The organism is Rhizobium sp. AC27/96 (assembly GCF_001692325.1).
Lineage (GTDB): Bacteria > Pseudomonadota > Alphaproteobacteria > Rhizobiales > Rhizobiaceae > Rhizobium.
The window spans coordinates 114,330-172,000 of the sequence record NZ_LXKN01000007.1; the positions used below are offsets into that span (position 1 = coordinate 114,330).

Consider the following 57,671-nt stretch of genomic DNA (forward strand, 5'->3'; position numbering starts at 1 on the left):
AGCGAGCAGGAAGGATGCGAATGCCACCCATACGGCGAGCGGCAGGCCGAGCACCCGCATCAAGGCGAGGTCACGAATGGAAGGGTCCATCAGACGGACGGCCGAGCCGCCGAGCATGTAGACCGAAATGCCCAGCCCGATGAACCAGACACCCAGCGTCGCCATGAAGGAGGGGATCCTCAGATAGGTCTGGATGATGCCGGTCGTGAACCCCATCAATGTGCTGGCGGTAATCGCTGCGATGACGGCGAACCAGCCATAGGAATTGGCATTGGCGTCATTGGTGGCAAGAAGCACGGTGACCATGGCAGCGACCGAGAGCGATCCTTCAACCGAAAGATCGATGCTGCCGAGCAGGATGATGAAAGTCAGTCCCATGGCAAGCGTCAGCGGCACTGCGGCAGAGTTGGCAACGCGCACGAGATTGCGGAGTTCGATGAAATTCGGATTGGCAATTGTGATCAGGATGCAGAGCGCAATCAGCACCACGACAGGCGCATAGGAGCGCCAGCGCTTGAGGTTGAGCTTATTTACCAGGCGGCTTCCTGACGTCGGCATGGCATCTGCCCGCTCGCTTTTCGTCATAGTTTTGATGTTCTCGATATTGGTGGTCAACCGTCTTACCTCGCTGCGTCGTCCAGAGAGGGCTGGCAGGTGTCGCAACATCTGCCAGCCGCAAGGCAGCCGCGGGAGGAGCCGTAGGCTGCGAAAGGAGACCGTCGTCGCGCCTTAGGTGCGGATAGCGCCGGTCACGCGACCCCAGAGGTCGTTCCAGTCGAGCGTCGGATGCGAGTCGATATTGTTCTTGTAGTAATCCTCGACATTGTCCTTGGCGATGAGCACGGCCTTGCCATAGAACTCCCGATGCTCTGGCGGCTCCTTGGCCGGGTCGAACTTCTTCTGCAATGCGGCCAGACCGATTGCGAGGCCCATGCCGCCCTGCCAGAACGGATCGGAGGTAACGGTGCAGGCGAATTCGCCCTTGCGCACCGCATCGACCGCGGCTTTGATGCCGTCGACGCCGACGACGGGGACCTTGCCCGCAAGATTTTCGGCGCGCAGAGCTTCGAGTGCGCCCGTGCCCATGTCGTCATTGGCCGCCCAGACGGCCTTCACGTCGTCGCCGAAACGCGTCAACAGATTGCCCGTCAGGTCGTAGGCTTCCGACGATTTCCAGTTGGCGACCTGGAAGTCCAGGAGCTTGATATTGGGGTTTGCCGCGAGCGCCAGATCAAGGCCCTTCTTGCGTTCGATCGCGGCCGTGTTGGAGATCTGTCCGCCAAGGGCGATGATGCCGCCGGAGCCGCCGATCGACTTGAACAGGATTTCGGCGATCTGCTTGCCGCTCGAGATACCGTCAAACTCGATGTGGGACACGTAGTAGGGATTGAAATCCTTCGGGTGAAGATCGTTCGGCTTGTTCCACTGCGTGACCACATAGGCACCCGCCTTGGCGCAAGCCTCGACGATCGGCCGCGCATCCGGCGTGTCGTTCGGATCGGAATTCACCACCATGTTGCCGCCGGTCTTGGCGAGCATGGCCTTGATATCGGCAATCCCCTTTTCGCTGTTGCCTTCCGAGACGAGCGTTACGTGGTCGAGACCAACGGCGGACGCAAAGGCTTCGGCACCTGTCTTCCACACAGCGTGGTACGGGTTGGACAGCGAACGGATCGAAGTGACGAGCGTTGGCTTGTCCGCGGCGAAGAGCCGGCTGGGCAATGCGGCAACCGTTGCGCCTGCTGCCACGGTGGCGAGAAACGAGCGACGGTTCATGCTGGCGAAACGCGAATTTATCCTGTCTGTCATTCGAAAACCTCCCATTGAATGACGAAGATCCGATGCCGTCCTTATTCCCGCGACATCTCGATCTGAAGCGTTTCCGTCGTAGCATTTGTACGACAACCCTTCAAGTCTATAACCGTACCCTTTCTCTTGACGGGGAGCAAGAGACTTGAGATTGTGATCGCGATCCGACCGCTGGATAAAGAGGAAACGCCGGTGGTTGTGGAATTCGCGGAGGAAGAGAATGCCTGATTACATCATCGTCGGCGGCGGCTCGGCGGGATGCGTGCTTGCTGCGCGCCTGAGCGAGGATCCGGATGTCTCGGTGACTTTGCTGGAAGCCGGCCCGCGCGATACCAACATGTATATCCACCTGCCGGTGGGTTTCTTCAAGATGACCGCGGGTCCCCTGATCTGGGGCTACGAAACCATTGCCGGACGCGAGATTGCCGGGCGAAAGATGGTTTATCCGCAGGCCCGCGTCCTCGGCGGTGGCAGCTCGATCAATGCCCAGGTCTTCACTCGCGGATGCCCGGAAGACTATGACGGCTGGCGCGATCTCGAAGGTTGCCAGGGCTGGGGCTACGAAGATGTGCGCCCCTATTTCCGCAAATCCGAAGGCAACGATACGTTCGGCGGTGCTCATCACGGCACCGAAGGCCCACTCGGGGTGAGTTCGCAGAATCCACATTCGCTGACGCGCGTCTTCGTGCGCGCAGCGCAGGAAGCTGGCCTCCCCTTCAATCCGGACTTCAATGCCGGATCGCAGGCGGGCGCAGGCTTCTATCAGACAACGACGCGAAATGGTCGGCGCAGCAGTACCGCCGTCGGTTATCTAAGGCCGGCGGCGGGACGTAAGAACCTGACCGTTCGGACGGGCGTCGCCGTCAACCGCATCGTCATCGAGAACGGCTGCGCTGTCGGCGTCGAAATCATCGAGGACGGACGCCCGGTGCTGCTGGGAGCCGAGCGTGAAGTGATCCTGACTGCAGGTGCTATCGGCTCGCCGAAAATGCTGATGCTTTCGGGTCTCGGACCAGCAGACGAACTGCGAGCACTCGACATCGATGTTGTTCGTGATCTGCCTGAGGTCGGCAAGAATCTGCAGGATCACATGGATGTCGACGTACTGGCCGAACTCAGCGGCTCCTACGGCATCGACCGTTACAAGAAGCGCCACTGGCAGATCGCCGCCGGTATCGAATATGCGCTTTTCGGCAAGGGGCCGGTCGCATCCAATATCGTCGAAGCGGGCGGGTTCTGGTGGGGTGATCGCGACGAGAAGACGCCGGATATCCAATTTCATTTTCTGCCCGGCGCAGGTGTCGAGGAGGGCATCGGTGGGGTTCCCGGCGGCAATGGCTGCACCCTGAATTCCTACCATGTTCGTCCCCGTTCGCGCGGTACGGTGACCCTTCGCTCCAAGGATCCAAGCGTTGCGCCGGCAATCGATCCGAATGCCTTCGCCGAACCTTACGATCTCGAACGTGCGGTCGACGGGATCAAGATCAGCCAGGAAATCCTGTCGCAGGCAGCCTTCCGGCCGTTTGTCCGGAAGCTGCATCTGCCTGACGGCAACATCCGCAGCCAGGCCGACTATCGCGAGTTCGCGCGGCAATATGCGCGTTCCGCCTATCATCCGGTCGGGACATGCCGCATGGGTGGCGGGGACGACGCTGTCGTCGATCCCGAGCTCAAGGTTCGCGGCATCGACCGCCTGAGAGTGTGTGACAGCTCGGTCATGCCAAGGCTGATTTCCTCGAACACCAATGCGGCAACGGTGATGATTGCGGAAAAGGCGGCGGATATCCTCAAAGGCGTGAGGCAAACCCGCCCGCAACATGATTATGCGTGAGAAGAGTTTCTGACGCCTCCGCACCACGGCAGGCCGGCGGGCTTTGCCGTGGTGAACAATAACATGAAGGTTTACCCCGCCGCGGCGGTGATTGCACGCTTGCCAAGGCCGGACTTGACGATCTGGATCAACTCCTCCTCGCTGGTTTCCGACGTGGAGGCATCGAGCACGATCTCGCCGGCATGCAGGAAGTTGATCCGGTCGCAGACCTCGAAGATCTGGTTGTAGTTGTGCACGATCAGCACGACGGAAACTTCTCGCTGGCGCCGGAGGTTCTGGATCAGCCCCAGCACATGAGCGCTTTCACGCACGCCAAGTGCGGCAAGCGGCTCATCGAGGATGAGCACGGTCGGCGACGAATAGATGGAGCGCGCCACCGCGATGCATTGGCGCTGGCCGCCAGACAGCATATCCACCGTACTATTCACGCTGGGGATGGAGATGCCGAGCGTATCGAGATAGGTGCGCGAAAGCTGCCGCATGCGCTGATTGTCGAGCAGGTTCAGCCCGAGGAAGCGCTTGCGCTGTTCGCGGCCCAAAAACATGTTGTGGTAGACGCTGAGGTCACCCACCAGAGCCAGATCCTGGTAGACGGTTTCAATGCCCAAGGCACGGGCATCGCGTGGCGAGCTGAACCGAACGTCGGAGCCATTGAACTGCATCTTGCCGCGATCCGGCGTGTGAAATCCAGACATGGTCTTGATGAGCGTCGATTTTCCGGCGCCGTTGTCGCCGACAAGCGCCAGCACCTCTCCCTTGCGCAGCTTCAGGCTGACATCGACAAGCGCGGTCACCGCCCCGAAGCTCTTGCTGATATGCTCCATTTCCAGAATGACCGGCGCGTTCTGGGGCAGCGGGGGAATGGGTTTGCCTGTCATTTGCGTCTCCTTGTGCGCAGTCTGTCGACCTGGACATTGAGGATCATCGCGCCGATGATCGCACCTCCGAGGTAGATATCGGAGGTGGTTGCCTGTGTGCCGACCATGACGAGCCCGTTGTTGAGCGAGGCGACGACAAAGGCGCCGATGAGCGAGCCGACTGCCGTGCCGGAGCCGCCGAGCAGCGATGTGCCGCCGATGACGGCTGCGGCGATTGCCTGAAGCGTCAGGAACGGGCTGCCTGCCGTCGGATCGGCTGAGGAGAACTCCGCCGTGTTGATGATCCCGGCCAGGGCCGCGATGCCGCCGGCAATCATGAAGTTGTAGATCTTTATCCAGTCGGTTCTAATGCCGATTTCGCGCGAGCCGGTGATATTGCTACCTGTCGCGACGGTGTGAAGGCCGAACCGCGTTTTGGTTAGCACGACCGCCAGGGCGAGGACGACGAGCAGCGCCCAAAGGAAAGGCGAAAATGCCGTCAGTCCGTGCAGCGAGAACAGCGAGTCATTGGGACCATAGAGGCTTTCGCCGAAGATCGAATTGAACGGCTCTTCGATGGGCGCAACGATCGGCTGGCTGTCATAGATCGAAACCGTAATGCCCTGGAGCAGGAAGAGCGTGCCGACCGTAGTGATCAGCGACGGTATCCGCATTCTGACAGTGATGAAACCATTGATGAAGCCGATGGCGACACCTAGAAGAATGCCAATGATCGCGCCGACAAAGAGCGGCAGCCCCCAGGTGACCGACATCAACACCATGAGATAGGGCGCGAGCGAGAAGGTGCTGCTCAACGACAGATCGATCTCGCCCGTGATCATCAGCATGACTTCGGCGACCGAGATCATGCCCAGGCGGCCGGTATCGCGCAGCACGACGCTCATGAGCTGGGTGGTCAGGAAGCCACCATTGCTGCCGATCTGGAAATAGATGACGAGCAGCACGGCAACAACGGCGACGCTTGCTTCCTTATAGCGCGAAAACATGGTCGCGGCCCTGCTGCCGACCGTCGGGCGGGCCGGCGGAACGGCGACAGCGTGACCGGCCTTCTCGAGGCCTCCGGGATCTACATTCATCAGGTAATCGACCTCGCTATTGATGGGCCGCTCCGTGGCGGGAAAAAAAGTGCACGGCCGATCAAGGCCGTGCACATGGTTGGGTAGCCTGGCTTACTTCGGCTCGTCGCTGGTGCGACCTTCAAAGCGCGTCTGGCCGAGATATTGGTCGACATTGTCCTTGGTCACATAGGCCTGGCTGGTGTCGCTGTTTGCCGGGCCGACGAGGCCGCCGGAGACCTTGTAGAGGAACATCTGCTGCACCGGCAGGAAGCCCTGCAGATAGGCCTGCTGGTCGGTGGTGAAGGTTACGTCGCCGCTCTTGATGAAGGTCAGGGTCTGCGGGAAGAGGTCGAAGCCTGCGACCACGCCGCCCTTCTTTGCCAGGCCATATTTGTTCGACACGAAGCCGCAGGCATAGGTGTCGGAGCCGCCGGTGCCGAACATGCCCGCAACATTCTGATGGCTGAGATAATAGGATTCAACGCGCGAGATTTCCGTCTGTGGATCCGGTCCGGCATTGACGACATCATAGGTAACGCCGTTGCCGACATCCTTGATTGCCTGAATGTAGCCGTCCAGGCGAGGCTGCGTATTGAGCGAGCCGGGAACACCGATCGTCAAAAGCACATGCGCCTTCGGAGGAAGCAGCTTCAGCCATTTCACAGCGCTGTTATAGCCTGACTGGAACAGCGGCTGCCCGACATAGGAAAGGCGCTTGTTCGGGCTGCCCGTGGGGACGTCGGCGTTAAAGGCAATGACCGGAATGCCGGCAGACATCGCCATATCCGTCGCAGCATCGAAAGCCTTGGGGTCGACAAGGCAAACTGCGATGCCATCGGCCTTCTGGGCAATCGCCGTCTGCATGGCGCTGACCATTTCGGAGACAACATTCTTCTGGGAACCGGTCCATTGATAGGAGGCGCCGAATGCGGCACAGGCATCCTGGATGCCGTAGATGCAGGGCGTGAAAAACTGATCAAGCGTCACATGGCAGACGAAGTGAAACTTGAACGGCTTCTTTGGCAGCCCGGCGCTTGCCTGTGCTGCCGCCTGCGCCATGGCGAAGTTTGGATTGGACATCAAGGCGGCAGCGCCACTGGCCAGCGCCGCAGCGCCGAGACCCGTCTTTGCCGCGAGGCTGAAAGCCTGTCTGCGGCTCAGCAGCGCCTTTGCTTGAAATTCGTCATTCTCATCATGACCGTCATTCAAAACTGTACCCTCCCTTTGACGACAGGAGCTACACCTCCCGTGTGCTTACTGTCATACGGTTACATTGTTGTACGACAAGTTCTATGTCAATATGATTTGACGGCCCTGCAGCAAATCGGGTGACCCCGGGCGCGTCACATATTGGTGAAATCGAGAAATAGTCAGGAAAATCAAATGACGAATTTGGAAAAGAGAAGTGTAGCGGCTGGACTGTCGGTCACCACGATGGGTCTGGGAGGAACGGGTCTCGGCAACATGTATCGCGCTACAGACCCCAAGGTCGCCCATGAAACCGTCCACGCCGCCTTTGCCGCCGGGCTGCGCTACTTTGACACGGCGCCGGTCTATGGCTTTGGTCTTGCCGAGACACGGCTCGGCGAAGCGATCAGAACACTGCCGCGGCAGGAGATCGTCATTTCGTCCAAGGTCGGCTACGATCTCGTGCCGATCCCGGACAGTGAAGTCAAACCGGTTCTCTGGGACGAGGCCCCTCCCTTTCGCGCCGATTTCGACTATTCGCGCGATGGTGTCTTGCGCTCGATAGAAGGCTCGCTGAAGCGGCTCGGAACCGATTATATCGACATGCTGGCAATTCACGATCCCGACGAGGCGCTGCACTTCGCCAAGGGAGAAGATCCCTATGCCCGCAGCCGCTTCAAGGAGGCCATGGATGGCGCCTACCCTGCTCTGGACGAGCTGCGGTCGCAAGGCGTGATCAAGGCTGTCGGTGTCGGCATCAACCAGTGGCAGATGCTCTCGGATTTCGTCGAAGCCGGCCAGTTCGACTATTTTCTTCTGGCGGGGCGCTACACGCTTCTGGAACAGGAGCCGCTGGCGACGCTATTCCCGGCTTGCGAGCGAAAAGGCACGAAACTTGTTATCGGCGGTCCCTACAATTCGGGCATCCTGGCAACCGGCGCCGTTCAAGGGGCAACTTTCAACACCAAGAATGCACCGCAGGATGTGCTCAACCGCGTTGCACGGCTGAATGCCGTCTGCGAGAGCCATAAGGTGCCTTTGGCTGCTGCCGCCCTTCAGTTTCCGCTCGCCCATAAGCTCGTCGTCAGCGTCATACCGGGCGCACGCTCGGTGGCCGAGCTCGAGCAGAATGTCCAGTATATGCAATGGCCAATCCCGGCAGCGCTCTGGTCGGATCTTCGGAATGAAGGGCTCATCGACCCGGCCGCGCCGCTGCCGAAAGATGGTGGCTGATAGCTAGCCAGGAGGCGTGATATACACCTCCCCACGACCCTCTTGCCGGGAGTGGGGAGATTGCTCTGACGAGCCCAGGGCTCGTCTTGCGATTGCCTAAAGCTGGTTCTTAACTGGATCGAGGGTTAGGCAGCCACAGTGATAGACCTGCCCCGATCACCAGCAGTGCGACGTTACAACCAAGCGCTACGGCGAAGGCGCGAGAATAGGAACTGAATTCCTGTCCGGCTCCAAGCACGCTGAAGAATATGCCGCCAATGATTGCCACGCCGAGCGCTGCGCCGATCTGGAATGTCGAGATGACGATCCCGGATGCAAGGCCGGCGTGGCGCTGATCGATCCCGCCGATCACAGCCTTGATGACGGACGGCATCACGATGCCGAACCCAACACCCGCCACCACCAGCCCGATCTCTATATATCCTGCCAGCACGCCTGAAACAGCCAGCACGACTGATCCGAAACCGAGAATCTGTATGACGAAACCGAGCGTCAGCGCGCGAGGTCCCAGGCGTCGCATGATCTCGGCTGACAGGAATGACGCGGTAAAATAGCCGATGCCGAATGGGAGTGTGCGTAATCCCGCTTCGAGCGGTGTCAGGGTCAAGCCGCCTTGCAGGTAGATGGAAAACATCAGGTAGAAGGCCGAGAGCATATAATAGACCAAGGCCATCGCGACGCCGATTGCAAAGCCGGTTTCCCGAAACAGCGAGAGGTCCACGAGAGGCGCGCCGCCGCGCCGCATCAGCCGCTTTTCAAAGAGGATGAAGGCTGTGAGCATCACCGGGAAGGCCATGAGCATGGCGGTGATCCAACATGGCCAGCCACTGTCGCGGCCTTCCACGAGTGGATAGACGAGAAGACCAAGCGTCGCCGAGAGCAGCAATACCCCGCCGAGATCGAGTTTCTGTGCGTGCTCGGCGCGCGAATCCTTCAGAAAGATCAGGCTGCCAATGAAAGCTGCGAGCCCGATGGGAATATTGATCAGAAAAATCGCCTGCCAGGTGAACCCGAGGGGATGCGACGACACCAATACGCCACCGAGGATCTGCCCGACGATATTGGCGAGCCCGAATGTCGCCCCATAGAGGCCCAAAGCCTTTCCCTGCTCCGATGGCGGAAACAACACGCGGATCGAGGCGAGCACCTGCGGCGCCATTGCGGTTGCCGTCAGGCCCTGCAGGATGCGCCCCGCGATCAGCACCCCAGGCGACCAGGCGAAGCCGCATAGCACCGAAGCAAGCGTAAAGCCGGCGACGCCAAAGGTGAACATTTGCTTGCGTCCGAGCCAATCACCCAACCTGCCGCCGGTGATGAGGAATACCGCATAGGTGGCGGCATAGGCGGAAATGATGAATTGCAGCTCGCTCGACGAAGCCCCGAGACTCTCCCTGATCGCGGGCAGCGCCAGGTTGACGACATTGAAATCCAGAATGGGGAGGAACGCGCCTGTCAGCAGGACCGGAAGCGCAAGCCATCGGCGCGGATCGCCTGCCGTCTCGCCGGTGCCAGGATTCGGCTGAATTCGTCTATCGATGTTCATGACATGCTCCCGACCGTCGCACGTTCCCGGGCGATCGTTCCGTTGTGTTCAGTTGAATTGGTGGCCTCAGAGCGAAGGATGTTTCCGATGCCAATCCGTCATCTGCTGATAGGCGTGGCCGGCCCGCACCAGCAGGACCTCGTCCAGATGCCGCCCAACCAGCTGGAAGGAGAGAGGCATTCCCTTTTTCGTAAACCCGCCGGGGAGAGTGATCGTGGGGCTGCCCGACATATTGAAAGGCGTAACGAAGCGCAGGAAGGCGGTTAGCTCCTCCGGCCTGGTGAATAGCTCAGCTTCCTGCGCCACCGTGAAATCGGCCAAAGGCTGCGTCGGGATCAGCAGAAGGTCGACATCGGCAAACAGGGTTGCCAATGCGCCACTGAAAGCGAGGCGGGCATGATGCGCCTCCATCAAGTCGCTGCCGGTAACCGTGTGGCCGTGTTCGATCAGGCCGGCTATGGTGCCGCTCTCGGCAGGCCCGTACTTAGCCGCGCGGGCTGGATACGTCGCGGCATGGGCGAGCGTCGACTCGATACCGGCATAGGATCCCCAGGCCTCGTTCACCGCGCGATGATCGGGCAGTCTTACCGGGACAATGGTTCCGCCCAATTCCTGCAATGCACGCGCCGCGCTGCCTAGTGCGGAGACGATCTCACCGTCCACGTCAGTTTCGTTGTAGGCGGTATCGATGCCGATCCGCACGCCTCGCATTCCCGCATCGATACCGGCGAGATAATCGGGAACCGGAGCCGCCAGCGATGTGGGGTCGTTCGGATCCAGGCCAGCGACGACGCCGAGCATCGCGCCGGCATCAGCGGCCGACCTTGCCATCGGGCCGACGTGGTCAAGACTGTCAGCGAGCGGAAAGACACCGTGGCGGCTCACACGACCCCAGGTTGGCTTCAACCCAGTCACACCGTTGGCGGCGGAAGGAAAGCGAATGGAGCCGCCGGTATCGCTGCCCAACGTCGCAAAACAGAGGCCGGCGGCGGTCGCCACGCCCGAGCCACTGGATGAGGCACCGGCATAGTAAGCTTCGTTCCACGGGTTTCGTGGCGGAGCGATCGTGGGATGATGTTTGGCAAAGACGCCCTCGGTCAATTGCAACTTGCCGAGAAGAACGGCGCCGGCCTCGGCCAGACGCTTGACCACGGTCGCATCGGAATTTGGCTTGCGATCCGCGTGAATGGGCATGCCCGCAGCCGTGACGATACCTGCTGTATCGTAGATATCCTTGAGGGCGATGGGAATACCATGGAGCATACCGCGATAGCGCCCTGCCGAAATCTCGGCTTCGGCCTGACGGGCCTGCGTCAGCGCAAGCGCCGGCGTCACCGTTGCGTAGGCTTTAAGCTGCGGATCGAGCGCGGCGATCCGATCCAGCATGGCTTGCGTCAGTTCCACGGGAGAGATGGTGCCCGACCTGATTGCGTCGGCAGTCTCCATCAGGGTCGCATAGTGCCAGTCCGTCATTTCAGTCCCTTGCGGTTCAAAGAGGTTCCAGATGCGTGCCGCCTTACCTGTCAGGATTTCGAGGCCGCATATCGTGTTCCACAACAAACTAGTCGTGGCTTGATAATAATGAAACTGGATGTATTTATATATCAGAGATAACATATGAGTATGATTGCCATGAAGACGCTTGACGTCGAAGCAGTGCAGGCATTCGTCTTAGTCGCCGACTTTCAGAGCTTTACGCGTGCGGCCGAGGCGCTCGATACCTCTCAAGCCGCAATCAGCATGAAGCTGAAGCGGCTGGAGGATCGGCTTGGCGAAAAGCTGATCGAGCGGACGCCAAGACTGGTCCGGCTGTCTGCGCGTGGTGCCGAATTCCTCAATGTGGCGCGTGACTTTCTTGCGGCCCATGAACGCGCCATGGCGGGGCTGAGTGCAACGTCCCGGCGCCTCACGCTCGGCATCGCCGATCAGATTGCCGGCCCGGAACTTCCAGTCCTTCTGGCCCGGCTTCATGCTCATGACCCGGCCTTGCTGATAGAGGTGCAGATCGGAGCCTCGCGAAGCTTGCTGGATGATTTCGATCGTGGAGCGTTGGACGCGGCAATCGTTCGACGCGAAGACGACCGCCGCGATGGAGAGCTCTTATCGCAAGAACGCTTCGGCTGGTTCGCGGCACCCGGCTTCGAGCGCAGGGAGGGCGAACCCCTCCGTCTGGCGTCACTCGCTGCTTCCTGCGGAGTGCGCAACATCGCAATCCGGGCACTGGACGGGGCAAGCGTGGGCTGGGTCGAGGTCTTCCTCGGCGGCGGCATGGCAGCGGTTACGGCGGCCGTTACAGCGGGCTTGGCCGTTGGAGCGCTGGCGCATCGTGTTGCTCCCATCGGCGTGGTGGAGGTTAGCGAAAAGCTCGGTCTCCCGCCGTTGCCACCATCGAAGATTATTCTTCACTCGACCTTGTCGGATCCCCGCTCGCGCGGAGCGCTGCGCACGCTGGCCGCCGCCTTCCGCGAACATCGGGCGTCGATCGTGTGACAGCCCCATTCCGAAAGGCGTCTCGACCGGAGACGCAGGATTCCCTATATTCCCAGAAGCCGGCTCGCTTGAGATCGCGGGCGATACACTTGGCGGGAAGCCGACATCATGGATCAGCGCAATAGTGCCGCGACCACTCTTCATTCCAGCAGAAGCCGTGGCTGGAAGAGCCTCGAAGCAGACTTCATCCATATTCAGGCCGGCCGCACGCATGTGCCGGGATCGCAGACGCACCGGCTCGGCATTCACTTTGGACGTGCTGTCAATGCCCATTGCCAATGCGACGGCCGGCATCATCACCGTCAGCAGGCACACGGCGATATCGATCTCGTTCCCGCGGGGTTGGATGGTTGGTGGGAAGATGATCGTGATTGCACCATCCTGCGCCTGACGATCCGGCCGGAACTGCTTCATGCGGCCGCCCGCGAGCTCGGCCGAGATCCGGAAGCCATTTCACTCACCCCTAAATTCCAGCTTCGGGATCCGCGACTCGAATCGATCGCGTGGGCCATCAAGGCGGAAATCGAAGCGCCCATGCCGTCCGATAGCACCTATGCGGAGACTTTGGGCATGGCGCTTGCCATCCGCCTGGTTGAAAGCAATGGGCAGAAGCGGATAGAGACAGCCACCACGCGAGCGACTTTGAGCAGCCGGCAACAGCGGGCTTTGGCGGAATTCGTCGAAGAGCATATCGATCAATCGCTGTCGCTTGCCGATCTGGCCGCAGTCGCTGGGCTCAGCGTCTCGCACTTGAAACCACTTTTTCGCGCGAGCTTTGGTATGCCCGTCCATCATTATGTTCTGACCCGCCGTGTCGAGCGCGCCAGAATGCTTATCCTCGCCGGCGATATGCCGCTCGCGCAGGTAGCCTTGGAAAGCGGCTTTGCCCATCAGAGCCATATGGCCCATTGGATGCGGCGTATTCTCGGGCTCACGCCCGGCATGATAAGCCGAATGCATTCCTGACCTCGATCGTCGTCCGATCCTGCGGCAGACCGTCCGATCCTGCGCGATCCCCTCTGCGCCAATGGGTAATGTCGCGGGGAGATGAACAGGAGAAGACACGATGCATGTCATTTTAGGCGCTAGCGGAAAAATTGGCCGCACGACGATTGCCGCTTTGCGCAAGGCGGGCGCTCCCGTCCGCGCGGTGCTGCGCGATCCCTCGCAGGCATCAGCATTTTCAGAGCTCGGCTGCGAGATCGCCATCGCCGATTTGAACGATCGTCAGGCGCTGGCCGCGGCGATGAGCGGCGCTCACTCCGTCCAGGTTATCTGCCCCGTCGATATTCGCGCCGAACATGCGCGTTCGAGAATCCAGAACCTGATCGATTCACTGGCCGAGGCATTGGCATCGGCCAATCCTCAGACCATCCTTGCCATCTCCGATTATGGCGCGGAGCAGAGTTCCGGCACCGGCGTCACCTTGCTCTTCTATGCTCTGGAGGCGCGGCTGCGAAAGCTCGATTCCCGGCTGATTTTCCTGCGATCTGCCGAGCATATGGAGAATTGGGGGCGTTTGGCGAAGGTCGCTGCCGAGAGTGGTCGATTGCCAAGCTTCTATCATCCGCTGACCAAGCTGCTCCCCACCGTCTCCGCCTTTGATGTGGGGGCTATTGCCGCCGAACTGCTGCTGGAAGACAAGAACACCAAGCTGCGGATCGTCCATGCCGAAGGTCCACAGCGCTATACGCCACATGACGTGGCGGCGGCGATAGGTTTTCTGGCCGGCCGGGAGATTGTCGCTCTACCGGTGCCTCAGACCGAATGGCAGGCTGCGTTGATGCGGGCCGGTCTTTCCGAAGGCTACGCGAAGTTATTGGTCGAGCTGTATGTCGCCCATAATGCCGGCCGGATAGATGCCGAACCTGGTGTGGGCGAGATCTGGCGTGGCAAGACTGAGTTGATTGATGCACTGCGGCCGCTTCTTGCCGCATCAAACTGAGTCTGGGCTGGTCCCACCGCTCTCCTTCAGATCGATATCAACGGGCGCTGGCGCCACCGCCTTACAGCGCGGTTGCGCCATCGCCTGCGTAAAATCGATTGGCTTTATGGCACTGCACATTGTAGTGTGGGGCATCGTTGCATCTATCCGATTGATGACGCCAGACGACTGCGGATAGAATGGTTGGTGGTAGCCGGTATCAACCCGCTTATCCACCCGTGGATCGCCTTGAAATGCGAGTCGCTTCGCGCGGAAATAGTCTGAAAAACTAGAATGACTTTCGCAAATTGCAGGGAAATACGGCTCTAGCGCGCAGAGCCCCTAAAAGCGCACAATCCCCCCGCTACGAAGCGTTTACAAGCGCTTGTCGCGCCGGCATCCGGAGGAGATGCCGGCTACCTTTATGACATGCACTGGCGTTGGGAACGCTTAGGGAGGAACTATGTTTGAACGATTTTTCAAATTGAGTGAGCACGGCACGTCCGTGCGCACCGAGCTCATCGCAGGCGTGACGACGTTCTTGACGATGTCCTACATCATCTTCGTCAACCCGGACATCCTGTCGACCACCGGCATGGATCGCAACGCTGTCTTCGTCGCCACCTGTCTCGCTGCGGCCTTGGGCTCGTTCGTCATGGGGACCGTCGCCAACTGGCCGATCGGATTGGCGCCGGGCATGGGCCTCAATGCCTTCTTTGCCTTTACCGTCGTAGCCGCCCTCGGCTTTACATGGCAGCAGGCGCTTGGCGCAGTCTTCATTTCAGGCGGGATCTTCGTCCTGTTGACGGTGACCGGTGTGCGCAGCTGGCTTATAGCCGGCATCCCGCACTCGCTTAGAAGCGCGATCGCCACCGGTATCGGCCTGTTTCTGGCGATCATCGCGCTGAAGAGCGCCGGAATCGTCGTATCCAACAAGGCGACGCTGATCGGCCTCGGAGACCTGAAGCAGTCCGGCCCGCTTCTCGCAATCTTCGGCTTCTTTGTCATCGCCGTTCTTGATGCCCTGCGGGTGAAGGGTGCGATCCTGATCGGCATTCTTGCCGTCACCATTCTCTCCTGGATCATCGGTGCCAGCCAGTTCCACGGCATCGTTTCGATGCCGCCTTCCATCATGCCGACCTTCATGCAGCTCGACATTGTCGGAGCACTTCATGGCGGACTGATCCACATCATCCTCGTCTTCGTGCTCGTTGAAGTTTTCGATGCGACCGGAACGCTGATTGGCGTCGCCAAGCGCGCGAACCTTATCGGCGAGGGAAAGCCGAGCCGCTTGAGCCGGGCCCTGCTCGCCGACAGCGCGGCCATTGTTGCCGGCTCGCTGATGGGCACCAGCAGCACGACAGCCTTTGTCGAGAGCGCTTCGGGTGTTCAAGCGGGCGGTCGTACGGGCCTGACGGCGCTGACGATTGCCGTGCTCTTCATCGCAGCCCTGTTCTTTTCTCCACTCGCAGCCTCTGTTCCAGCCTATGCGACCGCTCCGGCTCTGCTCTACGTCGCTGGTCTGATGATGCGCGAGCTGACGGAGATTGAATGGGATGATCTGACCGAAGCGGCACCTGCAGCGCTCACTGCGCTGGCCATGCCGTTCACCTACTCGATCGCCAATGGCCTCGCCTTCGGTTTCATCAGCTATGTCGTCCTGAAGGTTTTCACCGGTCGATGGAAGACGCTTCATCTGGCGACGCAGATCGTGGCCGCCCTGTTCATCGTGCGCTTCGCATTCTTCGCAGACTGACGCAGACATGTTTCAAGGGGCCAGGGCATCAAATGGGTGCCCTGGCTCGTTTGGGTTTTGCCTTGGAGCAGCCGGCTCTACGTCCTGAAAGGTTGCGCTTTCTCAGAAAGCGCCGCGAGGTCTTCAGCAAGACGCACGGGCAAGTCCATGCGTTCATGCAAAATGCTCATCACGCCAAGATCGCCGTTATCGAGTTCGCGGAAGAAGACATAGTGATGTCCGTAGCGACTGAAATACGCCTCGTGTTTGACATTGACAGGAACCACAAGCTTCTGCGGAAGCTGGCGCCAAAGCGCCTTGGTTTCACAAAGACACGTCAAATGCGCATGGAGTCCGGTGATGTAGGTGACCGCCTGCGGCTCGCCCCATTTCTCAACTGTGTCACGCCAAATTTTGTCCTGCGCCGCATCCGCGCGCGGGTAAAACCGATAGGCCGCCATGCTAGCGGCGCTGGTTGCGGCGGATGACGTCCTCGGCCGTGACAGCGACAAATTCACCGTCATCGGCGCGCATGGCGGGAGCTAGTTCCCCTGCCAGTGCGTCCCACGCCGCGTCCCGCGTCTGCAGGTCTCGGCGAATCAACGCCCGAATATACTCACTGGCATTTTCATAAAGGCCGTTCTCGCCAATCTGCTGCTGAATATGGGCCTGCAACAGACCGCCGACCTTCACATGGATGCTTCCCGATGCCATTGGCAGCCCCTTTTCGTTCTGCCTGATTGTGGGAAGCGTAGCACATATTGTCAATATTCATTACCACACGTCGGCTGAACGCCCCGATCAGGGAGCTCCGGTGGGTATAGCAGCGTCTGCGTGGGATAGTTCGGTTGTCGGTGCAGCCCCGGCAGCGCACCTCCTCGAGGAGGTGGGCGGGTGCCGCTCAACAATTCGAGTCGGTTCGCTCCTGAGTGTCGATCCAGAAGAATCTGCACAAACTCACAAGGAGGGCGCCGCGGTTGCGGCACCCTCACTTATCGTCTCACCTGACCCCGCTCCGCTTAGCGGATGAGGAATGGCTCTTCAAAGAAATGCTCTTCCAGATTGACGCCTTCGCCGCCGCGATCGACGACGGCAAAATCGGAGATGCCGTCGAGCGGCGTCAGGATGCCGTGCCAGACATTGCGCCCGATATTGACGCCCTGTCCGGGCTTCGTCCGAAAGGCCAGCGGCTCGCTCGGCCCATTCGCCGTTTCTCGTGCCACGACAATCAGGAACGGATTATCCGACAGGGGAATGAAGGCCTGGCTGCCGAGAGGATGCCGCTCGACCATCTTCAGTTCCAGCGGCAGGCTATAGGGCTCACCGCGCAGCAGGCTGATCATCGCGCGCGCCTTCTCGCCTGTGGTCTCGATCTTGGCGAGGTCATGATAGCGGACGCATTTGCCGGCGTTGATCGGGTAGTTGTAAGCACCTTCCGTCTCGATCACCTCGCCGAAGGGGAAGAAGGCGACGCTCGTCAACGGCTGTATCTCGATCACTTTCATTCACGCTCTCCTCGTTTCTGATCTTTTCGCACAGAGCCCGGCCCTCACGCGGCGGTCCGTTGACTGGAGCGAGGCAGGCCCTGCCCGTCTCCAAACATGGCGGCGAGCCGAAGAAACGCGATCCGCTCCACCTGGCGGCAGGCAGTGGCGAATTCGGTGTCGCGGTCATTCTCGAGCCGGGTCTCGAACGAGGCCAGAATCCCGGATTTTGAATGGTCGCGTACGGCGATGATGAACGGGAAACCGAATTTTGCGATGTAGCGGTTGTTGAGATCGGTGAAGCGTGCGTGCTCTTCTGCCGTCAGCGCGTCGAGACCGGCAGAAGCCTGTTCTTCCGTCGAGCTCGCCGTCAGGCGCTTGGCCTGTGCCAGCTTGCCGGCAAGATCGGGGTGGGCGGTGAGCACACCGAGGCGTTCCTCATCGCTTGCCGCACGGAACTGAAAGGCGAGCGCGGCGTGGAGGCCAAGTGCGGTATCATTCGCCGGCGAAAGTTCGCCGCTAAAGGCCCGACGCGCGATCCAGGGCGAATGTTCGAAGATGCCGCCGAAGCGCTCGACGAAGTCACCCTCCGCCATCTGCGACGGCCGTTCCGTGGCAGGCTTCGGCGGATGGGTCTTTGCCCAATGCTCGGCGATGTCGACCCGGCGGGCGATCCAGACCTTCTCGTGGCCTTGAACGTAATCGATGAAGCGGGCAAGCGCCATGACGCGGCCGGGCCTGCCGATCAGCCGGCAATGCAGGCCGATGCTCATCATCTTCGGGTGGCCGGCAGCCCCTTCCGCATAGAGCGCGTCGAAGGAATCCTTCAGGTAGCTGAAGAACTGGTCGCCGCTGTTGAAGCCCTGCGGAGTCGCAAAGCGCATGTCGTTGGTATCAAGCGTATAGGGGATGATGAGCTGATGGCGACCGCCATGTTCATACCAATAGGGAAGATCGTCGGCGTAGGTGTCGGAGATATAGTCGAAGCCGCCGGCCTCCGTCACCAGATCGACCGTGTTGACCGAACAGCGGCCGGTATACCAGCCGCGCGGCCGCTCGCCGGTGACGAGCGTGTGCAGGCGAACCGCCTCGGCGATTGCCGCCCGTTCCTCGTCCGGCCCCATATCCTTGTGCTCGACCCATTTGAGGCCATGCGAGGCAATTTCCCAGCCGGCTTTCAGCATGGCGTCGACCTGCGCCGGCGAGCGCTGTAGCGCAGTCGCGACGCCGTAGACCGTGACGGGCAGCTGCCTCTCGGTGAAAAGCCGGTGTAGGCGCCAGAAGCCGGCGCGAGCGCCATATTCGTAGATCGATTCCATGTTCCAGTGGCGCTGACCTAGCCATTGGGAGGCACCGACGATTTCCGAAAGAAAGGCTTCGGATGCGGCATCGCCATGCAGCACGCAGTTCTCGCCGCCCTCCTCGTAATTCAGGACGAATTGTACGGCGATGCGTGCATCGTCCGGCCACTGAGCCGCCGGTGGCGTCGGGCCATATCCGTGCATGTCACGGCAATATCGCATGAAACACTCCTCCAAATGTTGTCGATGGCAAATTTCTAACCGCAAATCGCGCGCGCTATTCCCCTTGTAAAATTTGAAAGTCTCGAACGATCCCAGCGCTTTTCAGGGGAATGAGCTTGCCGGATAGTGGAGACAGGAGCACTCGGTTCGGGAGAAAACATGCAGCCTCATTCGCAAGGAGCCGGTCGGCTCACGACCCATGTGCTGGATACGGCGCTCGGCAGGCCCGCCCGGGGGCTGCGCATCGATCTCTACCGGATCGAAGGTGACACGCATCACCATCTCCAGAGCACTGAGACCAATAGCGACGGCCGTTGTGACGCGCCGCTGCTATCGGGGGGAACCATGAAGATCGGCGTATACGAGCTTCGCTTCCATGCGGGCGACTATCTCGGCCGTACATCCGAGGGCCCGAAGTTCCTGGACATCATCCCGATCCGCTTCGGCCTTTCGGATGAAAGCGTGCACTACCATGTGCCGCTGCTCGTCTCGCCTTTCAGCTATTCCACCTATCGTGGGAGCTAGACCATGACGACCCCGGCAATCCGCTCCGAACTGCGTTTCATCCTCAACGGTCAGGATATCTCCTTGAAAGACGTCGGGCCGAGCCAGACGCTACTTGACTGGCTGCGCCTTTCCCGTTCGCTCAAGGGCACCAAGGAAGGCTGCGCCGAGGGCGACTGCGGCGCCTGCACCGTGCTTGTAGGACGGCTCACACCCGAGGGCGGCCTCGTCTATGAGGGGGTCAATGCCTGCATACGCTTCCTGGGTTCGCTCGACGGCTGCCATGTCGTGACCATCGAACATGTCGCAGGCCGCGACGGCAATCTGCATCCCGTGCAGCAGGCCATGATCGACTGTCATGGCTCGCAATGCGGTTTCTGCACGCCGGGCTTTGTCATGTCGCTCTATGGGCTCTGGATGCAGACGCCGAACCCGACGGACCAGCAGATCGAAACTGCACTTCAAGGCAATTTGTGTCGGTGCACCGGCTATGAGCCGATCCTGCGCGCCGCCCGCACCATTTCCAGCTACGGCGGGACAAAGAAAGATCCTCTGTTCGTGGAACGCGAAACAATGATTGCCCGCCTGCAGGCTTTGCGCGATGGCGGCCGCGTCGAGATCGGCGAGGGTCGCAACCGGTTGGTCGTGCCGGCGGATCTCGATGATTTTGCCTCTATTCTGGAGGTGTCGCCAACCGCAACTGTAGTGGCCGGCTCCACCGACGTCGGCCTCTGGGTCACCAAGCACATGCGCGATATCTCACCGGCGGTCTTCATTGCCGGGCTCGAGGAGTTGAAGTCTATCGCCGTGAAGGATGGCATTATCTCCATCGGCGCTGGCGTCACCTATTCAGAGGCGATCGCAACGATTTCACAGCACGTTCCGGCGCTCGGCGCGCTGATCACCCGTATTGGCGGCCAGCAGGTGCGCAACATGGGAACGATCGGCGGCAACATCGCCAACGGCTCGCCGATCGGCGATACGCCGCCGCCGCTGATTGCGCTAGGTGCATCGCTGACCCTGCGCAAGGGTGCCGTCAGGCGCACCGTCGCGCTCGAAGACTATTTCATCGCCTATGGCAAGCAGGATCGCCAGCCCGGTGAATTCGTGGAAGCCGTGCATGTGCCCATTCCCGCCGCCATGGAAAAATTTGCCATCTACAAGGTAACCAAGCGCCGCGACGAGGACATTACGGCTACGCTTGGCGCCTTCCGTCTGACGCTTGCCGCCGACGGCACGGTCGAAGAAATCCGCATTGCCTATGGCGGCATGGCAGGCACGCCGAAGCGGGCTTTCGCGGTGGAAAAGGCATTGCTTGGCAAGCCCTGGAGCGAATCCACAGTGGAAGACGCCATGGAACAATACGCCGAGGACTACACGCCGCTCAGCGACATGCGGGCCACCGCGGAATACCGCGCGCTTGCGGCAAAAAACCTTCTTCTCCGGTTCTACCTGGAAACGACGTCAAGTGCGACGGCGGCCCAGGTTTCCAGATACGAGGCTGCATAGGCCATGAACAAGCACACGTCCGACCTCAAGGCAGAAACCATCATTGGCGGCGTCCATACCAGCCCGCGCCATGATTCCGCGCACAAGCACGTAGCGGGTACGGCAGTCTATATCGACGATATTCCAGAGCCCGCCGGCACGCTGCATGCAGGCCTCGGCCTGTCGAGCGTCGCGCATGGCATTTTGAAGTCGGTCGATCTTTCCGCCGTGCGCGCCGCTCCCGGCGTCGTCACCGTGCTGACCCACGAGGATGTGCCCGGGGTTAACGATATCTCGCCCTCCAACATGCATGACGATCCGGTACTTGCGGCCGGGAGGGTCGAGTTTCATGGCCAGCCGATCTTCTGCGTCATTGCGGGAACACGCGAGCAGGCCCGCCGCGCGGCCCGGTTGGCGAAGATCGAATATGAGGAACTGCCTGCCGATATCGACATCTGGGATCTCGACGTATCCACCCATCGGCAGGTCGTCACGCCGCTGACGCTGAAAAGAGGCGATGCGGCAGCCGAGCTTGAGCTCGCGCCGCGTCGCGTCAAGGGCCGCATGCGGCTTGGCGGGCAGGATCATTTCTATCTCGAAGGGCAGGTCTCGCTTGCAGTGCCCGGCGAGGACGACGAGGTCATCGTCTACTGCTCGACCCAAGGGCCGAGCGAGACGCAGCATATGGTCGCCCACGCTCTCGGCGTGCCGAGCAATGCTGTCACGATCGAGATACGTCGCATGGGTGGCGGCTTCGGTGGCAAGGAAACGCAGGCGAACCAATGTGCCGCGATCGCTGCTATCGCCGCCAAGAAGCTGAGCTGTGCCGTCAAGGTGCGGCTCGACCGCGATGAGGACATGACCGCCACCGGCAAGCGGCACGACTTCGCCATCGACTACGATGTCGGCTTCGACGATGAGGGCCGGATCCTTGCCATCGACTACACCTTCGCGCTTCGGGCCGGCTTTTCGGCCGACCTCTCCGGCCCTGTCGGCGACCGCGCGCTGTTCCATTGCGACAACGCCTATTTTTTCCCGCATGTTCACGCGAAATCGGCCCCGCTCTATACCAATACCGTCTCCAACACGGCCTTTCGCGGTTTCGGCGGCCCGCAAGGCATGGTGGGGGCCGAGCGCGTCATCGACGAGGTGGCCTTCGCGGTCGGCAAGGATCCGCTCGATATCCGCAAGCTGAATTTCTATGACGCGATGGGCGTCCAGGGCGAACGCAACCTCACTCCCTATCACCAGAAAGTCGAAGACTGCATCATCCAGCGCATCGTCGCGGAGCTGGAGGAGAGCGCCGATTATGCTGGTCGCCGCAAGGAAATTGCCGAATTCAATGCGAAGAGCCGCATCGTCAAGCGTGGCCTTGCGCTGACGCCGGTGAAATTCGGCATTTCCTTCACCAAGACCGAGTCGAACCAGGCAGGCGCTCTCGTGCATGTCTATAGCGACGGCTCCGTGCACATGAACCACGGCGGCACCGAGATGGGGCAAGGCCTGCATCTGAAGGTCGCTCAGGTGGTGGCGGAAGAATTCCAGATCGATCTCGATCGGGTGAAGATCACCGCGACGACGACGGCCAAGGTGCCGAACACCTCGCCCACGGCTGCTTCGTCCGGTGCGGACCTCAACGGCATGGCGGCGCAGAACGCCGCGCGGCAGATCAAGGAGCGGTTGATCGCGTTTGCTGCCGAGAGCCATCATGTCTCGCGCGACCAGGTTATTTTCCTGCCCAACCGGGTGCGGATCGGCGACGTCGAGATGCCCTTCGATGATCTCGTCAAAAAGGCCTATATGTCGCGCGTGCAGCTTTCGGCGGCCGGCTTCTACAAGACGCCGAAAATCCACTGGGACCGCTCTAAGGGCCGCGGCCACGCCTTCTATTACTATGCCTATGGCGCCGCGTGCTCGGAGGTCTCCATCGATACGCTAACCGGGGAGTATGTGGTCGAGCGTACGGATATCCTGCACGATACCGGCCGCTCCCTGAACAAGGCGATCGATATCGGACAGATCGAGGGCGGCTTCATCCAGGGCATGGGTTGGCTGACGACAGAGGAACTGTTCTGGGACAATAAGGGGCGGCTGCGCACTCACGCGCCCTCGACCTACAAAATCCCGCTTGCATCCGACCGGCCGAAGATTTTCAATGTAGCGCTGACAGATTGGTCGGAAGCCTATGAGCCGACGATCCATCGCTCGAAGGCGGTCGGCGAGCCACCCTTGCCGCTTGGCCTTGCCGTATTGCATGCCCTTTCGGATGCGGTGGCAAGTGTCGCCGACCACAAGATCTGTCCACGGCTCGATGCGCCGGCAACACCCGAACGGGTGCTGATGGCGATCGAACGGTTGAAAGCAGCGAAAGAAAGGTGAGGCTATGCTGGCCGCGCGTGAAGACATTCGGGATTTCCTGCGCCGCGAGCCGGTGTCGGTCCTGGTCGAGGTGACCGGCGCTGCCGGCTCCACGCCGCGCGACACGGATGCCTGGATGCTGGTGTCTGAACGGGCGAGCTTTGCAACGATCGGTGGCGGGCAGCTCGAATATATGGCGATTGACCAGGCGCGGCGCGCATTGCGTTCCGGCCTTGCGGCGGAACCGATGAACGTGCCGCTTGGCCCGGAGATCGGTCAGTGCTGTGGCGGCCGGGTCGGCCTCGCCTTCACGGCACTGAGTCCAGTCGTGGCACGCCGACTCATCACGCGCAGCGACCGCGAAATGGCTGCGCGGCCGCATGTCTATGTATTCGGCGCGGGCCATGTCGGCGACGCGCTCGCCATGGCGCTCTCACTGGCGCCGCTGCGCGTCGTGCTGGTCGATACGCGTGAAGACGAACTGACCGCCTGCACCGTGCCGCGCATTGAGACCTGCCTGACGGCCATGCCGGAAGCGGTGGTGCGAGACGCGCCGGCCGGCAGCAGCTTCGTGATCCTCACCCACGATCACGCGCTCGATTTCCTCATTGCCGCGGAAGCGCTGAGGCACCGGGATGCCGCGTATGTCGGCATGATCGGCTCCAAGACGAAGCGCGCCACCTTCCGCAACTGGCTGTCGCGCGAAGTTGGCCAGCCCGATCTTTTCGATCATCTCGTCTGCCCGATCGGCGGAACCGCGGTGAAGGACAAACGTCCGGCTGTTATCGCCACGCTCGCCGCTGCCGAAATCATGACCGCGGCCCTGAGCTGGGCGGCAAATCGAACGAAGTCTGTCGCGGCAATCAGTCGGTAGCGGCCGCAGTTGCGGGTTCGTCCTGCAGTAGCTTGCCGATGAGCCGCTGACAGCGCTCCGCCATGAAATCGATCATCAACCGCACCTTCGGGTCCTGAAAACGCTTGTGCGGATAGATCGCGGCGAGCTGCACCGGGGCCGGTGGGCTATCCTTCAGGATCTCGACCAAGCGCCCTTCCCTAAGATAGGCCTTCACCTCGAACAGCGGCTTGTTGATGATGCCGCGACCTTCCAGGGCCCATTGCGTGAGCACGTCGCCGTCGTCACTGTCATAGGGGCCGGCGACCTCGAATTTGCGTGGCCCTTCTGCCGTTACCAGCGTCCAGAAATACTCCTTCGATCCGGGGTAACGCAGTAGAAGACACTCATGCTTGTCGGCAATCAATGCGTCGGCATTGGCGGGCATGCCGCGGCGCGCAAGGTAATCCGGCGAGGCGCAAAGCACGCGTTCGCAATTGAGGATGCCGCGCATGCGCAGGTTCGAATCCTCCAGCACGCCGAGCTTGAAGGCGACATCGACGCCTTCGGCGAGGATATCGACATTATGGTCCGACAAGCGGACGCGCACTTCGATATCCGGATACTTATCGTGGAACTCGGGAATGCCCGAGGCGATCAGCCGGCGGCCGATGCCGAGCGGCGCGGTGATCCTGAGTGAGCCCTTCGGGTTGCGCGAGAGGTCTGCAATCGCCCCCTCCGCCTCGTTCACGGCTTCGATGATCTTCACGGCCCCGTCGTAAAAGACACGGCCGTGTTCCGTCGGTGACAGTTTCCGCGTCGTGCGGTTGAAGAGGCGTACGCCGAGATGGCGCTCGAGTTCCTTGATGCGATTGCTCGCAACCGCGGGCGTGACGCGTTGATCCCGCCCCGCCGCCGAAAGGGTTCCGAGTTCGACCACGCGAACGAAGACACGCACATTATCAAGATAAGACATTGCTCCTTCTACCACATTAGCGTGCGGAACAAGCAGGGGTCATCTTATAGATTTTTTTGAAAGTGTTGCGGATTAAGCGGGATTTTCGCGAAAATCGAGAGATGGCAAACAGTCCCGTGAAGATCGGGAGGACTTTCCCTTGTACGAATACGCTATTGCCTGGGACTGGATAACATTTGCCGTCCGCTGGTTGCACGTCATCACCGCTATCGCCTGGATCGGCTCGTCATTCTATTTCGTCGCGCTGGACCTGGGCCTGAAGAAGCACGCCTCGCTGCCCCCAGGGGCTTACGGCGAAGAGTGGCAGGTTCACGGCGGGGGCTTCTACCATATCCAGAAGTATCTGGTGGCACCTGCCAACATGCCGGACCACCTCGTCTGGTTCAAATGGGAGAGCTATGTCACCTGGCTTTCCGGCTTCGGCATGCTCTGTCTCGTCTACTACGCTGGCGCCGACCTCTACATGATCGACCCGGCCGTGCTCGACGTGTCGAAGCCCGTGGCGATCGCCATTTCGCTGGGCACGATCGCCGGCGGCTGGATCATGTACGATCTCATCTGCAAGTCGCCCTTCGGCAATGACAATACGCGGCTGATGGTGGCGCTGTATTTTATTCTGGTTGCAGTCGCCTGGGGCTATACGCATCTCTTCACGGGCCGCGCCGCCTTTCTACATCTTGGCGCCTTCACCGCGACGATCATGTCGGCGAATGTGTTCTTCATCATCATCCCGAACCAGAAGATCGTTGTTGCCGATCTTCTGGCGGGCCGCACGCCCGATGCGAAATACGGCAGGATTGCCAAGCAGCGCTCGACGCACAACAATTACCTGACGCTTCCCGTGCTGTTCTTGATGCTGTCGAACCACTATCCGCTGGCTTTCGGTACGCAGTTCAACTGGATCATCGCTTCGCTGGTTTTCCTGATGGGTGTTACGATCCGCCATTGGTTCAACACTCGCCACGCTGATGCCGGCAAGCCGACCTGGACCTGGCTGGTCACAGTCATCCTCTTCATCATCATCATGTGGCTTTCCACGGTGCCGAAGCTGCTGACCGGCGAAGCCGCCAACCCGAAGGTCTCCGCTCTGCAGCAGCCCTTAATCACGGCACAGACCTTCCCGAAGGTCCGCGATACGGTCATGGGGCGCTGTTCTATGTGCCACGCCAAGGAGCCTAGCTGGGAGGGCATCATCGCGCCTCCCAAGGGCGTGGTGTTCGAAACGGACCGCGATATTGCCGCCCATGCCCGCGAGATCTACCTGCAGGCCGGCCGCAGCCATGCCATGCCGCCGGCCAACGCCTCGCACATAACCGACGAGGAGCGCCGACTGCTCGTCTCCTGGTACGAAAGCACCATCAACGGGGAGAAGACCCAATGAACGAAATCCTGATCCGCGGCCGCGTGCTGACCTTCCTTGCCGAGCCGCAGGGCATCGATGATACCGCCTCCTATCGCTATCTCGAGGACGGTGCGGTTTTCGTGCGCAACGGCAAGGTGATGGAGATCGGATCCTACGGCGATATGAGCAAACTGGCCGGCGGTAATGTCGAGGTCGCCGACCATCGCCCAAACCTCATCCTGCCGGGATTTATCGACACGCATCTGCATTTCCCGCAGACGCAGGCGATCGCCTCCTACGGCGCGCAGCTGCTTGAATGGCTGAACACCTATATTTTTGTCGAGGAGCAGAAATTTGCCTACGCCGCCCATGGGGCTGAGGTGGCGGACCGCTTCATGGACGAACTGATTTCGAACGGCACGACGACGGCCGTTGCCTATTGCTCGGTACATCCGGAAAGCGTCGATGCCTATTTCACCGCGGCCGAAGCGCGCGGCATGTGCATGATCGGCGGCAAGGTCATGATGGACCGCAACGCGCCGGACGCTTTGCGCGACACGCCGCAACAGGGCTACGACGAGACCAAGCGGCTGATCGAGAAATGGCATGGCCGTGGCCGCGCGCATTATGCCATCAGCCCGCGCTTTGCCATCACCTCGACGCCCGAGCAGATGGAAATGAGCCGGGTGCTCGTTGCCGAACATCCGACCTGCTATGTCCAGACGCATCTTTCCGAAAATCGCGACGAGGTGACCTTTGCGACCTCGCTTTATCCTGAAGCCAAGGACTACACGGATATCTATGCCCGCTATGACCTGCTCAACGAGCGCATGCTGCTCGGTCATTCCATTCATCTGAGCGATCGCGAAGTTGCTGTCTTCGCCGAAACCGGCGCTGTCGGCGTCTTCTGCCCGACGTCGAACCTTTTCCTCGGCTCAGGCCTGTTCGACGCGGCGCGATTCGACAAGTTCGGTGCGCGCTGGTCCGTCGCAACCGACGTCGGCGGCGGTACCAGCTTCTCCATGCTTGAGACAATGGACGAGGCTTACAAGGTACTTCATCTGCAGGGCCAGCGCTTGACGCCGTTCAATTCGTTCTATCGCATGACCCTCGGCAATGCCCAGGCGCTTGGGCTGGAGCGGCAGATCGGCTCTCTGAAAGCCGGTGCAGATGCCGACATCGTCGTGCTCGATTCCAGCGCCAAGTCAGCGATGGAATTCCGCATGCGCACGACAACGTCGCTCGCCGAAGAACTCTTCATCCTGCAGACCATGGGCGACGACCGCTGCGTGGCCGAGGTCTATGTCGCCGGCAAGGCAATGAAGGCAAAACACAAGAAGCGTGAGGCGGCAGCGCGCCAGACGCTGGAAATCGCCTGATCATTCGAAGCGGTCCCGATGATTCTGCCGGTCATCGGGACCACGGCAATTGCGCTCAGTTGGTTTGATCGGCAAGCGCGGCTAGAATGCGGCTCAGTTTGTAGACCGATGATCTCAAGGAGCCGAAATCGACATGGTGGAATTCCGACGGGCAGAGCACGCCGACCTCCAGGCCATCGTCACACTACTCGCACAGGATGATCTTGGAGCCGGGCGTGAGGATGCTAGCCTGCCGATTGCCGAACCCTATGAGAGAGCCTTTGCGGCGATCGATGCGGATCCGAACCAGTTCCTCGCTGTTGTGACGGAGGGCGGCACTGTCATTGGCACATTGCAGGTCACCATCATCCCGAATATCTCAAGAATGGGTGCCTTGCGCGGGCAGATCGAGGGCGTGAGGGTTGCCGCCACGCATCAAGGCCAGGGGATCGGCAAGCAGGCCTTCGAATGGGCGTTTGAATATTGCCGTTCCAGGGGCTGCGTCCTGGTGCAATTGACGACCGACAAGACGCGGCCTGCCGCGCATCAATTCTACGAAAAGCTTGGCTTTGTCGCAACGCACACCGGCTTCAAGAAGGTGCTGTAGTTGTCGTTTTATAAAGGGCGCAGGCAAAGTTGGGTCTTTGCAGTGCACCGTTCCCCAATATGACGAGATCGCTCGCGCCTCGAAAGCGCGAGCCACTGTTTTGATAACTGCTTATAACGATCTTTGCCTTCAGACCGCTGCCGCGAGATCGCGTGTGAGCACGCGCTCCGACAGATCGGGCAGGCCGAGGTTGGACCGCAATGTCCCCCCTTTATAGTCGGTGCGATAGACGCCGCGTTCCTGCAGGAGCGGCACGACTTTCTCGACGAATTCATCGAAACCGCCGGGCGTCAGATGCGGTGCAAACACAAACCCATCGGCGGCGTCGGCCTGCACATAGCGGTTGATTTCGCTGGCGATATTGTCGGGCGTTCCGATGAAATGCTGCCGTACGGTGACACGAATGGTCAGTTCGCGAATGCTGAGACGATCCCGCTCGGCAAGTTCGCGCCACAGCCGCGCTGTCTCCAACCTGCTCTTGCTGTCCTGATTGTTGGCGCGGCCTTGAGCTACACGCTCCTCGGAGACATCTGGTTCGATATCCGGCAAAGGACCATCCGCATCATAGCTAGACAGATCCCGGTTCCAGACCTGTTCCAGAAACACGATTGCATTGCGTGGGCTGACCTGCTGCAGGCGAATAGCCTTCAGCTTTTCCTGCGCGTCTTCCTCGGTATCTCCAATGATGAAATTGGCGCCGGGGAGGATTTTCAGGGCATCCGGGCTGCGGCCATATTTGGCCAGACGCTTCTTCACATCTGCGTAAAAGGCTTGCCCGGCCTCGATCGAGCCATGGCGGGAGTAGATGAGGTCGGCATGGCTTGCCGCCAGCTCCCTTCCCTCGTCGGAATCACCCGCCTGCGCAATGATCGGTGCACCTTGCGGCAAAGGCGCAAGCGCAGAGTGCCCGGCAATGTCGAAGTGTTTGGAGTTGAACGAAAACTCGCCGCCAGCCCATATTTTCTGAACGGCATCGATAAAGGCACGCGCCCGTTCGTAGCGCTCGGCATGGGGCAGATGATCCCCGCGCCGGAAGTTCGCGCCGGTGAAGGCGCCCGGCGAGGTCACGACGTTCCAGCCAGAGCGGCCGCCGGATAGTATATCCAGCGTCGCCAGCTGCCGGGCGAGCGGATAGGGCTCGTTGAAGGTGGTTGTCAAGGTGCCGATCACGCCGACATGCTCGGTAATCGAGGCGATGGCCGTCAGGATTGCCAGCGTATTGGGTCGGCCGGCAACGTCCAGTTCGTGGAAGCGGCCCTTCTGCTCGCGGATGCGCAGGCCTTCGGCGAGAAAGATGAAATCGAATTTGCCGCGCTCCACCGTCTCGGCAAAATGCCGGAACGACGAAAACTCGATTTGGCTTCCCGCCGCCGGATCGCTCCAGACGGTGAAGTTGTTGACGCCCGGAAACTGTGCGCCGAGAATTACTTGCTTTTTGGTCATGATCGTTCCTCTAGGGCTCACGCGGCCGGGGCATACCGATTGCCGGCAGCCGGCAGGCCGAAACGGCTGCGCAGCGTGCCACCAGCAACGTCGCGGATGAGAGAAGCAGCTTTGAGAGCGGGAAGAAGCTCGCCCACGACGCGCTCCAATTGCTCCTTGGGATCGCTTAGGATCAGGCGGATACCGTGTACGCCCGATGCCGCGATGCTCCCCACCTGCGCGACGGTTTCAGCCAGCGGGTTTTTCTCCACATCAATCTGGATATCGGCGATGAAGGCCTGCGCTTCGAGGGAAGCTGAACCGTGAATGGTCGCAATCGCGCCAGCAGTATCGGCGGCATCCACACCAAGGAAGACGACATCGGCTGCCGCGGCAAGCGAAGGTTCGTCGCCCTTGCGGTAGGTCACGGCGACCACCGGCTTTCCTTGCGGCGGCCGCGGCGTGATCGATGGGCCGAGAACCCGGAATCCCGCCCCTTCGAAATCGATGTAATGCAGCTTGGAGCCATCCAGAAAGCGATGGCTCTTCTTGTCGCGGATCACGGTGCCATCCTCCCAACTGTCCCACAGGCGCTGGATGACCTCGATGGCATCGCGTCCATCCTGCTCAAGCGCCGCAGTATCGATGCCCGGAAAGCCATTGAGCGCGCCGATCGCCTGCTTGGCCTTCGTGGCGCGGGCGCTGCGATACTGTTGGGCCAATAGCCCTGCCCTGCCTTCGCTGACGAAATCCAGCGTCGCAATTGCGGTCGAGAGATGGAACGGTTCGAGGAAATTGACGGGAGCGCCACCGATGATGCCAATGTTGTGGCTGCGCGGTGCCAGCCAGTTGGCAAGCAGGATCGCATCAAGCCCGTCGCCATCAGTGCTGGCAAAACCATCTTCCAGCGTCACAAACTCGACGTGGTCGTCAAGGCGCGCAATGATGGTCTTCCAGAACTCGCGCCGGGCATTGCCTCTGTCGGCGGTGTGGGCAGCTGCATCGAACCCGATGCCGACCTGAAGGCCGCTTGGATGTGTCATATGAAAATCCTGTCTCATTGTCGGTATGGGATCGCGAACCTCAGGCGGCGGAAGTCTGTCGCGCCTCCAGGCGTGCGGTGATCTTCTGTTCCTGGCCGGCTTTCAGCGCCGTTACGCGTGCCGTTGCCTCCTCAAAGGAGGCCGCGGGCGGATAGATGGGCGTCGATCCAATCTGGCCTGCCTTTTCGCCGATATGTTTTTCGAAGGGCAGCGAACGATAGAAAGTGGCGTCCGCGGTCGTGTCGAAAAGCGGCCGGTATCCGAGCGATTTATAAAGCGCCACCGCTTCCGGTTGGCGGAAGCCGGTCGAGAGATAGGCCCGCGTGTAGCCGAGCTGTGCCGCGCTGTCTTCAAGGGCAAGTACGATCTGGCGGGCCAGCCCCTGGCGTCGCAGGTTCGGGTCCGTCCAGATGCGTTTCAGCTCTGCGGTCTCGTCGTCATGGCTCATGAAGGCTCCGCCGGCAATGGTCAGGCCATCGCGCTGCAGCAGGAGGAAATCACCCAGCGGCGGGGAAAACAGTGCCATGGGATAGCGCATGATCTCGGTGCGCGCGCCGCCGGGACGGCTGGCTGCGCCGTATCTCCCGTCATATTCGCTGACAAGCCCGTCGATCAGCGGTTGGGCCGCCGGATCCAGCAGGGAGGATCGGACAATAATATCAGTCATGGATAGGCCTCCAATAGAAGTTTGAAGGCTGTCCGGTGTGGCCTGTCGTCGGGTTTCCCCGAATGCGATGGTCTTCAAATTTCCGCTCAGCGCTTCGCACCCTCAGGATGCATGATCGCCACACGGCTTCGCACGGCATGATCTTTTATTGTGCAGGCGATGATTGAAACATCATTGCTCGATTTAATAATCTAGTAAAAATATAGATTAAATATCTTTATAGCCGCACCGACCCGATCGGAGAGGATCCATGTCTTACGCCCTGAGCTTTCTCGACAAAAGCCCGATCGATGGGACGGAGCGCGCAGCGCAAGCCCTGCAGCGCACGCTGACGCTTGTCAAACGAGCCGAAGAGCTGGGCTATCGCCGCTTCTGGGTAGCAGAGCATCACAACACCTCCAAACTCGCAAGTTCCTCCCCGGAAGTGCTGATCGGCTTTCTGCTCGCACGCACGAACCGTATCAGCATTGGCTCCGGCGGTGTCATGCTGCAGCACTATAGCGCCTACAAGGTCGCGGAGAATTTCAACCTACTGTCTGCTCTTGCCCCCGGTCGTGTTGACCTCGGAGTGGGCAAGGCGCCCGGTGGTCTTCCTCTGTCGACCCGTGCTCTGCAGGGGACGCTTGACCCCGCGCGCAAACCGTCGTTTGAGACGCAATTGACCGAGCTCGACGGCTTTCTCCATCACGAGAAGACCATTGATGCGGATGCCGACAGTCTTGCCGCCTTTCCGGTGCCGGACCAGCCGCCAGGTCGATTTCTGCTCGGCGCGAGCCCGGAAAGCGGAAGATTGGCGGCCCGGCTTGGCTGGCAGTTCGTCTATGCCGGCCACATCCACGGCGACGACGATGCGATCGAGCAATCGCTTGCGGCCTATCGGGAAGCGGGCGGCAGCTCGGCTCTGCTCGCCGTCAGTGTCGTGACCGCGCAGACCGCTTCACTGGCCGAGAGCTTGCTGGGTGACACACGCCGCTTCCGTCTGGAGATCAAAGGCGGACAGGGCGTCAACGTCGGCAGCCGCGAACAGGCGCTGGAATATGTCCGCCAGGCCGGGGCGACCGATTATCACATCGAAGAGAGAAGCCCTCGCCTCATTCGCGGCACGCCGGTGGACGTCCATGCCGAGCTGCAGCGGCTGCACGGCAAATTCGGTGTCGACGAATTCGTCATCGACTGCCCGGTCTCAGACGGTGCTCACCGGCTGAAAACCATCGAACTTCTGGCCAACGCGCGCAGCGCCATTGCGGCGTGACGGGCCGGCGACCAACAGAGCTGAACGGCGTGCGAGCGCCGGCCAAGATTTTTCAAGGAGATACACTTTCAATGCTTATTCGCAGACATTTTCTAAGCCTGACCGCAGCTATCGTCGCAATTTCAGCGACATCGGGCCTGTCTATCGCGCAAGACGCAAAACCGGTGAGCGGTGGCAAGCTGACATGGGGCGTCGAGACGGAGCCGGCCACGCTCAATCCGCAGCTGAATGGGCAAGACAAGACCAAGCTGCTACTGCGCAATGCCTATGAATCGCTTCTGGCTCGTACAGCAGACGGCGGCTACGTTCCGTGGCTGGCGAGCGAATACAAGATCTCCGAGGACGGCAAGACCTATACATTCAAGCTGCGCGACAACGTGACCTTCACTGACGGCCAGAAATTCGATGCGCAGGCCGTGGTCACCAACTTCACGAAGCTCAAGGACGCCGCCTATTCCGGCAGCGTCAGCGCCGGGCCAGTTGCCCGCATCGTCGAGGCGAAGGCGCTAGACGACCACACGGTCTCCTTCACGCTGAACCAGGTTTACGCACCGTTTCTCGACTACGCCGCCAGCCTGGAGATCCTTTCGCCATCGGCCTTCGCATCCTCGCAGCTGAAATCCGGCGGTCCGGAAATCGCCGGCACCGGACCTTTCATCCTGAAGCGCTATGCCAAGGGACAGGAAATCCAGTTCGTGAAAAACGCCGCCTATAACTGGGCGCCCAAGACCGCCGCCCACCAGGGTGCGGCCTATCTGGATGAAGTGACCTATCGTTTCCTGCCTGAATCCGCCGTTCGAACCGGCGCTCTGACCTCCGGCCAGGTCGATGTCATCGAAGGCATCGCCGGCAATGATGCGTCCTTGTTCAAGGATAGCTCCGATTTCAGCTATCAGACCGCGCTGAACACCGGCACGCCCTATTCGCTTTTCCTCAATGTCACCTGGGGGCCGACACAGGACATCAAGGTGCGCAAGGCGCTGATCGCCTCCATCGATGTCAATGCGGTGCTGAAAGCCGTCTATCGCGGCGAGCGCACCCGCGCCTGGGGCATTACCTCGCCGATCGATCCGCAATTCTACGACAAAAGCGTCGAGAGCGCTTACGGCCCCGATCCGAAAGCGGCAAATGCGCTTCTCGATGAAGCAGGCTGGACGGCACGCGATGCACAGGGCTTTCGCACCAAGTATGGCAAGCGGCTGACCATCGAGGTCATCCAAGCGCAGGCAACCGTGCGCGATCAACGCGATGTGTTGCTGCAGGGCCTTCAGGCACAGGCACGCCAGAATGCCGGTATCGACCTTGCCATCGTCTTCGTGGATGCGGGTACCTATACCGACCGACGCAAGACCGGCCAATTCGGCTCCATCGCCAATTCCAACACCCCGACGGACGCCATCGACATCGAGTACCACTACCTGCCTCTCGATAAGGGCGGCAGCATCAATTACAGCCGCGCCTTTGCACCCGAATTGTCGCAATGGCTGAACGAGGCCGCTTCGACACTCGATCAGAAAAAGCGCTTCGAACTCTATTCCAAGCTGCAGCGCTTCGCCGTTCTCGATCAGGCCTATGCGCTGCCGCTCTACGAACCCGAGGATCAGGTGGCGGCGGCAAGCTATGTGAAGGGCATCGGTTTCCGCCCCTTCAAGCAGCTTCCCGAAGGCGCATACGACATCTGGCGCAGCGAATAAGCCCCGGCCAACAGGCCCCGTGGCTATCGCCACGGGGATAGCGAAGGAACAACGATCATGAGTGCTGACGATGCAACGGCCCTGGACGCGGCCCCTTCGTCGTGGCCGGCAGGCCGCAATCGGCTGAGGCGCGGCAGCCTCGCATCGCAGGTTCTGACCCGGATTACGTCAGGCATCCTCGTTCTATGGGCCGCCGTAACGCTCAGTTTTGTCAGTCTCCATCTCGCGCCTGGCGATATTGTCAGCCTCTTGATCGGCGAGCAGTTGCGAACGCCCGAGGTGGAGGCCGCCATTCGTCTTGAATGGGGCTTGGACAAGCCGCTGTTGAGCCAATACGTCACCTATCTCCTGCGCATCCTGCATGGCGATTTCGGGCGATCCTACATCCTTCAGACCGACGTTTCCGGTCTCGTCTTGTCACAAATGCTGCCGACGCTGAAACTCACCGCCGCCGCACTCGTCGTCGCAATCGTGTTCGCTGTCGCCAGCGCCTTGCTCACAGCGGGCAAGCGCCTGCCGCGCAGCATTGCCGGCCGGCTTGAGCTCATCCTCATTTCCACGCCATCCTTCTGGCTTGGCATCGTGCTGCTGTTCGTCTTCTCCTTCACGCTAAAGCTTTTTCCGGTTGCCGGCGACCGGACGTTTTCGGCTCTGGTTCTGCCGGCTCTGTCGCTCGGCCTCTCGCTCGGCGCCGTTGTCGGGCAGGTCCTGCGCGAAGGGCTTGAGCGGGCGCTGGAGGAGCCGTTCATGCTCACGGTTCGAAGCTGGGGAACACGAGATTTCGTCCTGAGGCTTCGTCATGGCCTACGTCATGCCTCGCTGCCGGCCGTGACGCTCGCTGGCTGGCTCGTCGGCAATCTGCTGTCGGGTGCCGTGATTACCGAGGCCGTATTCGGCAGGCCGGGGTTGGGGCGCATCACGGTCGATGCCGTGCTTTCACACGACCTTCCCGTCGTCCTTGCCGTCGCCATCCTCTCCGCCTTTGTCTATGTGGCGCTGAGCACGCTCGTCGATGTACTCTATCTGCTGCTCGACCCCCGCCTGCGCAATGACGGCGCGGAGGCAGGCCATTGAGCGTTTCCTCGACAAGCCCACAGGCGGATGCGAGCCGCTGGCGTCATGCCTTCGCTACGATAGCCGCCAGACCAAGCATTGCTCTCCCATCGATCTTTCTATTGGTGGTGGCGATCGGGACCATCTGGCCGCAGATCCTCACGGCAGCCGACCCGATTGCCGCAGACCCCTTACAAGCGCAGCTGCCGCCCTCGGTCGCTCACTGGTTCGGCACGGATCATCTCGGGAGAGATGTATTTTCCCGCGTCGTCTATGGCGCGCGCTATTCGATCCTGATCGGCGTCAGCGCCGTTGCCATCGCGTCCATCGTCGGAGCCTTTCTTGGTCTGATCTCCGGCCTTGCGCGCGGTTTCATCGACGAAGCCATCTCGCGTTTTCTCGATGTGATCTCGTCTTTTCCGGATCTGCTGCTGGCGCTAGTGCTGATCTCCTTTACCGGCCCTGGCACGGTCAACCTCATCTTTGCTCTCGGCGTTGCCTCGGTGCCGCGCTTTGCAAGGGTGGTGCGGGCCCAGACCTTTGTCATCGCCAAGAGCGGCTACGTCGAGCAGGCAAAGACATTCGGGCTCACACGAAATGTGCTGGTGATCCGCCATATCCTGCCGCATGCGCTGGCGCAGGTGCCTGTCCTTGCAACCATCGGTCTGGGCACGACCATCATCCAGGCGGCCGGCCTCAGTTTCCTCGGCATGGGGCCGCAGCCTCCGGCCCCTGAATGGGGTGCCATGCTGGCGGAAGCGCGCAACTATCTGCGCGTCGCCTGGTGGATCGGGGTCTGGCCCGGCCTCGCGATTACGCTGACGGTGATTTCGATCAGCGTGCTCGGAAAGCGCTGGCAGCTTGCATTCGAAGGCAGGAGGCAATCGTGACCCCTCTCCTCCATATCAGCAATCTCACCATCGGCTTCCCGCAGGGCGAACACGCAAATCGCGTCGTGCACGGTATCGACCTGACGATCCACAAGGGCGAAGCGGTGGCGCTCGTCGGAGAATCCGGTTCCGGCAAATCGGTGACGGCGCGTTCGATCATCGGCCTTGCGGGTGCGACGGCCCGCATCAGCGCCGACCGGTTCGATATCGATGGCGAAGACGTGCGCGATTTCAAGGAAGCGGACTGGCGACGCCTCCGGGGACGAAAGATAGGCTTCGTCCTTCAGGATGCGCTAGTCTCCCTCGATCCGCTTCGGCGCATCTCGCAGCAGCTCTCGGATGCCTTTGGCACTCGCGGCTTCTTCGGCCGTCCCAATCTGCGCGAAGACAGCCGTGCCTTGCTAGCGTCCGTCGGCATTCCCGATCCGGACCGCAGGCTCCCGCAATATCCGCATCAGCTTTCCGGTGGCCTGCGCCAGCGTGCGCTGATTGCCACGGCGATTGCCCGGCAGCCATCGCTGCTGATCGCCGACGAGCCAACAACGGCGCTGGACGCGACGGTTCAAAAGCAGATCCTCGATCTCCTGGCCGAACGCCGCCGAGCCGGCCATACGCTTCTCCTCATCAGCCACGATCTGGCGGTCGTCTCTCGTCTCGCCGATCGTGTGCTGGTCATGAACAATGGCCGGATCGTCGAGGAAGGGCCGACGGAACGGATACTGACTCGGCCGCAACATCCTTATACACAACAGCTGCTGGATGCCGTGCCATCCGCCAGCTCGAAGGGGTTTCGGCTCTCGCCGGCCGTCGTCAGCAATTCGCAGGATGCGCAAGTGCAGGCGGATGCCGAGACCATCGAGCGGATACGGGTTCCGCTGCCGGCAAAGACGATCGATCAGCAAAATCGCCTTCTGTCGGCTCGCAACCTCGTCAAGCGCTATGGCGGATCGGGCGGCACTTATGCCGTCAACGATGTGACCTTCGATCTCGCATCGGGCGAAGCGCTCGGCATCGTTGGCGAGTCCGGCTCCGGCAAGACGAGCGTTGCGAAGATCATTCTAGGCCTTGTGGAGCCGGATCAGGGAACGGTGCTCATCGACGACAAGCAGTGGAGCAATATCCCAGAGGCGGAACGTCGCCCCCGACGCGCCAGCATGCAGCTGATCGCGCAAGATGCGCTCAGTTCCTTCGATCCACGCTATACGGTCGAGAAAATCGTCGGCGAGAGCCTTGATAGCATCGAGGTCTTCGGCGCGGCCCGCAGGGAGCGGGTGCTGGAAGTGCTGGACGCGGTTCGGCTCAGCGAGGCGTTTCTGAAGCGCCATCCGCGCGAACTTTCCGGCGGCCAACGTCAGCGCGTCGCGATTGCCCGCGCCTTTGCGCCGCGCCCGAGGCTTCTGGTAGCCGACGAACCTGTGAGTGCACTCGATGTCTCCGTGCAGGCGCAGGTGCTTGATCTGCTCGCCGAACTTCAGGCGGCGTCCGGCACATCGCTGCTGTTCATCTCCCACGATCTCGGTGTCGTGCATCATCTGACCGACCGTGTCCTTGTGATGAAGGATGGCCGGATCGTCGAAGCCGGCGACGTGCACAACGTCTTCACCGCACCGCGCCACTCCTACACGCGCTCCCTGCTGGATGCCGTTCCGGCCCTGGCCTGAAACGCAACTCACCATGCCGGCGGGTGCCGGATGCAGATCTCTAGACTAGCAAGGAAATCCGTCATGACGCTCAATCGTACCAGACGCCTGAAGACCCTGACCGGAGCCGGCAGTGTCGTTGCCGCATCGAATGATGCAAGCCCGGTGACGGGCATCAAGCGGGCCGTCGACTTGGCCCGCAAGGCCGAAGCCGAGAAGATCACCGGCCTGTTCACGGCTGACCTTCTCCACATCGATCCGGCGGGGCTTGCGGGGACGGCGGGCATTCAGGAGCCGATCATCGCTCTTGCCGCGCTCAGCCAGGTTACATCGCATATCGGCCTGATCGCCACCGTTTCGACCACCTTTCACTACCCCTACAATCTCGCGCGCCAGATCGGCACGCTCGATCATGCAAGCGGCGGACGCGCCGGCTGGAACGCGGTGACCTCTTCCGTCGGCGAGGAGAATTTCGGCGAGACATTGCCAAGCCCGGAAGAACGCTACGAGCGCGCGGCCGAATTCATCGAGATCGTCAATGCGCTCTATGACGCCAACGAGCGCGATGCGGCCACACGCAAATCCTCCGGAGCGGTCGGCATCGATCCGTCGAAGTTTCACCCGATCAATTATCGCGGCAAGCATTTCAGCGTCGAAGGACCGCTCAATGTGCCGCCATTGCCGCAGGGACGCCCGGTCCAGTTTCAGGCCGGACAGTCCGAAGCAGGCGTGACGGTCGGCGCGCGATATGCCGAGGTGGTCTATACGTCGCAGCCGAAGCTCGAGGATGCCATCGCCTTCGCAACGGAGCTGCGCCGCCGCGCAACAAGCTTCGGGCGAGCAAGCGGCCTTCCCTTCATCATGAACTCCTTCCATTCGGTGATCGGCGAATCCGATGCCGATGTGGCAAGGCGCCTGAAGGAAAAGCAGGAGCGGATCGACTACGAGCAGGGCCGCCTGAAACTGGCTGATATGCTCGGCGGAAATCTCGATCTCTCCGAGTTGCCGCTCGACAAGCCGTTGCCGGAAACATTGTTACCGGAAGTCACCAGCATCAATCGCCGGCGCGGTCGCGTGGAGATCTTCCGTCGCTATGCCCGCGATGGTCTGACGCTGCGGGAATTGATCATTCAGGCGCAGGAAACCGGCCACTGGTCGGTGGCCGGCACGCCGGAACAGCTTGCGGATGCCATCGAAGAGCGTGTCCGCGCCGGCGTTCTGGATGTGCTGTCCCTGCATGGATTGGGCAATCCGGATCAGGAAGATTTGCTCATCAACGGATTGCTGCCCGAGCTGCGCCGCCGCTCGATCATCGATACGGATTATGTCGGAGATGACTTCCGCTCCAATCTGGAGCTGCCGCCCTATGTCGCCGCTCTGGATACCGTACCCGCGGCGAAACATGGCTGAGGCTGCCGGTCGCATTCAATACCGGCCTCGGCGCTGGATTTCCCGGCGCCGAGGCGGATAGGAGACATGTCTTCGAACTTGCCGCTCAGACGACGGCAGCCGCGGCAAACCCGCGCTCAAGGTCGGCAATGAGATCGCTCGCATCTTCAAGCCCGATTTGCAGGCGGATGAGCGGCCCTTCCTCAGGTGGCTGCACCACACGTCGATCGCTGAGATCGACCACCAGCGCCAGGCTCTGAAACCCACCCCAGGAATAGCCGAGGCCGAAGAGCGAGAGAGCATCGAGAAATCTCTCAGCCCTCGGCGCAAAATCCTGCTTTCGATCTGTGGCAAGGACGAAGGAGAAGACACCGCCGCCACCCTTGAAGTCACGTTTCCAGATATCGTGGCCCGGAAAGCTGCTGAGAGCCGGGTGAAGGACGCGGGCAACGTCCTCCCGTGCCTCAAGCCATTTCGCCACCGCCAGGGCATTTGCCTGATGCCGCTCCAGCCGAACACCCATCGTGCGCAAGCCGCGCAGAACTTGATAGGCATCGTCCGGCGTGCCGCAAAAGCCGAGCGCGCCGTTGGCCTGCCTCAGCTTGCGCCAATGCTTGGCGTTTGCGGAGATCGTCCCCATCAGGATATCGGCGTGCCCCGCCGGATATTTCGTCGATGCCTGTATGGATACATCGACACCGAAATCCAACGGCTTGAAATAGAGCGGAGTCGCCCAGGTATTGTCCATGGTGACCACTGCATCATGCCGATGCGCCACTTCTGCGATCGCTGGAATATCCTGTATTTCGAAAGTATTCGAACCCGGCGCCTCGGTGTGAACCAGCTTCGTGTTCGGGCGGAAGAGCGCCTCGATCTCCGCGCCGGCCGCCGGATCGTAATAGTCGATCTCAATGCCGAACCGCGCCAGCATCGTATCGCAGAATTGCCTGACGTTGCCGTAGACGGAATCGACGATCAGCGCGTGATCGCCGGGCGAGAGATAGGCCAGCAGCGCGACGGTAACCGCCGCAAGGCCGGAGGGAACGAGAACCGTGCCGGCAGCGCCCTCCAATTCATTCACGGCGTTGCAGAGTGCATCGGTGGTCGGTGTTCCCCGCGTTGCATAGGTATATTTCTGCCCGTGCCGTTCCATCGTCTGCGCGTCGGGGAAAAGAACGGTCGAGGCGTGAACCTTGGGTGGGTTGATGAAGCCATGATAGTCGAATGGATCGTAGCCGGCTCGCACGAGCTGGGTATTCGGGCCAAGCGGGTCCAGGCGATCGTCTGAATTGCTCATCAAGCCTGCTCCGTTTCTGCCGCCAGATATCGTTCGCCGGTGTCGGGCAGAACCGCGACGATGACCTTGCCGGCGTTTTCCGGACGCGCGGCCAGCTCGGTCGCCACCCACAATACGGCACCCGACGAGGTTCCGGCAAATATGCCCTCCTCGGCCGCCAGCGCTCTCGCTGTCTTGCGCGCGTCAGCCGTGTTGAGCGCGATCACCTCATCGGCAATCGTCGTGTCGAAGTTGCGCGGCAATTGTTCGGGCGGCACCTCGCTCACCTTGTGCACGCCGTCGATTTCCTCCGGATAGGGATTTTCTTCCGTCGGCAAGGATTCCTCTGCCGGTTCGGCGATGACGATCTTCAGATCCGGCTTCTTGGACCTGAGAAACTTGCCGGCCCCCGAAATGGTGCCGCCAGTGCCGACGCCGCCAACGAAGATATCGATAGTGCCTTCGGTATCTCGCCAGATCTCGGGGCCTGTCGTTTCGAAATGCGTGCGCGGATTTGCCGGATTGGCGAGCTGATCGGTGAAGAAAGCCGTTGGGTTCTCTTCCTGTACGCGCGCCGTGATCTTGTCGAGCGCCTCAGGATCGAGGAAGAACTCGTTTTTCACCGTGACGATTTCAGCGCCGAAGAAGCGGAGCAGCTTGATCTTGTCGGGACTGATATTGTCGCTCAGATAGAACTTCGTCCGGTAGCCCCGGGATGCGGCGATGGCCGCGAGGCCAATGCCGGTGTTGCCGCTGGTCACATCGACAAGCAGATCGCCTGGCCGGATCTTTCCCCTCTCTTCGGCATCCTTGATGATCCCCCAGGCGATACGATCCTTCACGCTGCCGGCGGGATTAAAATATTCGATCTTTGCGAGGATGCGAGCGTCAAGGCTCCTGTTCCTGCGATAGTTATGCAGCTCCAGCAGAGGCGTGTTCCCGATGAGGTCCGTGAAGCTGTTGTATAGTCTTGTCACTCAACACTCCTGTTGATGAATAGGGGCATAGGAGAAGAGGTTTGGCGGGCATCGCTGCGCCGGGGAGCGACTACCTTCAACCGCCGCAGATGGCGTACAGCAGCAGAACAAAGGAGACGAGCACCATGAAGGCCGCGAACAGATGCTGGAGCATCTGCCAAATGCGCCAGCGCGTCGGCAAGGTCGGACGGGTTGCAAGCGAGGCCAGATAGAGGACAGTATCCATGAAAGCTCCTGACGCTGGCGCCCGCCCTACCCCGTGCACCTGAGTGGCGGCTGCAAGACGGCTCCATTATTCATGAGCATAATATTGTCTATAAAATTAGTGGATTAAAGAAACGATTTTCTGCTGATGCGTGCGGCGTCGACAAAATGCATTTCTTCGCAAGCGTCGAATCGAATGCGCTCGCGGCAAGCGAGGGAGCGACCTGTTTGCTCCGGCATCCGTAATAACGGATAGATTTCTGCAATAATGAGGATAATCGACAACCCAACAGAGTTGCATCTATTCTATTGGAGGAAAGAATATTAAAACAATTTTTCGCATTGAAAGCGAAAATTAGTTGGCATACCTCAATTTTCATTGAAAGCCGGAATGCGGCGGAGCTCGGGAGACAACGACGATGAACCCTGCAATGAACATGATGCCGATGATGAACCCCATGATGGGTGGTATGCCCATGATGAACCCAATGATGGGCGGCATGTCCATGATGAATCCGATGATGGGTGGCATGCCGATGATGGGCCAGATGCCGATGATGAACCCCATGATGATGCCAATGATGCAGATGATGATGGGCAAGATGACCTGCAAGATGACGCCGAAGGGCATGGTCTGCGAAATGATGCCCATGGAAGGCATGGACAAGGACATGTTCATGGAATGCTGCAAGCGCATGATGTCCATGATGTCGTCTGGCATGCCGATGATGATGATGTGCGGCAACATGATGATGTGCTGCACGATGGAAGCAGCCTGATCCTGCTTCCTATTGCTGACCGGAACAGCAATCAGTCTTTCCGGTCACTTCGGCCGCCCTTAGGGCGGCCTTTTCATTGAAACTGCCAAACAATCAGCCGCGAACTTCCTCGACATAGGTGGTAACGAGGTAGAGCACGGCTTCATTCGCGGTCATGTTGCGATAGCTGTGGGCCACATCTGCCTCGAATATGACGGCATCGCCTTCGCCGAGGATCTGTGCGGCGTGCCGGCCGGCGACGATCTCGACCGTTCCGCGCGAGACGACCAAATTTTCGATCGTGCCGGGTCGATGCGCCTCGGCGTTCTCCGTGTGATGCGGCGCGATGCGCAATTCGTAGAACTCGACCTTGCGTTCGCTCTCGTAGGGGAAAAGTGCCCGTGTCTGAAACCGTCCTTCCGAGGCGGACAGGACCTTGGCTTTCGCGTGGGTGAGGACCTGGAGGGTGGTTTCTTGCGGCTCGGCAATCAGCGAACCGCAGGACACGTCCAGCGCTGCTGCGATTTTCCAGAGGATGGCGATGGTTGGGCTGCTCTTGCCGGTTTCGATCTGGCCGAGCATGGCGCGGCTGACACCGGATATTTTGGCCAGTCGATCGAGCGAATAACCGCGGCGCGTCCGTAGACGACGCAGGTTCTGGCCTGTCAGTGTCGAGATTTCGTCGATTGCCTCCGCCCTGGAGACCAGATGCAACGGCCCGCCCGCGTCAAGCGCCATAATTCTGATGGCCGAATGGCACGACGGGAATGAAGCCGACGAAGGGTACCCACATCAGGAAAGGCTGAACCGACCACACGGAATTCGAGGGCGACGTTGCGACAGAATCCTTGCCGCGGGCATCGCGGTAGGCCTGGAAATCAATGACATTGGCAGCCTGGCTAGACATTCTGGCTCCTGCAGGTTCGACGCCATAAATCTAGTTTTCCAGTCGACTATTTTGGAGAGACCAGCGCCCAAACTTCGCAACCGCGGAGGAATGTTTTTGCCGAGTGAGGGCTTAGCAACGAAAGTGCTGCCCAAAGAAGACAGTGACGGTAGAAGTCAGGGATTGCCGGCAAACCTGCTTAAACCTCGCGAAATTTTGGCACCGATGCGATCAACTCGCGCGTATAGGCATGTTGCGGCCGTTCGAAAACCTGCTCCACCGCCCCGGCCTCGACGATCTCCCCATCCTTCATGACGACAATGCGCTGGCTGACATGTTGGACGACACCCAGATCATGCGAGATGAAGATCATCGACAGGCCAAGCCTTGCCTGCAGATCGACCAGAAGATCGAGAACCTGCGCCTGGGTCGTGACATCGAGGGCCGAAACCGGCTCATCGCAGATCAGCAGTTTCGGCTCGGCGGCGAGCGCCTGTGCGATCGACACGCGCTGGCGCTGGCCGCCGGAAAGGGCTGATGGTCGCCGCGCCAGCAGATCCTGCGACAGGCCGACCAGTTCCATCAGCTTGGCAATCTTCTCTCGGCGTCCTGCCCTGTCCAGCCTGGTATAGAGCTTCAACGGCTGGTCGATGATACGCTCCACCGTGAAGCGCGGGTTGAAGGAGCTGAGCGGGTCCTGGCTGATAGTCTGAATGCCAGCACGCAGTGGGCGACGGGTGCGCTCGGGAAGCGTGCTCCATGGCTGCCCTTCGAACAGCACGTCTCCCGCATCCGGATGCCGCAGGGCAAGGGCGAGCTTGCCGAGCGTCGTCTTGCCTGAACCGGATTCCCCGACAATACCAAGCGTCTCCCCGCGATTGATATGGAGAGATATCTTCCTGACCGCTTGCAGGCGGCTGCCGTCCGCGCGCCTGAAGCTCATCGATATCTCGCGGATCTCCAGCAGACGTTGATCCGAATGGATGGCCTGCCGGCTCAGCGAGGGCGTGCCCGGCGCGCTCAGACGTTGTCCGCGATTGGCGGCGGTCGGCACGGCCGCCAGCAGACGTTGTGTGTAATCGTGCTTCGGGTTCGCAAGGACACTGCGTGCCGGGCCGATTTCCACCAGCCGGCCTTTTTGCATCACCGCGACGCGATCGGCCAGCTGCGCCGCGACGGAAAGATCATGGGTGATCAGGAGAATGCCATGTCTGGCGGCTGCCAGCTCCTTGAAGATGGCAAGCACTTTTCTCTGCACACTGACATCCAGCGCCGTCGTCGGCTCATCAGCCACCAACAGCTGCGGTTGAGCCGCAAGCGCCGAGGCGATCAGGGCCCGCTGCCGTAGTCCACCCGAGAGTTCGTGCGCATACTGCCCGGCTCGTACATCCGGATCGGGAATGCCGACGCGTGCCAGCAATTCCGCGACCTGCTGCGCTACGAGCGCACGCGGCGACAGACGGTGCGTCAGGATGGGTTCGGCGATTTCGCGGCCGATCGTCCTTAGTGGATCGAGCGATACCAGCGCATCCTGAAGAACGAAGCCGATTTCGCGGCCGCGTACCTCGCGCCAGTCTCTCTCAACCAAGTCGAGCAGGTTAAGCGGCTGGCCATTATGAGCTGTCAGGCTCATGGTCTCGGCGCGCACGACAGCACGCGGGCCGGCCAGGCCGACGATGGCGCGCGCCGTTACCGACTTCCCCGATCCGGACTCGCCGACCAAGGCCAGAATCTCCCCTGGCGCAATGTCCAGGGACAGATCACGAACCGCATCGACGCGGCCTTGCGGGGTGGAGAAGGTGACATTCAAACCCTTCACCGAGAGCAGTGGCGTCCCGTCAGTCGCAGGGCGGAAGCTTTGCAAGCTGGTCTGGATATTCATCGCACATCGCCCGTTGCAAGAATGGTCTGCAGCCGGCGCCCCAGCAGCGTGATCGAAATCACGGAGACGGCGACAACGGTTGCCGGAAGCAGGCTCGTCCAGGGCGCTATGTCGAGAAAATTGCGACCATTTGCGAGAAGCGCGCCCCATTCGGCGGCGGGCGGCACGACGCCGAGCCCGAGAAAACTCAAGGCAGAGGCAGAGAGGACGGAGCTGCCGACGCCGATCGTCGCCAGGATAAGAAGCGGGCGAATGGAATTCGGCACGATATGCTGGCTGACAATCGTCCAGGGATGCTCGCCCAGTGCGATCGCATGCTCGACATAGCCCGACAATTTGACCTGGAGAACTTGGGAGCGGATCAGTCTTGCATAACCCGCTATGCTGGAAAGCCCCACGGCCAGCAGAGTGTTGGCAGGTCCCCGGCCGAGCACGGCGATGACCAGCAGCGCCAGCAGGATTTCCGGAAAGGCGAGCAGAATATCGATGAGGCGCAAGAGTGGCCGGGCGATCACCCTTGGCGCCAGCGCTGCGATCGTGCCGAGCACGATGCCGCCGATGCTGGCGATCAGGGTCGCGCCGACGCCGATGGTCAGCGACTGTGAGGTGCCATAGACGACGCGGGAGAAGAGGTCACGCCCAAGCTCATCGGTTCCGAACCAATGCGTGGTGTCCGGCGCCATGAGTATCGCATCCGGATCGACCGCTTCGGGATCGAAATGGGAAAACCAGTGTGGCGCCCAGACCGCTAGCGCGAGAATGATCACGAAAGCCAGCGGGACAAGCAAACCGAAAGACAGCCAGGGGCGACGCTTGGCCCCTTGCCGGTGCAGCAGTATGTCATCGTCCAGGAGTGTAGCGTTGCTCATAGACCTGTCCTCCGCAAACGTGGATCGATCATCAGATAGAGGGCATCGACAAGCAGATTGACGATGACGAAGACGAGGGCCGAGAGCATGACCAGCCCCAGTACGAGCGGCATGTCGCGCGTTTTGATCGCCTGCAGCGTGATCTGCCCGATGCCCGAGCGCCCGAAGACCGTCTCGGTCAGGATCGAGCCACCCAGCGTGCCGGCCAGCAAAGTGCCGGTGAGTGTCGATGCCGCCAGCGCCGCATGCCGCAAGCCGTGCCTGACGCGCAGGACCGTCTCGCCGACGCCGCGTGCCCTGACTGTCAGTGAGAAGGGTTGGGACAACGCTTCCTCCAATCCATCGCGCAGCACCTGGCTGAGCAGGGCGGCAAGAGGGAGGCTCAAGGCGATTGCCGGCAGCACGAGGGCGGATAACCCGTCATTGCCGGTTACGGGGAACCATTGCAGATTGAAGCTGAAGACGGTGAGCAGCAGGATGCCGATCCAATAGACCGGTGTGCTCAGCAATATCAGCTCCACGCCCGAAGACAGCCTTGCCAAGCCTCGCCTGCGGCCCGCCGTCGCCAGGGCGATGCTGATGGCCAATAGCAGAGCGATAAGGATAGCAGTACCGGCAAGCTGCAGCGTCGGCCCGGCCGCCTCGTAGATCACCTCGCTCACCGGTTGGCGATATTGGTAGCTTTGACCGAAATCGCCGACCAGGGCTTTGCCGAGGTAATGCGCATATTGAACGAAGAGCGGTTGGTCCAGCCCATATTGATGGATCAAGGCAGACCGCTCGGCCTCATCGACGACATTTTCGCCGCCGGCCAGGATCGACACCGGATCGCCCGGAATGAGCTTTACGGCAATGAAGGCAATCGTTGCCGCGCCCCAAAGCACGGCAACGATCACGCCGGTCCGCCGCACAGCGGTCTGAAGGGCTTTATTGATCCAGCCAGGCATCATAAAAATTCGGCTTGGCGTTGGTGGCCCATGAGATACCGTGCAGCGCTTTGGAGGCGCCGAGCTGATAGGCCGCGACGAAGAGCGGCACGGCGTAGGCCTGTTCGATCACTTCTTTCTGCACGTCGGCATAGAGCTGCTTGCGCTCGGCATCCGTTGCGCCGACTGCCTTGCTCAGCTTCTCGTCCAGGCTTTTGATGCGGGAAGCGTTCTGACCGTTCGGCGGAATATAGGCCGAGTGAAACACCGTGCGCAGGATATCCGGCTCGGCACGCACGTAGTAGAACGAGACGAGATCGTAGTCATTGGCATTGGTGCGAGCGGTCCAGCCGCCGGCATCGACCGGATCAAGCTGAAGGTCGAAGCCCGCCTGCTTCACCTGATATTGAACTGCCTGCGCCAGGGTGACTTCCTGTGCACTGCTGGAACCCGTGTCATATACATAGTGTAGGGTCAGGCGAGCGCCGTCCTTCTTGCGTATCCCGTCAGCATCCTTTTGCGACCAGCCGGCCTCGTCCAGCAGCCGGTTCGCCTTGCCGAGATCGAAGCCCCATTTCTTCGGGATATCGTGGTCGTAGTAAAGCGTCGACGGCCCGAGGATATTGTCCGCCGGCTTCAAGGTGCCGAAATAGGCAGCCTTTACGGCGGCTGGGCCATTCACGGCAGTCTGAAAGGCCTGGCGCACCTTCACATCCTGAAATGGCCCCTTGGAGGTGTTGAGGAAGTAGGAGCTGTTGACGCCCGGATTTTCCCTCGTCACCACCTGCAATTTGCCATTGCCCTGAACGGAGCGGTAGTTTGCGGGCGGCACGGCGTCGATTGCCTGCAACTGTCCGCTTGCGAGCGCGCCCAGTCGTACGGAAGCCTCCGGCAGATATTTGAAGACGATCTGGTCGAAATGCGCCGGCCCCTTATGCGTGGCATAGCCCGGACCCCAATTGTAGTCGGCGCGCCGGCTGAGCTTACTGCCGCTTCCCTTAGTGAAATTCTCGAGAATATAGGGGCCGGAACCGATAACGGTATTCGTCGTGCTCTGCGCCTTCTGCAGATAGGTTGGCGACTGAATGCCGAGATAGGGCAGGCTCAGCCCCTGCAGCAAGGGCGCGAAGGACTGACGATAATGGATCACCACTGTCTGGCTATCGGGCGCCTCGATCTTGTCGATAGGCCCGAGCAGCGACTTCGCATAGCTGGACGTGGTCTTCGGGTCGAGAATCCGCTCGAAATTATATTTGACCGCCGCCGCATCGAGCGGCGTACCATCGCTGAAGGTCACGCCCTTGCGCAGATGAAACGTATAGACGGTATTGTCGGTATTGATCTCCCACTTCTCGGCAAGCCAGGGCGTGAAGCTATTGTTCTCGGCCTGTCCGACAAGAGAATCGACGATATTGCGGGTGATAAGTGCCGTGATCGAGTTGCCGGTGATCGATGGATCGATGATCGCGGCATCGGTTGCCAACCCCACATTGAGGACGCCGCCCTCGACCGGTTTCGTCGTATCGGATGCGGCATTGGCCGGCGTCCCGATGAGCGTCAAAAGAGACAATGCCAAGGCGATGCCGACAGCATTCCGCTTCCTGCCATTCACCGTCAAAAATTCCTGTTTCATATCCCGTCCCTGATTTGGTCGCTGCTGCATCGATCAAGTGAGTGCAGATTTGCGATCTGGTCTGCTGGACAGAATATTGTCTATAAATTTACTAGACTAAAGGTATTGCGGTGCTTTTATGCGTGAGCAGGCAGAAATCCGTTTCAATGTCTGACTAGGCTTTCTCGTGTGTCATGCGGAAAAGCGACATCTCGAGTAGGTTCACCCGTAATGCTTGGACACATAGTCTACGAAGCGGCTCAACAGGGCACTGCTACTTCTCCGGTGCCAGCAAAGCCCAACGGGCCATGTCGCCTCGGGGCCTGAAAGAGGCTGCTGGTGGGTACGACCGGCCAAGGCATTGACGCCGTGCCAGGGAAGGAATGCCGCGCCCAGACCGGCCGCGACAACGGCGTGTACCGTCAGGATATCATCGGCATATTGGATGATACGCGGGGTAAAGCCGATCGTGGAGCACCAACGGCTGATCTGCGAATCCAATCCCGGCCCGCGCAACGGCGATAGAGATACAAAGCCGAGACGGTTCAGGTCCGGCAGCAGATCTTCGGAGGGAATCGTCATTTCGTGAGGAAGAACCAGCGCCAGCCGCTCTTCGATAACAGGCATGAAAGCCAGGTCGTTGTCGCCTTCCGGCGCTCGGCAGAAACCGACATCGAGCCGGCCATCGAGCAATCGCTGATGCTGCTCTCGCGACGGCAGGTCGTTAAGCGTGATCTGGCTCTCCGCTATGCTTGCCCGAAAGCCGGCGATCAGTTGCGGGGCGGTGACCAGCGTCGATATCCCGAATCCGATGTCGAGCGATCCGGTCAGGCCGGCATTGGCCCGCTGCATCTTCAGGTCGATATCATCACTCAGGCGCAGGAGTGTGCGCGCCTCCTGATGCAGTAGCTGACCCAGGGCTGTGAGCTTGGCGCCATGACGGCCACGCTCGAATAGCGGCCCGCCCGCTGTCATCTCCAGCGCTTGTATCTGCTTGGACAAGGTCGATTGGGTGACGAACAGCTTCGCCGACGCCTTGCCGTAATGGCCGGTGTCAACCAACTGAATGAAGGCGCGGAGAAGTTTAAGATCCATTCGAATATCGAATAATTTCTGTCGAAAGTATCATTTTACGAAAAGATGCCCGAATGGTCAAATCGCTCCATGACAATCAGGAGCAATAGCCGTGACCTTCAAAGTCTCTTCCGTACAGTTTCAGCATCGCGCCGGCGACAAGGCCTACAATCTCTCCCGCATCCTCCATTTTACCGAGGAGGCCGTGCAAACGGGCAACCAGCTCGTGGTATTTCCCGAGATGTGCATCTGCGGCTATTGGCATGTTCCGAAGCTCGATGGCGGAGGTCTGGAGGCTCTCGCCGAACCTCTCTCCGGCCCCTCGGTCTCCTACGTGGCGGCCCTGGCAAAAGACAAGGGTATAGCGATCGGCGTTGGCCTGCTGGAGCGCGGTGAAGATCAGAAATTATACAATAGCTATGTCGTCTGCATGCCCGACGGACAGCGCCATTGCCATCGCAAACTGCATGCCTGGGAGCACAAGCTCATTTCGAGCGGTGACAGATTTACTGTGTTCGATACCCCTTGGGGCATCCGGGCGGGGATATTGATCTGCTGGGATAATAATCTCATCGAAAACGCCCGCGCGACCGCCCTGCTCGGCGCAGAACTGTTGATTGCGCCGCATCAGGCGGGTGGCGGGCATTCCGCCAGCCCGCACGGATTGAAGCGAATTCCGGTTGAGAAATGGGCCCGTCGTCATGAGGATCCCGCCGCCATCGAAGCGGAGTTTCGAGGCCCGAACGGTCGAGAATGGTTTATGCGCTGGCTGCCGTCTCGCGCTCATGACAACGGCATGTTCCTCGTCTTCAGTAACGGCGTTGGTCAGGACGAGGACGAAGTGCGCACCGGCAATGCCATGATTCTCGATCCCTATGGCCGGATCCTGGTCGAGACGTGGCAGGCTGCCGACGCCATGGTGACCGCCGAAATCGATCTCGATTTGCTGGACAAATGTACCGGCCAGCGCTGGATACGCGGTCGCCGTCCCGAGCTTTACGGCTGCCTGACGGAGCCCAATCCGAACGGTCTTGCGCCAATGGAGGCGCGCTTCTCCGAAGCTTCGACCCGAAGCGGTCCGCCCAAAGAGCCGGCCTCATGAGCACAACGCTGGTTTCCTGACCAATCCGGATCCCAAGATGCAGAGGATCCTCGCCTTGCTCATCGTGACGGTGCGCGCTGTCCGGCAATTGCACGGCCGGCGGCGCGGCCGGAGAAGATGCATCCACCCAGGAAGGTCCCTTCGAGTGCATTGTAGCCGTGGACGCCGCCACCGCCGAATCCGGCAGCCTCGCCGGCCGCATACAATCCGGGGAACGGGCTGCCATCGGAGCGCATGACCTGTGAGTCCAGATTGGTTTCGACGCCGCCAAGCGTCTTTCGGGTGAGGATATTGAGCCGCACGGCGATGAGCGGCCCACGTTTGGGATCGAGCAGCCGATGCGGCTTGAGGATGCGCAGCCGATCGCTCAGATAGCGCCGCGCATTCATGATCCCCATCAGCTGGGCGTCCTTGCTGTATTTGTTCTCGCTTTCCCGGTCGCGCGCCAGCACCTGGCGTTCGACATGGTCGTAATCCAGCCTTGGCCCGCGGGCGAGTTCATTCATGCCGGCGACGAGATCCCGCAGATTGTTGCGCACAACGAAGTCGATGCCGTTGCGCTTGAACGCCTCTATCGGTCCGGGTGCGCTCTTGGAGAGCCGGCTACGGAGCAGCAACTTGATGTCCTTGCCTGTGATGTCGGGATTCTGCTCGGAGCCGGACAGCACGAATTCCTTGCCGATGATCGACTCGTTGAGGATGAACCAGGAATAGTCGTGGCCGGTGGAGAGAATCCGCTTCAGCGTTCCAAGCGTGTTGAACCCTGGAAAATTCGGAGCCTCCATGCGGTCGCCATTGGCGTCTAGCCATAGCGGCGATGGCCCCGGAATGATCCGGATTGCGTGGTCGGGCCAGATCGGATTCCAGTTGTGGATTCCCTCGACATAATGCCACATGCGATCGCGATTGATGATGTTGGCGCCCGCCGTCTCAGCAATCCCGAGCATGCGCCCGTCCACATGGGCTGGGACGCCGGGGATCATATGCGCCGGCGCCTTGCCGAGCCGGTCGGTCGGCCAGTTACGGCGGATCAGGTCGAGGTTATGGCCGATCCCGCCGGTGCTCAACACCACGGCCGGCGCACGGTATTCAAAGCTCTCAACTCCGTTCCGTGGCGATTTCTTGCCGCGCTCGAGATCGTCGCATGGCTCGAGCACCGTGCCGCGCACCCCGACCACGGCACCATGTTCGACGATCAGCTCATCCACCTGGTGGCGGAATGCAAAGCGCACCAGGCCGCGCCGCTCGCCATCGAGCACCGGCTCGCGGAAGACGCGCACCAGTTCGGGGCCTGTTCCCCAGGTCAGATGGAATCGTGGCACGGAGTTGCCATGCCCGAGCGCATTGCCGTCGCCGCGCTCCGCCCAGCCGACCGTCGGAACGAAGCGCACACCCAGCTCGTGCAGATATGTGCGCTTCTCGTCGGTTGCGAAGCGAAGATAGGCCTCGGCCCATTTGCGGGGCCAGTAATCTTCGGCCCGGTCGAACTGAGCCGAACCCATCCAGTCCTGCAACGCCAGATCATAAGAATCCTTGATCCGCATCCGCCGTTGTTCGGGACTATCGACGAGGAACAGCCCACCGAGCGACCAGAAGGCTTGCCCGCCTAGATTGTTGCGATTTTCCTGATCGATGACGAGGACCCGGCGTCCGGCCTTTACCAGCTCGTAGGTCGCGACCAGACCGGCAAGGCCTGCGCCGACGACGATCACATCGGGTTCGGTGGTGCTCATACGTTCTGGCCTCCTGATGTTGCGGGTTCTGGATTGCTCGCAAGGCGTAAGCTGACACTTGCGAGGCCGCTAATCTAGGGGTTGCGCTGAGAACTCTCTGCTAATTTTGGATGCAGGGGCTGAACGAGCTTGATGAGCGGCCGCATTTTTCGCCCGTGCGAAACTGTGGCCGCTCTTCGGTGCCAGTTGTTATTGATCGCCCTTTATCGACGCGAGGCGTCGCCAGATCGGGGCCATTGCCTTGGCGATGTCGCGGTAGAGGTCGTAGCGTCTTTCATAGTGAGCCGCCAAATTGACGTTTGGAACGTAGTTGCGCTCCATTTTCACCATCGAGGCTGCACCATCGGTAAAATCCGCGAAGATACCAGCGCCGGTTCCTGCCGCAATCGCTGCTCCAAGCGCGCCTGTCTCACGCGAACGAGCGATCGACACCGGCAAGCCCAGCACGTCGGCAAATATCTGAGGCCAGATCAAGCTTCGGGAACCGCCGCCTGAAAGCACCGCTTCGTTGAAGACGGCCCCTGCCTCGCGCATCGTCTCTATGTGCTCGCGATGACCGAAAGCGACGCCTTCAAGGACGGCGCGGACGAGATGCCCCTTCGTATGCCAGCCGGCAACCCCGTAAAAGCCGGCGCGGGCATTACCGTTCTGCTGCGCCCCATAGAGAAAGGGATGGTAGATCGGGTCGTCCGCGGCCGGCACAATGGCGGCGGCAAGCTCGCCGCAGAGATCGAAGGGTGAGCGCCCGCCTGTGGGGACGTCAGAAAAGAATTCCCGGACCAGCCATTCGAGGTTTGCCGCCGAAGTGGCGCTCGACTCGATCGCCATATAGCGCTCGCGGTCGAAGGTCGAGGACATGAAGACTGGCCCCGCCAGCTGCGGCCTGTCGATGATGACCTGATTGATGCTCCAGGTTCCTGCTATGATCGAGGCATCACCCGTCCGCGTGACGCCGGAGCCGATGGCCGAGGCGATGACATCGAACAGCCCGCCGACAACGGGCGTGCCGGCGGCAAGCCCCGTCTGATTGGCAGCTTCCTCGGTGATCTCTCCCGCAATATCAGCGCTTTCAATTAATGGCGGCAGGAGATCCATGCAGTCGCCGAGGCCATAGGCCTCCATCAACACGCCATCGTAGCGGCGATTGGCGACATCGAGCAGGCCGCATCCGGTCATATCGGACACTTCACTGACCCGCACGCCAGTGAGCCGATTGACGATGAAGTCCTTGCACAGGAAAACCGTGCCGATCCTGGCGAAAGTCTCAGGCCGATGCCGTTTCAGCCAGGCAAGCAAGGTCGGCGTCTGCGATGGCCAGGGCCGCTGCTGGCCGATCGGATAGGTGCGGTCACCGACGCCTTGCGCCTGCCATTCCTCGACAAGGCCAGCCGCTCGGGTATCGAGCGACTGAATGCCGAGCAGCGGTTGACCGTCGCGATCCAGCGCATAGAGCCCGTTTCCATGGCCGGCGCAGCCGACCGCGGCAATGTCCTGCGGCCGGAGCGCCGCCTGCTCGATGCAACTGCGGATCACCTTGCGGGCATTTGCCCAGAGTTCGTCGAGCCCACGCTCCACCTGCCCGGCGCATGGCATGCGGCTATGGCCTTCTTCCGCCGCCGCCGCGATTTCGTTGCCCTCCCGGTCAAAGATCACCGCCTTGATGACAGTGTTGCCGGCGTCGAGCCCCAATAGATAATCTGCCATGCAAAGCCCCTCCCAAGGCCCCAGTCTTCACGATCAGCCGCGCTGGTAAAGCGCGAAAGCGTCCTCGCCGCTTGCATCGTCATGTATGATCGCCATCAACCCACGCACGACCGCGCTCGGATTGGCGTGCTGATAGATGTTACGCCCATAGACCATGCCCATGGCGCCCTGCCGCATCAAGGCCGCTGATTTATCGAAGACGGCCCGAAGGTCTTCCTTACCGCCACCGCGAACCAGAACCGGGCAACGGGCCGCCTCGACCACCCTATGAAAATCCTCCGCATTCGTCGTCGGGTCGGCCTTGACGATATCCGCTCCCATCTCGCGGGCAAGTCGCGTCAAGGTGACGATCTTGTCGGCATCACCATCGACCATATAGCCGCCAGCCTGGTCGACCGGCTGCATCACAAGAGGCTCAATCATCAGCGGCAAGCCATACTTGTCGCAGTCGGCGCGCACGCGGGCAATATTCTGCACACATTGGCGAAAAAGGTCCGGCTCGTCTGGGAGCATGAAGAGATTGACGACGACGCAGGCCGCATCCATTTCGATCGCGCCGATCAGCGGTTCGGCCTCGTTCTGGAGCACGGCCCACATGTCGCGGTGCCGCGTGCGGTTATATGGGTTTCCCATGTCGATGCGCATGACCAGCGCCGGCTTGTTCCTGCCGGCCACATCTTGCAGCAGATCCGCCTGGCCGTAATTCATCTGGATTGCGTCCGGAGCCGCTTTCACCAGGGTCTCGACCACAGCCGGCATGTCTTCGAGACCGTTGAGGAAGGACGGCTCGTTGCAGACGCCGTGATCGATGGCTACGTCCAGGCAACGGCCGCCATTGAACAGCCGGTTCATCCGGACTTTGCTGTTGCTTCGCATTCTAGGCTCCTTTGTTCGTTCCGTTCGGAAAGGGTGCGTTCGGTGACGCCGTGGCGGTCACGCAAGAGGGTGAGAAAGCGGTCGCGCTCGGCACTCCGCTCTGCCGGCGTCCAGGCTTTTTCCGACGCCAGAAGATCGAGCGTCGCGTCCATCATCTGCTGGGAGAGATTGCCCGATATGGCAAGCGTGGTGCGCCTCAGCAGCAGATCGTCGAGATGCTCGGCCGCTTCGTTGCGGATGAGGAAGATGAGCTCACGCTCGGAATAATCCGGATGGGGTGTTGGCCTGTCGGATGCGATGGCGATGAAGCCCGCAATTGCTTCGGCCTGCGTACCGTAACGGCCGAAAAGCACCGCCATGCGGCTACCCGGAATTCCCTTTTCAGCCGCCACTTGAGCGATCCATGCGGCGCGATCGAGCGGAAAGCGCCGGCCGCCGCCGATCGCCCGGTCGGCTGTCGAAATTTGCCGCTCTTTGCCCAGTCGCTCCAGAGCGAGATCGGCCGCGAGTTCGCCGAACGATCGAAAGGTCGTCCACTTGCCGCCGATCATGCACACGACCGATGGGCCGCCATCGGAGTCGTCCACGACCGTGCAGAAATGATCGCGAGGAATGCGGCCGGTGAAACTGTCCGTACTCGCAGGCAGCGGACGCACGCCCGAGAACTGGAAGTTGATCTCTTCCGGCCGGATTTTGATATCTGGAAGAACGAAGGACAGGGATTGCAGGATATAGTCCCGCTCGTCCGCCTCGCAGCGCACGCTATCGGGATCGTCGATGCGAATATCGGTGGAGCCGACGAGAACCTTACCCAGATAAGGAAACAGGATGCAGATCCGGCCATCCTCGTTCTCGTAGTAGATCATATGGCCGGCGAGCGCGTCATAGAGCGCCGCATTGTCGATGATGAGATGGGATCCCTTTGTGCCGCCCATCAGAGGGGCCGTCCGTGTTTCGGGTTTGAAGAGCGTGCCGTTGGTGATGTCGATCCATCCGCCAGTTGCGTTGATGATGAGTGTGGGTTCGATTGCCGTCGAAGAGCCGGTGATGGTGTCGTGGACGAGATATCGGCCCTCCCCCATCGCGCGGATGTCGGCATAGTTCAGTGCCTTCGATCCCGCAGAGAGGCCGTCATCCAGCAACTCGACTCCCAGGCGCTCCGGGTGGCTGACCCAGGCGTCGTAATAGGTGGCGGAACTCTTGATGTCGGCATTGAGCGCCGGCCACTTGGCAAGCGTGCTGCGCCGGCCGCGGAACTGATGGCGCGGCATCATCGCCCGCTTGCGCGTCAGGAAGTCGTAGATGCTGAGACCTGCCTTAATGGCGATGGCGCCGCGGCGGCTGGGCCGGCGTGACAGTCCCAGAAAACGGACGAGACCATTGCCAAGTCCGGAGAAGATATCGAAGACCGGCACGGTCGTCGGCAGCGGCGCAACATAATGCGGAGCATTGCGCAGCAACCTGTCACGCTCGGCGAGCGATTCCTGCACCAGCTTGAACTCGCCGTTCTCCAGATAACGAAGGCCACCATGCACCATGCGCGACAATGCGGCGCTCGCCCCGGAGCAATAATCGTGCTTCTCGACCAGAAGCACGTCGAGCCCCTGCAGCGCCAGTTCCCGGAAGACACTGATGCCGTTGATGCCGCCGCCGATGACACACACGTCCACCTTCGGGCTCCGGCGAAGCCCGTCCAACGTCTCTTCACGATTCATGATGGTGATCCGTTACCTGTCCATATCGGTCAGTTTCGCTGAAATGGCTGCATCGATGGCTGATTGATCATCCGCGCCCAGCCGGATGGTTCCGGCCCGGGCATTGTCGAGCGCCTGTGCGGGATTGCGCGCGCCGCAAAGGGCGAAGGTGACACCGGGCTGGGCAAGCGTCCAGGCGATGACGATCTGGGCAATGCTGGCCTCATGTTTATCAGCCACCGGCCGGATGGCGTCAGCAAAAGCGAGCGCCCTCTGGCGGTTGGAAACGGAAAAACGCGGATTGTCCCGCCGCTGATCGTCGCCGGAAAAGATCCGATCAGGCCCGATAGCACCGGACAAAAGGCCGAGCGCCAGCGAGGAGTAGCTGAGCGTCGAGACCCCGTTTGCCCGGGTCAGCGGCAGCAGGTCGGCCTCGATCTCCCGGTCGATCATGCTGAAGCGCTCCTGGATGGCATCGAGACCCCCGGTCGCAATATAGGCTTGCAGTTCGGAGGCACCGACATTGCTGGCGCCGATCGCCCGGATTTTGCCCGACGTCTTCAGATCTTCCAGCGCCCGCATCGTCTCCTCGATCGGTGTCGTCGGATCCTGCCAATGGGTGATGTAAAGATCGATGTAGTCGGTGCCGAGGCGCCTCAGGCTTTCCTCGGCTTCGTGGAAGATTGCATCGCGACCAAGGTAGCGGTGGACCGGCCTGCCATCCTGATCGAAGAAATGCCTGCCCTTGTCGGTATGCCACACGAGACCGCATTTGGTGGCGATCACTGCCTTGTCGCGGCGCCCGGCAAGCGCCTTGCCGACGATTTCTTCCGAGTGGCCGAGGCCGTAGGCCGGCGCAGTATCGATGAGCGTGACGCCGGCATCGA

General features: G+C 60.7%; 51 protein-coding genes (2 of these 51 cut by a window edge). 21 read left to right on the forward strand and 30 right to left on the reverse strand.

The genetic code is table 11. The annotated features are described in order from the left end of the window. Positions 1–585: the 5' portion of an ABC transporter permease gene (locus A6U86_RS09325; protein WP_244509857.1), read on the reverse strand. Its footprint begins 426 nt before the window's first position; only the first 585 of its 1,011 coding nucleotides appear in the window; it begins with the start codon at positions 583–585; its stop codon lies off the left edge, out of view. Between the two features lie 144 nt (positions 586–729). Then, a complete protein-coding gene (locus A6U86_RS09330; RefSeq protein ID WP_068389529.1) occupies positions 730–1,809 on the reverse strand; it encodes a sugar ABC transporter substrate-binding protein in 1,080 nt (359 codons plus the stop codon). A 220-nt stretch (positions 1,810–2,029) separates the two neighbouring features. On the opposite strand from A6U86_RS09330, the gene A6U86_RS09335 reads away from it, so the two are divergent. After that, positions 2,030–3,640, forward strand: coding sequence for a GMC family oxidoreductase (locus tag A6U86_RS09335; protein WP_068389530.1), 1,611 nt, complete (start codon positions 2,030–2,032; stop codon positions 3,638–3,640). A 71-nt stretch (positions 3,641–3,711) separates the two neighbouring features. On the opposite strand, the gene A6U86_RS09340 is transcribed toward A6U86_RS09335, so the two are convergent. The 3 genes from A6U86_RS09340 to A6U86_RS09350 form a co-directional block, all read right to left on the reverse strand. Then, on the reverse strand, positions 3,712–4,518 hold the full coding sequence (locus A6U86_RS09340) for an ATP-binding cassette domain-containing protein (RefSeq protein ID WP_141683665.1): 807 nt from the start codon (positions 4,516–4,518) through the stop codon (positions 3,712–3,714). Further along, on the reverse strand, positions 4,515–5,594 hold the full coding sequence (locus A6U86_RS09345) for an ABC transporter permease (protein ID WP_083196769.1): 1,080 nt from the start codon (positions 5,592–5,594) through the stop codon (positions 4,515–4,517). The genes A6U86_RS09340 and A6U86_RS09345 overlap by 4 nt, the downstream gene beginning before the upstream one ends. 93 nt (positions 5,595–5,687) lie before the next feature. Beyond that, complete coding sequence (locus A6U86_RS09350) at positions 5,688–6,785, reverse strand: sugar ABC transporter substrate-binding protein (RefSeq protein WP_068389532.1); 1,098 nt, start codon at positions 6,783–6,785, stop codon at positions 5,688–5,690. Positions 6,786–6,959: 174 nt separating this feature from the next. Here A6U86_RS09350 and A6U86_RS09355 point away from each other — a divergent pair, with 174 nt between their 5' ends. Then, entirely contained in the window at positions 6,960–7,997 is a 1,038-nt protein-coding gene (locus A6U86_RS09355; RefSeq protein WP_068389536.1) for an aldo/keto reductase, read from the forward strand. 109 nt (positions 7,998–8,106) lie between these two features. On the opposite strand, the gene A6U86_RS09360 is transcribed toward A6U86_RS09355, so the two are convergent. Further along, positions 8,107–9,540, reverse strand: a complete 1,434-nt coding sequence (locus A6U86_RS09360; protein ID WP_068389538.1) for an MFS transporter — start codon at positions 9,538–9,540, stop codon at positions 8,107–8,109. A 66-nt stretch (positions 9,541–9,606) separates the two neighbouring features. Then, entirely contained in the window at positions 9,607–11,097 is a 1,491-nt protein-coding gene (locus tag A6U86_RS09365) for an amidase (protein WP_343287065.1), read from the reverse strand. A gap of 66 nt (positions 11,098–11,163) precedes the next feature. Here A6U86_RS09365 and A6U86_RS09370 point away from each other — a divergent pair, with 66 nt between their 5' ends. From A6U86_RS09370 to A6U86_RS09385, 4 genes are all read left to right on the forward strand, one after another. Further along, positions 11,164–12,030, forward strand: a complete 867-nt coding sequence (locus A6U86_RS09370) for a LysR family transcriptional regulator (RefSeq protein WP_244509859.1) — start codon at positions 11,164–11,166, stop codon at positions 12,028–12,030. Positions 12,031–12,138: 108 nt separating this feature from the next. Next, complete coding sequence (locus tag A6U86_RS09375) at positions 12,139–12,996, forward strand: AraC family transcriptional regulator (protein ID WP_068389539.1); 858 nt, start codon at positions 12,139–12,141, stop codon at positions 12,994–12,996. Positions 12,997–13,096: 100 nt separating this feature from the next. Further along, positions 13,097–13,975: an NAD(P)H-binding protein gene (locus A6U86_RS09380; protein ID WP_068389540.1), complete on the forward strand. Its 879-nt coding sequence runs from the start codon at positions 13,097–13,099 to the stop codon at positions 13,973–13,975. A gap of 442 nt (positions 13,976–14,417) precedes the next feature. Beyond that, positions 14,418–15,710: an NCS2 family permease gene (locus tag A6U86_RS09385; protein ID WP_068389541.1), complete on the forward strand. Its 1,293-nt coding sequence runs from the start codon at positions 14,418–14,420 to the stop codon at positions 15,708–15,710. A 77-nt stretch (positions 15,711–15,787) separates the two neighbouring features. Here A6U86_RS09385 and A6U86_RS09390 read toward each other — a convergent pair whose 3' ends face one another. From A6U86_RS09390 to puuE, 4 genes are all read right to left on the reverse strand, one after another. After that, positions 15,788–16,150, reverse strand: a complete 363-nt coding sequence (locus A6U86_RS09390; protein ID WP_068389544.1) for a type II toxin-antitoxin system RelE/ParE family toxin — start codon at positions 16,148–16,150, stop codon at positions 15,788–15,790. Between the two features lies 1 nt (position 16,151). Then, on the reverse strand, positions 16,152–16,403 hold the full coding sequence (locus tag A6U86_RS09395; RefSeq protein ID WP_068389546.1) for a transcriptional regulator: 252 nt from the start codon (positions 16,401–16,403) through the stop codon (positions 16,152–16,154). 305 nt (positions 16,404–16,708) lie between these two features. Next, positions 16,709–17,194, reverse strand: coding sequence for an ureidoglycolate lyase (locus A6U86_RS09400; protein WP_068389550.1), 486 nt, complete (start codon positions 17,192–17,194; stop codon positions 16,709–16,711). A gap of 44 nt (positions 17,195–17,238) precedes the next feature. Next, a complete protein-coding gene (puuE, locus tag A6U86_RS09405; RefSeq protein ID WP_068389553.1) occupies positions 17,239–18,696 on the reverse strand; it encodes an allantoinase PuuE in 1,458 nt (485 codons plus the stop codon). Between the two features lie 159 nt (positions 18,697–18,855). Here puuE and uraH point away from each other — a divergent pair, with 159 nt between their 5' ends. The 4 genes from uraH to xdhC are packed head-to-tail and all read left to right on the forward strand — an operon-like array spanning position 18,856 to position 23,920. Then, positions 18,856–19,221, forward strand: coding sequence for a hydroxyisourate hydrolase (gene uraH / locus A6U86_RS09410; RefSeq protein ID WP_068389740.1), 366 nt, complete (start codon positions 18,856–18,858; stop codon positions 19,219–19,221). 3 nt (positions 19,222–19,224) lie between these two features. Next, positions 19,225–20,709, forward strand: coding sequence for a xanthine dehydrogenase small subunit (gene xdhA, locus A6U86_RS09415; protein WP_068389556.1), 1,485 nt, complete (start codon positions 19,225–19,227; stop codon positions 20,707–20,709). A 3-nt stretch (positions 20,710–20,712) separates the two neighbouring features. Next, on the forward strand, positions 20,713–23,067 hold the full coding sequence (xdhB, locus tag A6U86_RS09420; protein ID WP_068389559.1) for a xanthine dehydrogenase molybdopterin binding subunit: 2,355 nt from the start codon (positions 20,713–20,715) through the stop codon (positions 23,065–23,067). 4 nt (positions 23,068–23,071) lie between these two features. Beyond that, a complete protein-coding gene (gene xdhC, locus A6U86_RS09425) occupies positions 23,072–23,920 on the forward strand; it encodes a xanthine dehydrogenase accessory protein XdhC (protein WP_068389562.1) in 849 nt (282 codons plus the stop codon). Here xdhC and A6U86_RS09430 read toward each other — a convergent pair. Then, positions 23,910–24,854, reverse strand: coding sequence for a LysR family transcriptional regulator (locus A6U86_RS09430; RefSeq protein ID WP_068389565.1), 945 nt, complete (start codon positions 24,852–24,854; stop codon positions 23,910–23,912). The genes xdhC and A6U86_RS09430 overlap by 11 nt on opposite strands. 139 nt (positions 24,855–24,993) lie before the next feature. On the opposite strand from A6U86_RS09430, the gene A6U86_RS09435 reads away from it, so the two are divergent. From A6U86_RS09435 to A6U86_RS09445, 3 genes are all read left to right on the forward strand, one after another. Next, the gene (locus tag A6U86_RS09435) at positions 24,994–26,235 is read left to right on the forward strand and encodes a urate hydroxylase PuuD (RefSeq protein ID WP_068389568.1); all 1,242 of its coding nucleotides are present in this window, start codon (positions 24,994–24,996) and stop codon (positions 26,233–26,235) included. Then, a complete protein-coding gene (gene guaD / locus A6U86_RS09440; RefSeq protein WP_068389571.1) occupies positions 26,232–27,575 on the forward strand; it encodes a guanine deaminase in 1,344 nt (447 codons plus the stop codon). The genes A6U86_RS09435 and guaD overlap by 4 nt, the downstream gene beginning before the upstream one ends. 133 nt (positions 27,576–27,708) lie before the next feature. After that, positions 27,709–28,161 carry a GNAT family N-acetyltransferase gene (locus tag A6U86_RS09445; protein WP_068389574.1) on the forward strand — a complete coding sequence of 151 codons (453 nt, stop codon included), beginning with the start codon at positions 27,709–27,711 and terminating at the stop codon, positions 28,159–28,161. A 129-nt stretch (positions 28,162–28,290) separates the two neighbouring features. Here A6U86_RS09445 and A6U86_RS09450 read toward each other — a convergent pair whose 3' ends face one another. Genes A6U86_RS09450 through A6U86_RS09460 form a run of 3 tightly spaced genes read right to left on the reverse strand, consistent with a single transcriptional unit; the run spans position 28,291 to position 31,293 of the window. Continuing rightward, positions 28,291–29,604 carry an LLM class flavin-dependent oxidoreductase gene (locus tag A6U86_RS09450; protein ID WP_068389577.1) on the reverse strand — a complete coding sequence of 438 codons (1,314 nt, stop codon included), beginning with the start codon at positions 29,602–29,604 and terminating at the stop codon, positions 28,291–28,293. 17 nt (positions 29,605–29,621) lie between these two features. Beyond that, positions 29,622–30,626: an LLM class flavin-dependent oxidoreductase gene (locus tag A6U86_RS09455; protein ID WP_068389580.1), complete on the reverse strand. Its 1,005-nt coding sequence runs from the start codon at positions 30,624–30,626 to the stop codon at positions 29,622–29,624. Between the two features lie 40 nt (positions 30,627–30,666). Continuing rightward, entirely contained in the window at positions 30,667–31,293 is a 627-nt protein-coding gene (locus tag A6U86_RS09460; RefSeq protein WP_068389583.1) for a GNAT family N-acetyltransferase, read from the reverse strand. 250 nt (positions 31,294–31,543) lie between these two features. On the opposite strand from A6U86_RS09460, the gene A6U86_RS09465 reads away from it, so the two are divergent. The 6 genes from A6U86_RS09465 to A6U86_RS09490 all read left to right on the forward strand — a co-directional run bounded on the left by A6U86_RS09465 (position 31,544) and on the right by A6U86_RS09490 (position 39,232). Further along, positions 31,544–32,545 (forward strand): LLM class flavin-dependent oxidoreductase, encoded by a 1,002-nt coding sequence (locus A6U86_RS09465; RefSeq protein WP_068389586.1) that lies wholly within the window; start codon positions 31,544–31,546, stop codon positions 32,543–32,545. Between the two features lie 71 nt (positions 32,546–32,616). After that, the gene (locus A6U86_RS09470) at positions 32,617–34,239 is read left to right on the forward strand and encodes an ABC transporter substrate-binding protein (RefSeq protein WP_068389589.1); all 1,623 of its coding nucleotides are present in this window, start codon (positions 32,617–32,619) and stop codon (positions 34,237–34,239) included. Between the two features lie 57 nt (positions 34,240–34,296). Beyond that, the gene (locus A6U86_RS09475) at positions 34,297–35,313 is read left to right on the forward strand and encodes an ABC transporter permease (protein WP_068389592.1); all 1,017 of its coding nucleotides are present in this window, start codon (positions 34,297–34,299) and stop codon (positions 35,311–35,313) included. 59 nt (positions 35,314–35,372) lie between these two features. Further along, entirely contained in the window at positions 35,373–36,182 is an 810-nt protein-coding gene (locus A6U86_RS09480) for an ABC transporter permease (RefSeq protein WP_343287066.1), read from the forward strand. After that, a complete protein-coding gene (locus tag A6U86_RS09485; protein ID WP_198929037.1) occupies positions 36,179–37,843 on the forward strand; it encodes an ABC transporter ATP-binding protein in 1,665 nt (554 codons plus the stop codon). Before A6U86_RS09480 ends, A6U86_RS09485 begins: the two co-directional genes overlap by 4 nt. A 63-nt stretch (positions 37,844–37,906) precedes the next feature. Continuing rightward, positions 37,907–39,232: an NtaA/DmoA family FMN-dependent monooxygenase gene (locus A6U86_RS09490; RefSeq protein WP_068389598.1), complete on the forward strand. Its 1,326-nt coding sequence runs from the start codon at positions 37,907–37,909 to the stop codon at positions 39,230–39,232. A gap of 85 nt (positions 39,233–39,317) precedes the next feature. Here A6U86_RS09490 and A6U86_RS09495 read toward each other — a convergent pair whose 3' ends face one another. From A6U86_RS09495 to A6U86_RS35430, 3 genes are all read right to left on the reverse strand, one after another. Beyond that, complete coding sequence (locus A6U86_RS09495) at positions 39,318–40,508, reverse strand: cystathionine beta-lyase (RefSeq protein ID WP_068389600.1); 1,191 nt, start codon at positions 40,506–40,508, stop codon at positions 39,318–39,320. Further along, positions 40,508–41,464, reverse strand: coding sequence for a PLP-dependent cysteine synthase family protein (locus A6U86_RS09500; protein WP_068389603.1), 957 nt, complete (start codon positions 41,462–41,464; stop codon positions 40,508–40,510). Before A6U86_RS09500 ends, A6U86_RS09495 begins: the two co-directional genes overlap by 1 nt. Positions 41,465–41,540: 76 nt before the next feature. After that, positions 41,541–41,690 carry a hypothetical protein gene (locus tag A6U86_RS35430; RefSeq protein ID WP_158008740.1) on the reverse strand — a complete coding sequence of 50 codons (150 nt, stop codon included), beginning with the start codon at positions 41,688–41,690 and terminating at the stop codon, positions 41,541–41,543. Positions 41,691–42,087: 397 nt separating this feature from the next. On the opposite strand from A6U86_RS35430, the gene A6U86_RS35435 reads away from it, so the two are divergent. Then, complete coding sequence (locus tag A6U86_RS35435; protein ID WP_158008741.1) at positions 42,088–42,447, forward strand: hypothetical protein; 360 nt, start codon at positions 42,088–42,090, stop codon at positions 42,445–42,447. Positions 42,448–42,540: 93 nt separating this feature from the next. Here A6U86_RS35435 and A6U86_RS09510 read toward each other — a convergent pair whose 3' ends face one another. From A6U86_RS09510 to A6U86_RS09540, 7 genes are all read right to left on the reverse strand, one after another. Continuing rightward, the gene (locus tag A6U86_RS09510; RefSeq protein ID WP_068389606.1) at positions 42,541–43,164 is read right to left on the reverse strand and encodes a helix-turn-helix domain-containing protein; all 624 of its coding nucleotides are present in this window, start codon (positions 43,162–43,164) and stop codon (positions 42,541–42,543) included. Further along, a complete protein-coding gene (locus A6U86_RS09515; RefSeq protein ID WP_068389609.1) occupies positions 43,154–43,333 on the reverse strand; it encodes a hypothetical protein in 180 nt (59 codons plus the stop codon). The genes A6U86_RS09510 and A6U86_RS09515 overlap by 11 nt, the downstream gene beginning before the upstream one ends. Positions 43,334–43,511: 178 nt before the next feature. Then, complete coding sequence (locus tag A6U86_RS09520; protein WP_068389612.1) at positions 43,512–45,194, reverse strand: ABC transporter ATP-binding protein; 1,683 nt, start codon at positions 45,192–45,194, stop codon at positions 43,512–43,514. After that, entirely contained in the window at positions 45,191–46,063 is an 873-nt protein-coding gene (locus A6U86_RS09525; protein ID WP_083196770.1) for an ABC transporter permease, read from the reverse strand. Before A6U86_RS09525 ends, A6U86_RS09520 begins: the two co-directional genes overlap by 4 nt. Then, positions 46,060–47,013 carry an ABC transporter permease gene (locus A6U86_RS09530; RefSeq protein ID WP_068389615.1) on the reverse strand — a complete coding sequence of 318 codons (954 nt, stop codon included), beginning with the start codon at positions 47,011–47,013 and terminating at the stop codon, positions 46,060–46,062. Before A6U86_RS09530 ends, A6U86_RS09525 begins: the two co-directional genes overlap by 4 nt. Beyond that, on the reverse strand, positions 46,991–48,622 hold the full coding sequence (locus tag A6U86_RS09535; protein WP_068389618.1) for an ABC transporter substrate-binding protein: 1,632 nt from the start codon (positions 48,620–48,622) through the stop codon (positions 46,991–46,993). The genes A6U86_RS09530 and A6U86_RS09535 overlap by 23 nt, the downstream gene beginning before the upstream one ends. Before the next feature lie 201 nt (positions 48,623–48,823). Beyond that, complete coding sequence (locus A6U86_RS09540; RefSeq protein ID WP_068389621.1) at positions 48,824–49,696, reverse strand: LysR family transcriptional regulator; 873 nt, start codon at positions 49,694–49,696, stop codon at positions 48,824–48,826. Positions 49,697–49,787: 91 nt separating this feature from the next. On the opposite strand from A6U86_RS09540, the gene A6U86_RS09545 reads away from it, so the two are divergent. After that, positions 49,788–50,777, forward strand: a complete 990-nt coding sequence (locus tag A6U86_RS09545; protein ID WP_068389624.1) for a nitrilase family protein — start codon at positions 49,788–49,790, stop codon at positions 50,775–50,777. Positions 50,778–50,836: 59 nt separating this feature from the next. Here A6U86_RS09545 and A6U86_RS09550 read toward each other — a convergent pair whose 3' ends face one another. From A6U86_RS09550 to A6U86_RS09570, 5 genes are all read right to left on the reverse strand, one after another. After that, positions 50,837–52,510 (reverse strand): FAD-binding dehydrogenase, encoded by a 1,674-nt coding sequence (locus tag A6U86_RS09550; protein WP_068389627.1) that lies wholly within the window; start codon positions 52,508–52,510, stop codon positions 50,837–50,839. Positions 52,511–52,699: 189 nt separating this feature from the next. Next, entirely contained in the window at positions 52,700–54,214 is a 1,515-nt protein-coding gene (locus A6U86_RS09555; protein WP_068389631.1) for an FGGY-family carbohydrate kinase, read from the reverse strand. Positions 54,215–54,247: 33 nt separating this feature from the next. Continuing rightward, positions 54,248–55,090, reverse strand: a complete 843-nt coding sequence (locus A6U86_RS09560; protein WP_083196771.1) for a class I fructose-bisphosphate aldolase — start codon at positions 55,088–55,090, stop codon at positions 54,248–54,250. After that, complete coding sequence (locus tag A6U86_RS09565) at positions 55,063–56,805, reverse strand: glycerol-3-phosphate dehydrogenase/oxidase (protein ID WP_068389637.1); 1,743 nt, start codon at positions 56,803–56,805, stop codon at positions 55,063–55,065. The genes A6U86_RS09560 and A6U86_RS09565 overlap by 28 nt, the downstream gene beginning before the upstream one ends. A 12-nt stretch (positions 56,806–56,817) precedes the next feature. Beyond that, positions 56,818–57,671: the 3' portion of an aldo/keto reductase gene (locus A6U86_RS09570; protein ID WP_068389640.1), read on the reverse strand. The gene runs 142 nt beyond the window's last position; only the last 854 of its 996 coding nucleotides appear in the window; the start codon falls outside the window, past its right edge; its stop codon occupies positions 56,818–56,820.

What these genes read in the sequence shown, in the direction of transcription:
- A6U86_RS09330 (WP_068389529.1), bottom strand. Translation starts at nt 1,809, where the DNA reads ATGACAGACAGGATAAATTCGCGTTTCGCCAGCATGAACCGTCGCTCG.
- A6U86_RS09335 (WP_068389530.1), top strand. Translation starts at nt 2,030, where the DNA reads ATGCCTGATTACATCATCGTCGGCGGCGGCTCGGCGGGATGCGTGCTT.
- A6U86_RS09340 (WP_141683665.1), bottom strand. Translation starts at nt 4,518, where the DNA reads ATGACAGGCAAACCCATTCCCCCGCTGCCCCAGAACGCGCCGGTCATT.
- A6U86_RS09345 (WP_083196769.1), bottom strand. Translation starts at nt 5,594, where the DNA reads ATGAATGTAGATCCCGGAGGCCTCGAGAAGGCCGGTCACGCTGTCGCC.
- A6U86_RS09355 (WP_068389536.1), top strand. Translation starts at nt 6,960, where the DNA reads ATGACGAATTTGGAAAAGAGAAGTGTAGCGGCTGGACTGTCGGTCACC.
- A6U86_RS09360 (WP_068389538.1), bottom strand. Translation starts at nt 9,540, where the DNA reads ATGAACATCGATAGACGAATTCAGCCGAATCCTGGCACCGGCGAGACG.
- A6U86_RS09370 (WP_244509859.1), top strand. Translation starts at nt 11,164, where the DNA reads ATGATTGCCATGAAGACGCTTGACGTCGAAGCAGTGCAGGCATTCGTC.
- A6U86_RS09375 (WP_068389539.1), top strand. Translation starts at nt 12,139, where the DNA reads ATGGATCAGCGCAATAGTGCCGCGACCACTCTTCATTCCAGCAGAAGC.
- A6U86_RS09380 (WP_068389540.1), top strand. Translation starts at nt 13,097, where the DNA reads ATGCATGTCATTTTAGGCGCTAGCGGAAAAATTGGCCGCACGACGATT.
- A6U86_RS09385 (WP_068389541.1), top strand. Translation starts at nt 14,418, where the DNA reads ATGTTTGAACGATTTTTCAAATTGAGTGAGCACGGCACGTCCGTGCGC.
- A6U86_RS09390 (WP_068389544.1), bottom strand. Translation starts at nt 16,150, where the DNA reads ATGGCGGCCTATCGGTTTTACCCGCGCGCGGATGCGGCGCAGGACAAA.
- A6U86_RS09395 (WP_068389546.1), bottom strand. Translation starts at nt 16,403, where the DNA reads ATGGCATCGGGAAGCATCCATGTGAAGGTCGGCGGTCTGTTGCAGGCC.
- A6U86_RS09400 (WP_068389550.1), bottom strand. Translation starts at nt 17,194, where the DNA reads ATGAAAGTGATCGAGATACAGCCGTTGACGAGCGTCGCCTTCTTCCCC.
- puuE (WP_068389553.1), bottom strand. Translation starts at nt 18,696, where the DNA reads ATGCGATATTGCCGTGACATGCACGGATATGGCCCGACGCCACCGGCG.
- uraH (WP_068389740.1), top strand. Translation starts at nt 18,856, where the DNA reads ATGCAGCCTCATTCGCAAGGAGCCGGTCGGCTCACGACCCATGTGCTG.
- xdhA (WP_068389556.1), top strand. Translation starts at nt 19,225, where the DNA reads ATGACGACCCCGGCAATCCGCTCCGAACTGCGTTTCATCCTCAACGGT.
- xdhB (WP_068389559.1), top strand. Translation starts at nt 20,713, where the DNA reads ATGAACAAGCACACGTCCGACCTCAAGGCAGAAACCATCATTGGCGGC.
- xdhC (WP_068389562.1), top strand. Translation starts at nt 23,072, where the DNA reads ATGCTGGCCGCGCGTGAAGACATTCGGGATTTCCTGCGCCGCGAGCCG.
- A6U86_RS09430 (WP_068389565.1), bottom strand. Translation starts at nt 24,854, where the DNA reads ATGTCTTATCTTGATAATGTGCGTGTCTTCGTTCGCGTGGTCGAACTC.
- guaD (WP_068389571.1), top strand. Translation starts at nt 26,232, where the DNA reads ATGAACGAAATCCTGATCCGCGGCCGCGTGCTGACCTTCCTTGCCGAG.
- A6U86_RS09445 (WP_068389574.1), top strand. Translation starts at nt 27,709, where the DNA reads ATGGTGGAATTCCGACGGGCAGAGCACGCCGACCTCCAGGCCATCGTC.
- A6U86_RS09450 (WP_068389577.1), bottom strand. Translation starts at nt 29,604, where the DNA reads ATGACCAAAAAGCAAGTAATTCTCGGCGCACAGTTTCCGGGCGTCAAC.
- A6U86_RS09455 (WP_068389580.1), bottom strand. Translation starts at nt 30,626, where the DNA reads ATGACACATCCAAGCGGCCTTCAGGTCGGCATCGGGTTCGATGCAGCT.
- A6U86_RS09460 (WP_068389583.1), bottom strand. Translation starts at nt 31,293, where the DNA reads ATGACTGATATTATTGTCCGATCCTCCCTGCTGGATCCGGCGGCCCAA.
- A6U86_RS09465 (WP_068389586.1), top strand. Translation starts at nt 31,544, where the DNA reads ATGTCTTACGCCCTGAGCTTTCTCGACAAAAGCCCGATCGATGGGACG.
- A6U86_RS09470 (WP_068389589.1), top strand. Translation starts at nt 32,617, where the DNA reads ATGCTTATTCGCAGACATTTTCTAAGCCTGACCGCAGCTATCGTCGCA.
- A6U86_RS09475 (WP_068389592.1), top strand. Translation starts at nt 34,297, where the DNA reads ATGAGTGCTGACGATGCAACGGCCCTGGACGCGGCCCCTTCGTCGTGG.
- A6U86_RS09490 (WP_068389598.1), top strand. Translation starts at nt 37,907, where the DNA reads ATGACGCTCAATCGTACCAGACGCCTGAAGACCCTGACCGGAGCCGGC.
- A6U86_RS09495 (WP_068389600.1), bottom strand. Translation starts at nt 40,508, where the DNA reads ATGAGCAATTCAGACGATCGCCTGGACCCGCTTGGCCCGAATACCCAG.
- A6U86_RS35430 (WP_158008740.1), bottom strand. Translation starts at nt 41,690, where the DNA reads ATGGATACTGTCCTCTATCTGGCCTCGCTTGCAACCCGTCCGACCTTG.
- A6U86_RS35435 (WP_158008741.1), top strand. Translation starts at nt 42,088, where the DNA reads ATGAACCCTGCAATGAACATGATGCCGATGATGAACCCCATGATGGGT.
- A6U86_RS09510 (WP_068389606.1), bottom strand. Translation starts at nt 43,164, where the DNA reads ATGGCGCTTGACGCGGGCGGGCCGTTGCATCTGGTCTCCAGGGCGGAG.
- A6U86_RS09515 (WP_068389609.1), bottom strand. Translation starts at nt 43,333, where the DNA reads ATGTCTAGCCAGGCTGCCAATGTCATTGATTTCCAGGCCTACCGCGAT.
- A6U86_RS09520 (WP_068389612.1), bottom strand. Translation starts at nt 45,194, where the DNA reads ATGAATATCCAGACCAGCTTGCAAAGCTTCCGCCCTGCGACTGACGGG.
- A6U86_RS09525 (WP_083196770.1), bottom strand. Translation starts at nt 46,063, where the DNA reads ATGAGCAACGCTACACTCCTGGACGATGACATACTGCTGCACCGGCAA.
- A6U86_RS09530 (WP_068389615.1), bottom strand. Translation starts at nt 47,013, where the DNA reads ATGATGCCTGGCTGGATCAATAAAGCCCTTCAGACCGCTGTGCGGCGG.
- A6U86_RS09535 (WP_068389618.1), bottom strand. Translation starts at nt 48,622, where the DNA reads ATGAAACAGGAATTTTTGACGGTGAATGGCAGGAAGCGGAATGCTGTC.
- A6U86_RS09540 (WP_068389621.1), bottom strand. Translation starts at nt 49,696, where the DNA reads ATGGATCTTAAACTTCTCCGCGCCTTCATTCAGTTGGTTGACACCGGC.
- A6U86_RS09550 (WP_068389627.1), bottom strand. Translation starts at nt 52,510, where the DNA reads ATGAGCACCACCGAACCCGATGTGATCGTCGTCGGCGCAGGCCTTGCC.
- A6U86_RS09555 (WP_068389631.1), bottom strand. Translation starts at nt 54,214, where the DNA reads ATGGCAGATTATCTATTGGGGCTCGACGCCGGCAACACTGTCATCAAG.
- A6U86_RS09560 (WP_083196771.1), bottom strand. Translation starts at nt 55,090, where the DNA reads ATGCGAAGCAACAGCAAAGTCCGGATGAACCGGCTGTTCAATGGCGGC.
- A6U86_RS09565 (WP_068389637.1), bottom strand. Translation starts at nt 56,805, where the DNA reads ATGAATCGTGAAGAGACGTTGGACGGGCTTCGCCGGAGCCCGAAGGTG.